Origin of the sequence: Bartonella sp. AP4SXKL (genome assembly GCF_042195845.1) — a bacterium.
GTDB lineage: Bacteria > Pseudomonadota > Alphaproteobacteria > Rhizobiales > Rhizobiaceae > Bartonella.
The window spans coordinates 57,672-115,342 of record NZ_JBHIPA010000002.1 but is presented as its reverse complement, the minus strand read 5'-3'; the positions used below and the strand labels follow the sequence as shown (position 1 = coordinate 115,342).

50 protein-coding genes and 1 pseudogene (2 of these 51 cut by a window edge) are annotated in these 57,671 nt (G+C 37.8%); 30 read left to right on the top strand and 21 right to left on the bottom strand.

Going from position 1 to position 57,671, the window contains the following annotated elements:
• A protein-coding gene (locus ACFIMI_RS01700) for a uracil-DNA glycosylase (RefSeq protein ID WP_375630891.1) crosses the window boundary here: on the bottom strand, positions 1-115 show its start. Its footprint begins 554 nt before the window's first position; the window shows 115 of its 669 coding nt (coding positions 1-115); it begins with the start codon at positions 113-115; its stop codon lies beyond the left edge, outside the window.
• A 570-nt stretch (positions 116-685) separates the two neighbouring features.
• Between ACFIMI_RS01700 and rpoZ the strand changes: the two genes are divergently transcribed.
• From rpoZ to panB, 11 genes are all read left to right on the top strand, one after another.
• Positions 686-1,084 carry a DNA-directed RNA polymerase subunit omega gene (rpoZ, locus tag ACFIMI_RS01695; RefSeq protein ID WP_273791104.1) on the top strand — a complete coding sequence of 133 codons (399 nt, stop codon included), beginning with the start codon at positions 686-688 and terminating at the stop codon, positions 1,082-1,084.
• 128 nt (positions 1,085-1,212) lie between these two features.
• Positions 1,213-3,438, top strand: a complete 2,226-nt coding sequence (locus ACFIMI_RS01690; RefSeq protein WP_375612951.1) for a RelA/SpoT family protein — start codon at positions 1,213-1,215, stop codon at positions 3,436-3,438.
• A 16-nt stretch (positions 3,439-3,454) separates the two neighbouring features.
• Positions 3,455-4,033, top strand: a complete 579-nt coding sequence (gene pyrE, locus ACFIMI_RS01685; protein ID WP_375613047.1) for an orotate phosphoribosyltransferase — start codon at positions 3,455-3,457, stop codon at positions 4,031-4,033.
• A gap of 93 nt (positions 4,034-4,126) precedes the next feature.
• Positions 4,127-4,717, top strand: a complete 591-nt coding sequence (locus tag ACFIMI_RS01680; protein ID WP_375606309.1) for a DUF2062 domain-containing protein — start codon at positions 4,127-4,129, stop codon at positions 4,715-4,717.
• 20 nt (positions 4,718-4,737) lie between these two features.
• Positions 4,738-5,139 carry a holo-ACP synthase gene (acpS, locus tag ACFIMI_RS01675; protein WP_375606308.1) on the top strand — a complete coding sequence of 134 codons (402 nt, stop codon included), beginning with the start codon at positions 4,738-4,740 and terminating at the stop codon, positions 5,137-5,139.
• Between the two features lie 79 nt (positions 5,140-5,218).
• Positions 5,219-6,031 (top strand): signal peptidase I, encoded by an 813-nt coding sequence (gene lepB, locus ACFIMI_RS01670; RefSeq protein ID WP_375611213.1) that lies wholly within the window; start codon positions 5,219-5,221, stop codon positions 6,029-6,031.
• Complete coding sequence (rnc, locus tag ACFIMI_RS01665) at positions 6,012-6,719, top strand: ribonuclease III (RefSeq protein ID WP_375612949.1); 708 nt, start codon at positions 6,012-6,014, stop codon at positions 6,717-6,719. The genes lepB and rnc overlap by 20 nt, the downstream gene beginning before the upstream one ends.
• Positions 6,712-7,614, top strand: coding sequence for a GTPase Era (era, locus tag ACFIMI_RS01660; protein WP_375631705.1), 903 nt, complete (start codon positions 6,712-6,714; stop codon positions 7,612-7,614). Before rnc ends, era begins: the two co-directional genes overlap by 8 nt.
• A 28-nt stretch (positions 7,615-7,642) precedes the next feature.
• A complete protein-coding gene (recO, locus tag ACFIMI_RS01655) occupies positions 7,643-8,389 on the top strand; it encodes a DNA repair protein RecO (RefSeq protein WP_375638092.1) in 747 nt (248 codons plus the stop codon).
• Positions 8,390-8,412: 23 nt separating this feature from the next.
• Positions 8,413-9,273 carry a pantoate--beta-alanine ligase gene (gene panC, locus ACFIMI_RS01650; protein ID WP_375671825.1) on the top strand — a complete coding sequence of 287 codons (861 nt, stop codon included), beginning with the start codon at positions 8,413-8,415 and terminating at the stop codon, positions 9,271-9,273.
• Positions 9,270-10,085 carry a 3-methyl-2-oxobutanoate hydroxymethyltransferase gene (gene panB / locus ACFIMI_RS01645; RefSeq protein WP_375671824.1) on the top strand — a complete coding sequence of 272 codons (816 nt, stop codon included), beginning with the start codon at positions 9,270-9,272 and terminating at the stop codon, positions 10,083-10,085. The genes panC and panB overlap by 4 nt, the downstream gene beginning before the upstream one ends.
• A 98-nt stretch (positions 10,086-10,183) precedes the next feature.
• On the opposite strand, the pseudogene ACFIMI_RS01640 reads toward panB, so the two are convergent.
• From ACFIMI_RS01640 to ACFIMI_RS01630, 3 genes and pseudogenes are all read right to left on the bottom strand, one after another.
• Positions 10,184-10,326, bottom strand: a pseudogene (locus ACFIMI_RS01640) (integrase); the annotation flags it as partial.
• A 351-nt stretch (positions 10,327-10,677) separates the two neighbouring features.
• The gene (locus tag ACFIMI_RS01635; protein WP_375610152.1) at positions 10,678-11,295 is read right to left on the bottom strand and encodes a YfbR-like 5'-deoxynucleotidase; all 618 of its coding nucleotides are present in this window, start codon (positions 11,293-11,295) and stop codon (positions 10,678-10,680) included.
• Positions 11,288-12,160: a YgfZ/GcvT domain-containing protein gene (locus ACFIMI_RS01630; protein ID WP_375692195.1), complete on the bottom strand. Its 873-nt coding sequence runs from the start codon at positions 12,158-12,160 to the stop codon at positions 11,288-11,290. The genes ACFIMI_RS01635 and ACFIMI_RS01630 overlap by 8 nt, the downstream gene beginning before the upstream one ends.
• A 64-nt stretch (positions 12,161-12,224) precedes the next feature.
• Here ACFIMI_RS01630 and ACFIMI_RS01625 point away from each other — a divergent pair, with 64 nt between their 5' ends.
• Positions 12,225-13,553, top strand: a complete 1,329-nt coding sequence (locus ACFIMI_RS01625) for a dihydroorotase (RefSeq protein ID WP_375668205.1) — start codon at positions 12,225-12,227, stop codon at positions 13,551-13,553.
• 417 nt (positions 13,554-13,970) lie between these two features.
• On the opposite strand, the gene ACFIMI_RS01620 is transcribed toward ACFIMI_RS01625, so the two are convergent.
• Positions 13,971-14,339 (bottom strand): TIGR02301 family protein, encoded by a 369-nt coding sequence (locus ACFIMI_RS01620; RefSeq protein WP_375612942.1) that lies wholly within the window; start codon positions 14,337-14,339, stop codon positions 13,971-13,973.
• Between the two features lie 497 nt (positions 14,340-14,836).
• Between ACFIMI_RS01620 and cysS the strand changes: the two genes are divergently transcribed.
• From cysS to pssA, 5 genes are all read left to right on the top strand, one after another.
• Entirely contained in the window at positions 14,837-16,345 is a 1,509-nt protein-coding gene (gene cysS, locus ACFIMI_RS01615; RefSeq protein ID WP_375692194.1) for a cysteine--tRNA ligase, read from the top strand.
• Positions 16,346-16,395: 50 nt separating this feature from the next.
• Complete coding sequence (locus ACFIMI_RS01610; RefSeq protein ID WP_375611298.1) at positions 16,396-17,067, top strand: DUF421 domain-containing protein; 672 nt, start codon at positions 16,396-16,398, stop codon at positions 17,065-17,067.
• Positions 17,068-17,182: 115 nt separating this feature from the next.
• Positions 17,183-19,066, top strand: a complete 1,884-nt coding sequence (locus tag ACFIMI_RS01605) for an ABCB family ABC transporter ATP-binding protein/permease (protein WP_375620728.1) — start codon at positions 17,183-17,185, stop codon at positions 19,064-19,066.
• 117 nt (positions 19,067-19,183) lie between these two features.
• Positions 19,184-19,882 carry a phosphatidylserine decarboxylase gene (locus ACFIMI_RS01600; protein ID WP_375612939.1) on the top strand — a complete coding sequence of 233 codons (699 nt, stop codon included), beginning with the start codon at positions 19,184-19,186 and terminating at the stop codon, positions 19,880-19,882.
• An 8-nt stretch (positions 19,883-19,890) separates the two neighbouring features.
• On the top strand, positions 19,891-20,730 hold the full coding sequence (gene pssA, locus ACFIMI_RS01595; protein ID WP_375611225.1) for a CDP-diacylglycerol--serine O-phosphatidyltransferase: 840 nt from the start codon (positions 19,891-19,893) through the stop codon (positions 20,728-20,730).
• Between the two features lie 70 nt (positions 20,731-20,800).
• Here pssA and ACFIMI_RS01590 read toward each other — a convergent pair whose 3' ends face one another.
• The 9 genes from ACFIMI_RS01590 to rpsF all read right to left on the bottom strand — a co-directional run bounded on the left by ACFIMI_RS01590 (position 20,801) and on the right by rpsF (position 29,723).
• Positions 20,801-21,550 carry an SDR family NAD(P)-dependent oxidoreductase gene (locus ACFIMI_RS01590; RefSeq protein ID WP_375613045.1) on the bottom strand — a complete coding sequence of 250 codons (750 nt, stop codon included), beginning with the start codon at positions 21,548-21,550 and terminating at the stop codon, positions 20,801-20,803.
• Positions 21,551-21,552: 2 nt separating this feature from the next.
• A complete protein-coding gene (gene purF, locus ACFIMI_RS01585) occupies positions 21,553-23,046 on the bottom strand; it encodes an amidophosphoribosyltransferase (protein ID WP_375631714.1) in 1,494 nt (497 codons plus the stop codon).
• A gap of 82 nt (positions 23,047-23,128) precedes the next feature.
• Positions 23,129-23,704, bottom strand: a complete 576-nt coding sequence (locus ACFIMI_RS01580; protein ID WP_375612938.1) for a CvpA family protein — start codon at positions 23,702-23,704, stop codon at positions 23,129-23,131.
• A 142-nt stretch (positions 23,705-23,846) separates the two neighbouring features.
• Positions 23,847-25,223 (bottom strand): DNA repair protein RadA, encoded by a 1,377-nt coding sequence (gene radA / locus ACFIMI_RS01575; protein WP_375612937.1) that lies wholly within the window; start codon positions 25,221-25,223, stop codon positions 23,847-23,849.
• Between the two features lie 6 nt (positions 25,224-25,229).
• Positions 25,230-26,720 carry a replicative DNA helicase gene (locus tag ACFIMI_RS01570; RefSeq protein ID WP_375610161.1) on the bottom strand — a complete coding sequence of 497 codons (1,491 nt, stop codon included), beginning with the start codon at positions 26,718-26,720 and terminating at the stop codon, positions 25,230-25,232.
• A 595-nt stretch (positions 26,721-27,315) separates the two neighbouring features.
• Positions 27,316-27,912 carry a 50S ribosomal protein L9 gene (gene rplI / locus ACFIMI_RS01565; RefSeq protein WP_273791080.1) on the bottom strand — a complete coding sequence of 199 codons (597 nt, stop codon included), beginning with the start codon at positions 27,910-27,912 and terminating at the stop codon, positions 27,316-27,318.
• A 25-nt stretch (positions 27,913-27,937) separates the two neighbouring features.
• Positions 27,938-28,918, bottom strand: a complete 981-nt coding sequence (locus tag ACFIMI_RS01560) for a hypothetical protein (protein WP_375612936.1) — start codon at positions 28,916-28,918, stop codon at positions 27,938-27,940.
• A gap of 149 nt (positions 28,919-29,067) precedes the next feature.
• Positions 29,068-29,316: a 30S ribosomal protein S18 gene (gene rpsR, locus ACFIMI_RS01555; RefSeq protein WP_012754957.1), complete on the bottom strand. Its 249-nt coding sequence runs from the start codon at positions 29,314-29,316 to the stop codon at positions 29,068-29,070.
• Positions 29,316-29,723, bottom strand: a complete 408-nt coding sequence (rpsF, locus tag ACFIMI_RS01550; protein WP_375612935.1) for a 30S ribosomal protein S6 — start codon at positions 29,721-29,723, stop codon at positions 29,316-29,318. Before rpsF ends, rpsR begins: the two co-directional genes overlap by 1 nt.
• Before the next feature lie 335 nt (positions 29,724-30,058).
• On the opposite strand from rpsF, the gene ACFIMI_RS01545 reads away from it, so the two are divergent.
• The 7 genes from ACFIMI_RS01545 to gmk all read left to right on the top strand — a co-directional run bounded on the left by ACFIMI_RS01545 (position 30,059) and on the right by gmk (position 36,468).
• The gene (locus tag ACFIMI_RS01545) at positions 30,059-30,646 is read left to right on the top strand and encodes an undecaprenyl-diphosphatase (RefSeq protein ID WP_375612934.1); all 588 of its coding nucleotides are present in this window, start codon (positions 30,059-30,061) and stop codon (positions 30,644-30,646) included.
• 77 nt (positions 30,647-30,723) lie between these two features.
• On the top strand, positions 30,724-31,668 hold the full coding sequence (gene fabD / locus ACFIMI_RS01540; protein ID WP_375692193.1) for an ACP S-malonyltransferase: 945 nt from the start codon (positions 30,724-30,726) through the stop codon (positions 31,666-31,668).
• 18 nt (positions 31,669-31,686) lie between these two features.
• Positions 31,687-32,424: a 3-oxoacyl-[acyl-carrier-protein] reductase gene (gene fabG / locus ACFIMI_RS01535; RefSeq protein WP_375634127.1), complete on the top strand. Its 738-nt coding sequence runs from the start codon at positions 31,687-31,689 to the stop codon at positions 32,422-32,424.
• A 260-nt stretch (positions 32,425-32,684) separates the two neighbouring features.
• Positions 32,685-32,921: an acyl carrier protein gene (locus ACFIMI_RS01530; RefSeq protein WP_004860281.1), complete on the top strand. Its 237-nt coding sequence runs from the start codon at positions 32,685-32,687 to the stop codon at positions 32,919-32,921.
• 101 nt (positions 32,922-33,022) lie between these two features.
• Positions 33,023-34,285 carry a beta-ketoacyl-ACP synthase II gene (gene fabF, locus ACFIMI_RS01525; protein WP_375637388.1) on the top strand — a complete coding sequence of 421 codons (1,263 nt, stop codon included), beginning with the start codon at positions 33,023-33,025 and terminating at the stop codon, positions 34,283-34,285.
• Between the two features lie 96 nt (positions 34,286-34,381).
• Entirely contained in the window at positions 34,382-35,491 is a 1,110-nt protein-coding gene (mltG, locus tag ACFIMI_RS01520) for an endolytic transglycosylase MltG (protein ID WP_375674687.1), read from the top strand.
• Positions 35,492-35,790: 299 nt separating this feature from the next.
• Positions 35,791-36,468: a guanylate kinase gene (gene gmk, locus ACFIMI_RS01515; RefSeq protein WP_375629245.1), complete on the top strand. Its 678-nt coding sequence runs from the start codon at positions 35,791-35,793 to the stop codon at positions 36,466-36,468.
• A 29-nt stretch (positions 36,469-36,497) separates the two neighbouring features.
• On the opposite strand, the gene rsmA is transcribed toward gmk, so the two are convergent.
• From rsmA to lptF, 6 genes are all read right to left on the bottom strand, one after another.
• Entirely contained in the window at positions 36,498-37,328 is an 831-nt protein-coding gene (rsmA, locus tag ACFIMI_RS01510) for a 16S rRNA (adenine(1518)-N(6)/adenine(1519)-N(6))-dimethyltransferase RsmA (protein ID WP_375692192.1), read from the bottom strand.
• Positions 37,319-38,332: a 4-hydroxythreonine-4-phosphate dehydrogenase PdxA gene (gene pdxA, locus ACFIMI_RS01505; protein ID WP_375681181.1), complete on the bottom strand. Its 1,014-nt coding sequence runs from the start codon at positions 38,330-38,332 to the stop codon at positions 37,319-37,321. The genes rsmA and pdxA overlap by 10 nt, the downstream gene beginning before the upstream one ends.
• Positions 38,332-39,288 (bottom strand): SurA N-terminal domain-containing protein, encoded by a 957-nt coding sequence (locus ACFIMI_RS01500; RefSeq protein ID WP_375620739.1) that lies wholly within the window; start codon positions 39,286-39,288, stop codon positions 38,332-38,334. Before ACFIMI_RS01500 ends, pdxA begins: the two co-directional genes overlap by 1 nt.
• A gap of 109 nt (positions 39,289-39,397) precedes the next feature.
• Positions 39,398-41,758, bottom strand: a complete 2,361-nt coding sequence (locus ACFIMI_RS01495) for an LPS-assembly protein LptD (protein WP_375692191.1) — start codon at positions 41,756-41,758, stop codon at positions 39,398-39,400.
• Positions 41,759-42,850: an LPS export ABC transporter permease LptG gene (gene lptG / locus ACFIMI_RS01490; protein ID WP_375631734.1), complete on the bottom strand. Its 1,092-nt coding sequence runs from the start codon at positions 42,848-42,850 to the stop codon at positions 41,759-41,761.
• A complete protein-coding gene (gene lptF, locus ACFIMI_RS01485; RefSeq protein ID WP_375692190.1) occupies positions 42,847-44,037 on the bottom strand; it encodes an LPS export ABC transporter permease LptF in 1,191 nt (396 codons plus the stop codon). Before lptF ends, lptG begins: the two co-directional genes overlap by 4 nt.
• Positions 44,038-44,433: 396 nt before the next feature.
• On the opposite strand from lptF, the gene ACFIMI_RS01480 reads away from it, so the two are divergent.
• From ACFIMI_RS01480 to ACFIMI_RS01470, 3 genes are read left to right on the top strand one after another with little or no spacing between them, the layout of a single operon-like run.
• A complete protein-coding gene (locus ACFIMI_RS01480) occupies positions 44,434-44,880 on the top strand; it encodes a DNA polymerase III subunit chi (RefSeq protein WP_375612923.1) in 447 nt (148 codons plus the stop codon).
• On the top strand, positions 44,880-45,059 hold the full coding sequence (locus ACFIMI_RS01475) for a hypothetical protein (protein WP_375611245.1): 180 nt from the start codon (positions 44,880-44,882) through the stop codon (positions 45,057-45,059). The genes ACFIMI_RS01480 and ACFIMI_RS01475 overlap by 1 nt, the downstream gene beginning before the upstream one ends.
• Positions 45,046-45,312, top strand: coding sequence for a hypothetical protein (locus ACFIMI_RS01470; protein ID WP_375611246.1), 267 nt, complete (start codon positions 45,046-45,048; stop codon positions 45,310-45,312). Before ACFIMI_RS01475 ends, ACFIMI_RS01470 begins: the two co-directional genes overlap by 14 nt.
• On the opposite strand, the gene ACFIMI_RS01465 is transcribed toward ACFIMI_RS01470, so the two are convergent.
• Positions 45,309-46,598, bottom strand: a complete 1,290-nt coding sequence (locus ACFIMI_RS01465; protein WP_375620745.1) for an MFS transporter — start codon at positions 46,596-46,598, stop codon at positions 45,309-45,311. The two genes, ACFIMI_RS01470 and ACFIMI_RS01465, sit on opposite strands and share 4 nt — an antisense overlap.
• A 572-nt stretch (positions 46,599-47,170) precedes the next feature.
• Between ACFIMI_RS01465 and bafA (ACFIMI_RS01460) the strand changes: the two genes are divergently transcribed.
• The 3 genes from bafA (ACFIMI_RS01460) to bafA (ACFIMI_RS01450) form a co-directional block, all read left to right on the top strand.
• Positions 47,171-52,675: a BafA family autotransporter gene (gene bafA / locus ACFIMI_RS01460; protein ID WP_375692189.1), complete on the top strand. Its 5,505-nt coding sequence runs from the start codon at positions 47,171-47,173 to the stop codon at positions 52,673-52,675.
• A 362-nt stretch (positions 52,676-53,037) separates the two neighbouring features.
• Entirely contained in the window at positions 53,038-55,602 is a 2,565-nt protein-coding gene (gene bafA, locus ACFIMI_RS01455) for a BafA family autotransporter (protein ID WP_375692188.1), read from the top strand.
• A gap of 839 nt (positions 55,603-56,441) precedes the next feature.
• Positions 56,442-57,671, top strand: the beginning of a protein-coding gene (gene bafA, locus ACFIMI_RS01450; protein WP_375692187.1) for a BafA family autotransporter. 1,347 nt of this gene lie beyond the right edge of the window; 1,230 of the gene's 2,577 nt are visible here — the first part of the coding sequence; it begins with the start codon at positions 56,442-56,444; its stop codon lies beyond the right edge, outside the window.

The following is a 57,671-nucleotide window of genomic DNA, read 5'->3' as shown; positions in this document are numbered from 1 at the left end:
CGTTATACCAACTTGGTTCTTTTACACGCCAGCCAGCGATAAATTGATGAAGCCTAGGACATAAATTGCAATTTTGGGGTGGTTCTGGGCAAAGTGATGTTAATTGGCTATTCATGGTGTTAGGCATCAATCGTTTTTCTATTTTTTTGAGTCTTTATATAGCGTATATGACGGGTTATGTTTTGATAAACAATCTATAATGAATATAAATAAACTTTTTTAGAAGAAAGTTTAATATAAACTTATTGCTCATTATTGTGTAAAGAGAGATCATCTTTCAGTAATTCATTCGATGAATAAGAGTGCGATACACATGATGTTCAAAGAAAAAAGTTTTCTCTTTAGATAAAGATATTATCATAAAAAGTATGTATAAGGCTGCTGTTATTGCAAAGGGTTTAAACAGCAGGTATTCCTTTTAAAAGGATAAGGACTCCAGACAAGTATTTTGTCAAGAAAGACCTCCCTTTGTTTGAAGTCAATCTATTGGAATGCTTTTAAAAGAAATTTTGATAACAAGCATGAATAGGTTATACATTTTTATAAATTTTCCAAGATTTTTTTTAAATAAGTTCTTTAATCAAAAAATATAAAAGTTTGTGTTGTTTTTCTTGTGTTTTATTTTGATTATTGTATATACTCCTCTATCCGCTATTAAATTTTTTTATTTGAGAAAGAGGCATAAATGGCCCGCGTAACGGTAGAAGATTGTATTGATAAAGTTGACAACCGCTTTGAATTGGTACTTTTAGCAGGTCATCGGGCGCGTCAGATTTCACAAGGAGCGCAGATTACGGTTGATCGTGATAATGATAAAAATCCAGTTGTTGCTTTGCGTGAAATAGCAGAAGAAACATTGTCGCCTGCTGATTTAAAGGAAGACCTTATTCATTCGTTGCAAAAGCATGTGGAAGTAGATGAGCCAGAAATGGCAAGTGAATTTATTACCCATTCAGGTGAAGCTGAAAGTGTTTTTAATACGTCGTCGCAAGAAGAAGGTACTTCATTTGATCATATGTCAGAAGAAGAGCTTTTAGCGGGTATTGAAGGTTTGGTTGTTCCAGAAAAAAGTGACGATTATTAATTGCAGCAATTTATGTTACAGGAGTAAAGATACCTTGTCATGTAAGGAGCAATTATTTTTCTTGTCTTTTATTGATAGGACATGTTCAATAAAGATTAGAGGTGTGAAAAGATAAAGGATATGCTCGTATGATGCGTCAGTGTGAGCTTGTTGGACGTGTTCAACGTTACAAGTCTGACGTAGATGAGGCTCTTTTAAACAGGGCCTATGATTATGCAATGAAAAAGCATGCACATCAAAAGCGTGCGTCAGGTGATCTTTATTTTTCTCATCCTTTAGAAGTTGCTGCTATTTTGACAGATATGCGGTTGGACGAGGCAACGATTGCTGTTGCTCTTTTGCATGATACAATTGAAGATACAAGCGCTACACGAGCAGAAATTGATCAGCTTTTTGGTTCTGAAATTGGGAAGTTGGTTGAAGGGCTTACAAAGCTTAATAAGCTTGATCTTGTATCAAAGAAAGCCGTACAAGCAGAAAATCTTCGTAAACTTCTTATTGCTATTTCTGATGATGTTCGTGTTCTTTTAGTCAAACTTGCTGATCGTCTTCATAATATGCGTACCCTTGGTGTTATGCGTGATGATAAACGTCGGCGAATTGCTGAGGAGACGATGGATATCTATGCGCCACTTGCAGGTCGTATGGGTATGCAGGATATGCGTGAGGAATTAGAGGATCTCTCTTTCTTTTATTTAAATCCAGAAGGTTATCGTACAATTACCAATCGACTTTCTGAATTATTGAAACACAACCGTGATTTGCTTTCCACAATTGAAAATGAATTGACAAAACTTTTTTTGGAGCATGGTATTAAAGCAGATGTTAAAAGCCGTCAGAAAAAATCTTATTCAGTTTTTCGCAAAATGGAAAGTAAAGCATTATCTTTTGAACAATTATCGGATATTTTTGGATTTCGTGTGATTGTTGAGTCCGTGAATGATTGTTATCGTGCTCTTGGTGTCATTCATACGACATGGCCAATGGTTCCTGGTCGTTTTAAAGATTATATCTCTATACCAAAGCAAAATGATTATCGTTCTATTCATACAACAATTGTTGGTCCTTCAAGACAACGTGTTGAGTTGCAAATTAGAACGGCTTCTATGGATGAAGTTGCTGAATATGGGGTTGCTGCTCATTCCATATATAAAGAGCATGGTTCCAATTATTCGACTGTGAAGTTATCAAGTGAAACGAATGCCTATGCATGGTTGCGTCAAACGATACAATCTTTGTCTGATGGAGATAATCCAGAAGAGTTTTTAGAACATACAAAACTTGAGCTTTTTCAAGACCAAGTTTTTTGTTTTACGCCGAAAGGTCGATTAATTGCTTTTCCTAAAGGAGCTACGCCTATTGATTTTGCTTATGCCGTCCATACAGACATCGGTGATTCTTGTGTGGGTGTAAAAATCAATGGTCGTATTATGCCTTTAATGACCAAATTAAAAAATGGTGATGAGGTTGATATTATTCGCTCACACGCTCAAATTCCGCCAGCAGCATGGGAATTTCTTGTTGTCACGGGTAAAGCACGTTCAGCTATTCGACGAGCAAGTCGTGCAGCGGTACGTAAACAATATTCGGGTTTAGGATATCGTATTCTCGAGCGTTCATTTGAATATATGGGAAAGCAATTTTCAAAAGACCTTTTGAAGAAAGTTTTGCCACGTTTAGCACGTAAAGATGTAGAGGATGTATTGGCTGCTGTTGGGCGTGGAGAGCTGTTTTCCGCTGATGTGATTAAAGCGGTTTATCCTGATTATCAAGATCACCGTGTGGTACAAAAGTCATCTTTTAAGCCTGGGGAAGAAGGTTGGTTTAATATTGAAAATGCTCAAGGTATGATTTTTAAAGTTCCAGAAAATGAAAAGAATGCAAAGGTCGAGAATCATCAATCTAAAGCCTTGCCTATTAGAGGAACCCGTGGAGATATACCCGTACGTTTTTCACCGGAAGGAGCAGTACCTGGAGATCGGATTGTTGGTATTATGCAGCCAGGAGCTGGGATCGTTATTTATCCAATACAGTCTTCAGCTTTGATGGCGTATGATGATCAGCCAGAACGATGGATTGATGTTCGCTGGGATATTGATGCCCAAATGAATGAACGTTTTCCTGCACGGATGAATATTTTAGTTGTAAATAGTCCTGGTTCTCTGGCTGAAATTACACAAATAATTTCTGCTAACGATGCCAATATCCAAAATTTATCTTTTATCCGTACAGCACCAGATTTTACAGAAATTATGATTGATTTGGAAGTGTGGGATTTAAAACATTTGAATCGTATTTTTTCTCAGTTAAAAAAGGCAGGTTCAGTAAGTACAGTACGGCGGGTTCATGGATAAAAAGAAAGATTTTGCAATGAAGACACAAGATGTCATTGATATTTTTAAACAAGCAGATGCTATTCTAGAAGGGCATTTTATTTTAACATCGGGGCGCCATAGTGCGACTTATATGCAAAAAGCGAAAGTATTCATGCATGCTGACTTGACGGAAAAGTTATGTCGTGGATTGGCTGAAAAAATCAAAAAATCTATCGAGGGAAAAATTGACTATGTTGTTGGTCCCGCAATTGGCGGTCTTATTCCTTCCTATGAAACTTCACGTCACCTTGGTGTTCCTTCTCTTTGGGTAGAGCGTGTAAATGGCATCTTTGAATTGCGTCGTTTTGAAATCAAGAAGGGTGCACGGGTTGTTATTGTTGAAGATATTGTAACAACGGGGCTTTCTATTCGTGAGACTGTTGAAGCGCTTGTTGCAGCAGGAGCAGAGGTATTGGCCAGTGCATGTATCCTTGATCGTTCTGGTGGTAAGGTCAATGTTGGAGTTCCATTGATTGCGCTTGCTGAATACGAGATAACCTCTTATGCTAGTGATGCACTTCCTGCAGAGCTTTCTGTTCTTCCCGCGATTAAACCAGGCAGTCGAAATATTTAATTGTCGTTCTATTTTTTTTGTGCAAAAGCTTAAAAAGATTAATTTGGATGATATAGATTATTTCATCATTAAAAGATGTATATTGAGAGTCATATGCTTTTTCGTCGTCGAGAACCAATAGATTTTGTAACGCGTATTCGACTTTGGTTATGGCCACGTCGTTCATTTTCTCGCTCATTTTGCTACATACATAAACGTATTTTGCGTATATCAGCAACACCGCATGAAGTAGCATTAGGGGTTGCTGTTGGCGTTTTTTTAGCTTGTTCCCCTTTCTTTGGGCTGCATATTATTTTGGCAATATTTTTTTCTTGGCTTTTGCGTGCAAACTTTGCTGCCGCAATCATTGGGACAATTTTTTCTAATCCACTCACATTTTTATTGATTGTCATGGCTGATTATAAAGTAGGGTATTTTTGTTTATCACTTTTTAGCGATGTCAAAGAGATTTCTCTTTCGCAAATTCGTGCTCTATTTAATGGTTTGACATTGTCAAATCTCTCTCTCCTCTTTAAAGGCGCATGGGACACAATTATGAGTCCTATGATTTTAGGGGGAACTCTTTTAGGTATTGTTTTTGGTGGTTTATCTTATATAGGTGTTTACAGAGCAACGGTTCGTTTTAAACAAAAGCGATATCAAAAGATTATAAAAAAAAGGCGTTTAAAGAAGCGCTCATCGTGAGAAAGATCGGGTAATATCTTATGATTATTGGTCTTGGAAATGATCTGGTTGATATACGACGTATTGAGAAAATGTTGGTTCGTTATGGTGAGCGTTTTATCCAACGTATTTTTACGGATATTGAAAGAAATAGATCTGAAAATCTCAAAAAAAGCTCCTCGTCCTATGCAAAAAGATTTGCTGCTAAAGAAGCATGTGCTAAAGCCTTAGGAACGGGAATCGCTTGTGGTATCAATTGGAAAGACATGGGGGTAGTTAATTTGCCATCTGGTAAACCAATAATGCAATTAACAAATCGTGCGCAAATGCAACTTCAAAAGTTATTACCTCCTCATCATGATGCAGTTATTCATCTTAGCATAACAGATGATTTTCCTTGGGCACAGGCATTTATTATTATCGAAGCACTTCCACGTGGATAGATGGCGTGAGAGATTGTGCTTTTGTTATTTGAATATTATGATGACAAAAATTATATCTGTGATGAGAAGGCAGTTGGTGATGATCCAAAAAGATAAAGTGCATAAAAAAGAAAAAAAAGGTGGGCTTCGTGAATTTATTTCTGTTTTAATACAGGCTTTGCTTTTAGCAGCGTTTATTCGGACACTTTTTTTCCAGCCGTTTAGTATTCCTTCCGGTTCAATGCGTCCTACTTTGTTGGTGGGAGATTATCTGTTTGTTTCTAAGTATGCATATGGGTATTCTCGTTTTTCCATCCCCTTTTCTCCTCCTCTTTTTTCTGGACGGATTTGGGCATCTCAACCTCAACGTGGAGATGTGGTCGTTTTTCGCTTACCAAGTAATCCGAAGATTGATTATATAAAACGCGTTGTTGGGCTACCAGGTGATCGTATACAAGTTCGTCAAAGTGTCCTTTATATTAATGATGAGGCTGTTTCACGTCACTTTATGGGGGAGATTGATAATTCTGATATAACAGAGGTTAACTATCCTGTTGAGGTTTATCGCGAGACAATGCCTAACGGTGTCAGTTATGATACACTTGATTTAGCTTTCATCCCGAAAGTTGATGATACAGAAGTCTTTGAAGTTCCTCAAGGACATTACTTTATGATGGGAGATAACCGCGACAATTCAGATGATAGTCGTTTAGATGTAGGCTATGTTCCAGAAGAAAATCTTATTGGTCGCGCGAGCGTGATTTTCTTTTCTATCAGTAATGGTTCAAGTGCTTGGCAGATTTGGCGCTGGCCATTTGATGTGCGTTGGAAACGTTTGTTTTCTTTCATAAATACGGTTCATGATTTGCCGCTTATCAAGCAAGGAAACAACGATGAAACGTCTCATGATTGATCAGCTTTTCAAGCTGACGGGGCATCGTTTTAAAGATGAAGAGAGGTTAAAGAAGGCATTAACACACTCGAGTGTACAAGATTCGGAACAGGGGAATTATGAACGACTAGAGTTTCTAGGGGATCGGGTTTTAGGGCTTTTGATTGCAGAGATGCTGTATCAACTTTTTCCTCAGGCAAGTGAAGGTGAATTATCAGTCCGTTTAAATCATCTGGTCAATGCACAGACATGTGCTGATATTGCGCGTGAAATGAGACTTCCTGATATGATCCGTGTTGGTTTTGAGATGAAAAATTTTGAGGGACGTCGACTTATCAACATGCATGCAGATGTCGTGGAAGCTTTGATTGCCGTAATATATCTCGATGGAGGATTGGAAAGCGTTCGCCCTTTTATTCAAAAATATTGGCAAAGTCGGGCAAAGAAAATGGATGCTGGTCGACGTGATGCCAAGACAGAATTACAGGAATGGGCGCATATCCAAGGCAATGCACAACCACATTATCAGGTTATAAAACGTTCAGGTCCAGATCACGATCCTGTTTTTATGGTAGAGGTCAGTATTTCTGGGTTTGCTTCAGAGATTGGGCAGGGAAGCTCCAAAAGATATGCTGAGAGAATGGCAGCTGAAAAAATTTTGCGACGAGAGGGTGTATGGAAAACAGTAGGAAAAAATGATCATGAGTGACGTTATGAAAACGCGTTCTGGGTTTGTTGTGCTTATTGGGATGCCTAATGCCGGTAAATCGACATTGGTTAATCAATTGGTTGGAACAAAGGTTTCAATTGTAACACATAAGGTACAAACAACACGAACTTTAATCCGCGGTATTGTCATTCATGATGATGTGCAAATTGTGTTGGTCGATACACCGGGTGTTTTTCGTCCCCATAAGCGCTTAGAACGAGCCATGGTCTCTGCTGCTTGGGGAGGGGCTAAGAGCGCTGATGTTCTACTTGTTTTAATTGACGCTCAAAGTGGTCTTTCGGATGAAGTTGATATGATGTTAGATATTGTAAACAATATGAAACAAGAAAAAGTTCTTGTTCTTAATAAGGTTGATACAGTTGTTAAATCATCTCTTCTAGCGTTAACCACTAAAATAAATGAACGTGTAAAGTTTGCGCAAACATTTATGATTTCTGCTCTAAACGGTTCTGGTTGCAAGGATTTACTTCATGCGTTGAGTAACATGATGCAGGAAGGGCCATGGTATTATCCGGAAGATCAAATTTCTGATATGCCTATGCGTCATCTTGCTGCTGAAATTACGCGTGAAAAACTTTTTCTTCGTCTTCATGATGAACTTCCTTATTCCTCAACGGTTGAAACAGAAAACTGGGAAGAGCGTTCAGATGGTTCCGTTAAAATTAATCAAGTTATTTATGTCGAGCGTGAGAGTCAGAAAAAAATTGTCTTAGGAGCAAAAGGCGATACAATTAAAGCGATTGGTCAAGCAGCACGTAAAGAACTCATGGAAATTATGGATCAAAAGGTGCATCTTTTTCTCTTTGTGAAAGTGCGCGATAATTGGGATACCGATCCAGAACGTTATCGTGAAATGGGATTGGATTTTTTTTAATAAGATTTTTAAAAATAATTAAAGTAAAATGAAGTGGAAAGAACAAGCCGTTATACTTGGTACACGCCAATATGGTGAAACAAGTGTTATTCTTGAGATTATGACACGTGAACATGGTCGTTATATGGGAGTGGTAAAAGGGGGGCGCTCGCGTCGCATGGCAGCTCTTCTTCAACCTGGAAATTTTGTGGAGGCTGAATGGTGGGCTCGTTTAGACGAACATTTGGGACTTTTTCGGCTTGAAGCTCTTGATTTACATGCGGCACGATTAATCTGTCTACCAGAAGCACTTTATGCTTTGCAATTGATAGCTTTTCATTTGCGGCTTCTTCCCGAACGTGATCCGCACCCCATTTTATATGATATTTTACACCTTTTTATGCAGAATTTTGATGAACCATTTGTAAATGCAGAATTGCTTGTACGTTTTGAAATGCGGCTTCTTGAAGAACTTGGTTTTGGTCTTGATTTATCTTGTTGTGCTGCAACAGGTCGTCAGGAAAGGCTTCATTACGTATCACCAAAATCTGGACGGGCTGTCTGTGAAGAAGCAGGGGAACCTTGGAAAAAAAAGCTTCTCATTCTACCACAGTTTCTTGTACACAGAACGACTCGTCCTGCTGATTTTAGTGACATAATAAATGGTTTTATACTGACGGGTTTTTTTCTTATGCGTCATGTCTGGGAGCCACGAGATATAAAGCAGCCGTCAGTGCGCATGAATTTGATACAATTGTTTGAGCGCCAATTTGGTGTACAGGCATTAATTGGTTGATCTGATGATAATTGAATGGGAAAATGAGAATTTTAAAGACAATTGCTGAAGTCCGCCAATATACTTCAGAGGAACGACGTTTAGGTTTTTCGATTGGTTTTGTTCCAACAATGGGGGCATTGCATGATGGCCATCTTGCATTAGTACAGTATGCAAGAGCAATGTGTGATCGCGTAGTGGTTTCTATTTTTGTCAATCCAAAGCAATTTGGACCTCAAGAAGATTTTTCTCAATATCCAAGAGATTTGAAGGGCGATTGTGCTTTGTTAAAAGAAGTAGGTGTTGAATGTGTTTTTGCTCCTTCTGTAGATGAAATGTGGCCACTGGGGAATGATACAATTGTACAAGTGAAAAAATTATCACGTATTTTGATGGGAAAATTACGTCCAGGGCATTTTTGTGGTGTAACAAGCGTTGTTGCTAAACTTTTTAACATTGTCCAACCAGATAAGGCTTTTTTTGGGGAAAAGGATTTTCAACAAATTTTAATTATTCGGCGTATGGTTGAAGATTTGGCTTTTCCTATTGAAATCGTTGGAGTTCCTATTCTACGGGAGTCAGATGGTGTAGCGTGTTCTTCACGCAATCAGCTTTTAACATTAGAAGATCGTAAAGCTGCCAAAATTATTCCTGAAAGTGGAAAAGCTGCTGAAAAGCTTTATCATGAAGGTGAACGGTCGGTTGATAAATTATGCAAAACTGTTCGTGATATTTTACAACAAGAAACGCGTGCAATCATTGAAGCGATAGATTTACGGGATATGGAAACTTTATGCGTGGTTAAAGGAACATTGAATAAACCAGCAGTTTTACTTCTTACTGTCCGCTTTGGTGAGATAAGGCTGATTGATCAATATATATTGCAAGAGAAGGGTGGAAAATGAGTGTACATAAAACCGTAAAGCGTATAACATCTTCCGAAATACGTGCACGAAAGGGACAACAGCCAATTGTTTCTTTAACAGCTTATCAAGCTTATACTGCGCGGATTGCTGATCCATATTGCGATATCCTTTTGGTTGGTGATAGCGTTGGGATGGTTGTGTATGGGTTTGAGACAACGCTTCCTGTTAATTTAGATATGATGATTTCACACGGGAAAGCCGTGGTGCGTGGATCTCAAAAAGCTCTTGTTGTTATTGATATGCCTTTTGGTTCTTATGAGGAAAGTCCAGAGCAAGCTTTTTTAAATGCATCGCGCATTCTTGCACAAACGGGGTGTGGTGCAGTTAAGCTTGAAGGGGGCGTTTATATAGCCGAAACAGTAGATTTTTTGTGTAAACGTGGCATTCCAGTGATGGGGCATATCGGTCTTACACCCCAAGCAATGAATCGTTTTGGTGGTTTTAAAACACAAGGACGCAAGGAGAATGATTGGCAAAGAATTGAAGCAGATGGAGCAGCGATTGAAGAGGCAGGTGCTTTTGCTGTTGTTTTAGAAGCAATGGTTGAACCTTTAGCGGTGAAACTGACAGATAAGCTTTCTATCCCTACGATCGGTATAGGGGCGTCCAATCAATGTGATGGGCAAGTATTGGTTATGGAAGATATGTTGGGCTATGGTTCTCATGTGCCAAAATTTGTACGCCGTTATGGAAATCTTGAACAAGCCATGGAAACTGCAATAAAGAATTATGCAGAGGATGTCACATCTCGTGCTTTCCCAGCGGATAATGAAGTTTATAAACTAAAATAAACTTCAGTTTAAGATGAAAGGTTTGACAAGAGAACATTTGTTATTTTGATAATGAATGTGCATTTTTAATATATTTTGTATGCAATTTGAACTGTGATTTTTTCCATTTCTTTAATGAAGTCACGCCTCTCATGCAAAACAGAACGCCATTGGGTCGCTAATTCACGTGCTTTTTTAAAGAAAGCTTTCTTAAGGTACCCAATCCTATTTCGCGACGGCGTTCGTGAATAGTATAGTGGTAAGTCCCTTATGAAGTGTATAAAATTTATAGAGTACTCCCGTCTTTACGCTTCATAAGAGAGCAAGCCGGCATCATCACACACTTTGCCAATTTTCAATGCTGCGACAGCGCTTAGCACTTGAGATGGTTCATAAGAAGCATTTTAACTCTTTCTTTAAAAAATTTTACCCACACGCCAGACCCGCTTGTGGTGTGCAAGAGAATGATTTTGATTGATTCAATATAAACAGATTTGAAATGAGTGAAGCTTACGATATTAGGAGCTCTCATTCAAAATGAAAAAACAATGAATTATTATTATAAGTCAGTGTGATGATTCTGTAATGACAAGGAATCAACAATGCGAAGGGGCTATAATCTTTGGACATCCAAGTCATTAAAGCGCGTTAAAAATGCGTTTTCAATGTGTTGGGTAGAATAGGGGGATAAATTCAGATCATCGGGTAAAATATTATTGGGAGAGCCAAAATAGTGAAGGGCTTCTTCTGTATTAAATCCAGCAAGCGTAATCGCTTCATAATAGGCAGCGATACGGTCGGCTTGTTTAATTTTTTTTAAAAGTTTTTGAGAAAGATCAACGGGAAGAGAAAAGCGCATGTGGATAGCATCTTGGATGCGCTTTTCAACGCGTTCATATTGTTTTCCTATAACAGCTTTAAAAGGGGAAATCATATCGCCGATGACATATTCTGGAGCATCATGAAGAAGGGCATAAAGACATTCGTTGCTTCCCGATTGTGGAAAAAGTTTTTGAAATATTTGTTCAACCAAAAGTGAATGTTGTGCAACAGAATAGGCATGCTCTCCTCGTGTTTGACCGTTCCAACGTGCTACGCGAGCAAGTCCATGGGCAATATCTTCAATTTCAACATCAAAAGGAGAAGGGTTGAGAAGATCAAGTCGCCTTCCAGAGAGCATTCTTTGCCAAGCGCGGGCTTCTCCATTTTTTAATAATTCAGCTTTAGCCATGAGTGTTTTCTATAGTATTTTCAGGAAAGGTAAAATTCATATTTTCAGCAATGCTTATAGTGACAGGAATGTTTTTTACAGTAAAGGGGATGTTATGATCCATAGCATCTTTGACGTGGTCAATACGCATTAAAGCAAGAGCCTCATTTTCTACACATGTTCCCAAGTAGCCAAGCACTTTTGTTCCTGCTTCAATGCTAGATTGAGGGATTAATTTACACTGGCCTTTTACAATAAAAATACGGCGACGTGCTGCACGGCGGTGGTGCATTCGTGAAACAATTTCTTGTCCAATATAACATCCTTTATTGAATGCAAGTCCATTGATTTGATCGTAATTAATATCATGAGGAAAGACTTTGCCAATTTCATAGTCTTGATCACTTTCCGCAATTGCATAACGGATACGCAATTGATTCCATGTGTCATGATATTCTGAAGTTAAAAAAGGTTTTTTGCCATAGATTCGTATTATTTTTTCTTTTTGTGGGAAGCGTTTATCAACAAAACTTGAATCAAAATTTAAAGCATCTGATTCATTATTCAAAGAAACTGTAACAAGCTCTTGGAATGGTTGTGTAATTTCTACTTTTTTGCGCAGCTTATAGAGCAACAGACGCTTATGGAGCGTATCAGCTAAAGGCATCCTGATATCAATCAGGTAACCATCTTCTTTTTTTCCGATAAGAAAATCAGCAAGAACCTTTCCTTGTGGGGATAAAAGGGCTCCAGGGAAAAGTTCCTGTGGACTGATTTTTTTTACATCTGTCGTGATCAGGGATTGTAGAAAATCTGTTGCTTCTTCGCCTGTAATTTGAATAAGTCTGCGGTTTTTTAAGCAAATGGCATTTTGTTTTTCAATCATGGTTCTTGCCTTTCTGCTCAAAGTTACATAATCGATAAGTGAGCAATATGTAAGGAGCGTGGTTATGTTTAAAACATTTGATACAATTTTTAAAGGTGCAACACTTGTGAATCATGATGGAAGAAGCAAGCGTGATATTGGTATTACAAATGGTCGTATTGCTGAAATAGGCGACCTTACATGTGCATCGGCTAGTGAGGTCATTGATTGTACGGGGCTTCATATTTTACCAGGAATTATTGATAGCCAAGTGCATTTTCGTGAGCCAGGAAATGAATATAAGGAGGATTTGGAAAGTGGCTCGTATTCTGCTGTGTTAGGGGGGGTTACGGCAGTTTTTGAAATGCCTAATACCAATCCATTGACAACATCAGAAGAAACATTAAGCGATAAGGTTCAACGCGCATTTCATCGAATGCATTGTGATTTTGCATTTTGGGTTGGAGGAACGCGTGAAAATGCTCATGAACTATCTGAATTAGAAAGACTTCCTGGTGCGGCTGGAATTAAAGTCTTTATGGGGTCCTCTACCGGTGATCTTTTGGTTGATGATGATGAAAGTGTACGCCTTATTTTGAAGAATACACGCCGTCGTGCGGCTTTTCATTCTGAAGATGAGGCGAGGCTCAAAGAGCGTAAAATATTGCGTATTGAAGGGGATGCATCGTCACATCCGATTTGGCGTGATGAAGTTGCGGCATTAAAATGTACGCAGCGTTTGGTAAAAATTGCTCATGAGACGAAGGCTCGGATTCATGTGTTACATCTTTCGACAGAAGAAGAAATTGATTTTCTAAAAAAACATAAGGATGTTGCAACAATTGAAGTGACACAACATCATTTGACACTCACGGCTGATGATTATAAGAAGTTTGGTACATTAATTCAGATGAATCCGCCTATTCGTGAGCCGCGCCACCGTGACGCTCTTTGGTACGGTGTTCAACAAGGAATTATTGATGTCTTAGGTTCAGATCATGCGCCTCATACTCTTGAAGAAAAACTTCAACCTTATCCCTCTTCACCTTCAGGTATGACAGGCGTGCAAACAACAGCAGCAATTATGTTGACACATGTGAATGCAGGAAAAATATCTCTTGAACGTTTTATTGATCTCACTTCACATGGCCCTAGTCGTATTTTTGGTATAAGTTGTAAAGGGCGCATTGCTGTTGGGTTTGATGCTGATTTAACCATTGTTGATCTTAAGCGAGAGGAAATTATTACGAATAGCTTAATTGGTTCTCGCGCCGGTTGGACACCTTATGATGGTCAAAAAGTTAAAGGTTGGCCTGTTGGGACTATTATCCGTGGTATGCGCGTTATGTGGGAAGGTGAAATTGTCACACCTTCACAAGGAGAGCCTGTTAAATTTATGGAAACTTTGGTGTAAACAGATTAAAATTATAAGTATGCCGTAAAATACCATCCTTTAGAGTGGTGATATAGGGTATGTCAGCCTCTTTGGTACATAAGTGTTTTTTTAATGAGTGGTGAATATTCTTAGGCTTGTTTGTAGAAACTATGCAGCAAATTACATGTGCTAGAAGCCAAGAGAAACCTTGTTCAACAAGAACCTAGATTATTTACAGAGCAAATTTAGTTAAAAATCTTTGTCCGTTAAAGTGTGGGGAGGAAGCCAAAGAACAGTTTTGTATGGGGAAAAAGGCGCATATGAATAAAAGCGTATCAAGACATTATTCTTTAAACGTCTCTCTATTTTCAGAGCTGGTTTATTGCTCCCCGCATTTGTGAAAGGAGTATCATTGATATCGCTAAGATTGAGAGAGCTACTTTTTGTATAGATTAATTATTTATAATGCATGAGGAGGTTTTCAGATAAAATTCTTCCTTCCTCAATGTATCTTTGGTTGGCTTCAATGGCTGCTTGTGTACAATGATGATAATTTTCTGAGAAAGCACGATACGCTTCATTAAACGCTTCATAAAAATAAGCACGTCTTTGTGGAATGGGGCGTTCTGCTTCAATCAGTGCATTCATATAGTCATACCATTGGTTTGTTGGAGGCTCGCAAAGATTTTGGAGAGAATGCAATGATCCCAAAATTTCTGCTAGTCGGAGTAATTTTTTTTCATAAGGTGGAGATTGTTGTGCAAAGGTTGGCATTGAAATGACAAGAAATATTAAAATAATGATGTTCATCAATCTATACCGCATTATTTTTATTGCTTTCTTTGAATAAAACTCTGTAAAGATAAAATAATTTTGTCATGAGAACGGTGTAAAAATAAAGTTAATTGCTACATTATTCTCAATTATTGATTATAAAATATAGGGCGTAAGAGGCAGTAAGGAACCCATTGTGGAATATTGAAAATACTGACGAAGCTTTGTGTGGTTAAAAATTTAAGATTTTCTTTCTGCAAACTATCTATTTTTCACATAGATTTATATTGTATTGCCTATAGATTTTTTTCTAAGCTCATTTTCTTTAAGGAGAGAAAGCATCTCTAATGATAGAACGCTTTTGTCCAATCAAATAAAATAGATTGTTTTTATGATAAACGATGGATACAGCCGTAAATACAATGGGAAAATGGTAAGAAGAATTTACTATAAGATACAAGTTTTTAGCTTAAACCGCGTAATACAATGATTTGAGATAAGATACATCTAAAAGGATCGGTGCATAATATCGTCCATGGAGTCAATAAATGAAAGAGTTGCGATTTTATAATACGCTAACACGTAAAAAAGAAAAATTTACACCAATAGATGCGACAAGAGTACGCCTTTATGTTTGTGGACCGACAATTTATGATTATGCGCATATAGGAAATGCACGTCCTGTTATTGTTTTTGATATTTTATTTCGCTTATTGCGTCATGTTTATGGCAATGAGCATGTTCTATATGCACGTAATATTACAGATGTCGATGATAAAATTAATGCACGAGCAGCTAGCGAATATCCAAACGTATCATTGAATGAGGCTATTCGTCACTTAACAGAACGTACATATTCTCAGTTTCAGCAAGATACCATAGCACTTGGTTGTCTGTTGCCAACCAGTCAGCCACGCGCCACTGAGCATTTAGAGGAGATGCGCTCTTTAATTGAAAGGTTGCTTGAAAAGGGGCACGCTTATGAAGCGGAAAATCATATATTATTTTCTGTAAGTAGCATAAAAAATCCTCCCTATTATGGGGCATTTGCAAATCGTTCTTTAGATGAAATGAGGGCGGGGGCGCGTATCGATGTTGCTGCTTATAAAAGGGAAGAGATGGATTTTGTTTTGTGGAAGCCTTCTGTGGAAGGAGAACCAGGTTGGAAATCACCGGGCGGAATTCCTGTTTTAGGTCGTCCAGGTTGGCATATTGAATGTTCTGCAATGTCAATGGCAAAGTTATTAGCGCCCTATGGCGGTGGTTTAACCTGTGATGATCCGACCGCCAATGTTTTTGATATCCATGGTGGTGGAATTGATTTAATTTTTCCTCATCATGAAAATGAGATTGCACAAAGTTGTTCAGCTTTTGGGACGGAGCGAATGGCTAATTTTTGGATGCATAATGGTTTTTTACAAGTTGAAGGCAAAAAGATGTCGAAAAGCTTTGGCAATTTCATAACTATTCGTTCTGTTTTAGAGAATAATTTGGGGGAGTTTAATGGTATTTTAACCGATGAAATGAAGCAAAATTGGGCTGGTTTGTCTGCGCGTTTTTCGATGTTGCAAACGCATTATCGTGAACCATTAAATTGGACAGCACAGCGTTTAATACAATCGAGCAGCGAACTGTATCGTTGGTATGAATGGCTTCGCAGCAAAAAGAGTGAGATGAAAAACAATGAAGCAATTGATGATACTTTGATAGATGCACTTAGTGATGATCTTAATACTCCAAAAGCACTGACTCTTTTGCGAAAATTTTATAAAGAAGGAAATGCTTTGGCTCTTCTGAATGGGATGAATTTATTAGGACTGTTAAGACAAGAATGGATTAAAGAAATAGATTGCCCATTATTTACGAGAAAAACTTTCCTTGATACAAAATTTATTGATCAGCGCATTGCCGAAAGACTAAGACTTATCCATAATAAAGAGTGGGAAGCTGCGGATACAATTCGTGATGAGCTTGCAGCCAAGGGGGTTCTTTTAAAAGACAGTAAGGATCCGCAGAGTGGTGAGCGCATAACTGTGTGGGAAATAAAGCGACACTAAAGCGACACTAATGTCTCTATTCCAGCAGCTCCATAAAAAAGGAGAATATGATGGAATTTTTATATCATTATGGGTATGTTGCACTAAAACTAGTTGTAGGACTTATCGCTTTCCTCTTGATTTTAAGAACCACAGGTCGTGGTAGTCTTAGTCAAATGACGCCAGTTGATTTGGTAAGTAATTTTGTCATGGGAAGTATTATTGGAGGCGTTATTTATAGTCCGGATGTTAGCAGTATTCAATTGTTGATTGTCTTATTTATTTGGCAGACTTTAGTCACATCTCTTAATTTTCTGATGCGCTATTCAGTTTTTTTTCGTCGTCTTATTGCAGGACGACATATTGCATTGGTTTTAGATGGAGTATTTCAAGTGGATAAGATTAAAAAATTAGGTATCAGTGTGAATGATCTGATTACAATGTTGCGCATTAAAGGCTGTAGTTTACATGAAGCTGCTTTCGTTCGTTTAGAAACCAATGGCGATTGTTCCGTTATTAAAAAGGAAGAAGGAAAGAAGTCTATCATTTTAATACAAAATGGTGAAATTCTTGATAAGGGGCTGAAAGAGATTGGTAAAACAAAAAAATGGCTTCAGGCAGAATTGAAAAAAAAACATGTAAAAGTTGAAAATTTATTTGCAGCAGAGTGGTATGAAAATACAGATCAAAATAATAAATTGTATAGTGGATTATTTCTTGTTCCTTTTTCAAAAACAGTCTAACTTCAAAAAACGGGTAGGTATAGCTTATTGGAAGCCATAATGAAGAGATGAATCTATAAATAACCACAGAGGGTATTTTGCCTGTTTGTGCGGATGATAGAGAAGTAAGGACTTTATGAAACGCAATGAAATGACAAAAACTGTATCATCAGATACAGGGAAGACTCTGCACACACTTTACAATTTATGGCCCTATATGTGGCCGGTAGGGCGGCGTGATCTAAAAATGCGTGTGCTATGGGCAATATTTTATCTTGTTTTGGCTAAGCTCGTTCTCATATCTGTACCGTATTTATTTAAATATTCTACGAATGTGCTTGATTCAAGCTTTCAGCTACCTGAATGGTTCCCATCCAGTTGGATTATTCCCATCATGCTTGTTTTGGCATACAATGTCGCGCGTATTATGCAGGCTGGATTAAATCAATTACGCGATTCCCTGTTTGCCACTGTTGGTCAATACGCTGTTCGTCAATTAGCTTATAAAACCTTTGTACATATGCATGAGTTATCTTTGCGATTTCATTTGGAACGCCGAACAGGTGGGCTTTCTCGTGTGATTGAGCGTGGAACAAAAGGAATCGAAGCGATCGTAAGATTTTCAATTCTTAGTACAGTACCAACAGTTTTAGAATTTATATTAACGGCACTGGTATTTTATATAAGTTATGGGTGGCATTATCTTCTCATTGTTGTTGTAACGGTTGGATTATATATTTTGTTTACCATTAAGGCGAGTGATTGGCGTATTCGCATTCGACAAAAAATGAATACAGCGGATACTGAGGCGAATACTCGCGCTGTTGATTCTCTTTTGAATTTTGAAACGGTCAAATATTTTGGTAATGAAACTCTAGAAGCCGATCGATTTGATGCTTCTATGGTAGGTTATGAAAAAGCCGCAACAAAGATTTGGACATCTTTAAGCTGGCTTAATTTTGGTCAGACTCTTATCTTTGGTATTGGAATGACGATCATGATGCTGATGTCAGCTTATGAAGTTTTTTATAAGACACAAACTTTAGGAGATTTTGTTTTTATTAATGCGCTTTTAATGCAACTTTCCATTCCACTAAATTTTATTGGTTCAATGTATCGTGATATTCGACAAGGTTTAACGGATATTGAAGCAATGTTTGATCTTTTAGATGTTCAGAAAGAGATCGTTGATAAATCGGATGCTAAACCGTTAGAGATAAGCGATGGGACCATTTGTTTTCATCAGGTAAAGTTTTCCTATGATTCGAGACGTCAGATTCTCAGAGATATTGATTTTGAAGTTCCTGGAGGAAAAACAGTCGCTATTGTCGGTCCATCGGGTGCCGGTAAATCTACTATTTCTCGGTTGCTTTTTCGGTTTTATGATGTTGATGCAGGCTCTATCACAATTGATGGGCAGGATATTCGTGACGTAACACAAAAGAGTTTGCGTGAAGCGATTGGCATGGTCCCACAAGATACGGTGTTATTTAATGATACAATTGCCTATAATATTTGCTATGGGCGTCCAAGTGCTACAGATGAAGAGATGCGCAAAGCTGCTGAAATGGCACAAATATCAAAATTTATTGAAATTTTACCGGAAGGTTTTCAGTCTATGGTAGGAGAGCGAGGTCTCAAATTATCAGGTGGTGAAAAACAACGCGTGGCTATTGCACGGACACTTTTAAAAGCTCCTCCACTTCTTATTCTAGATGAAGCAACGGCGGCTCTTGATACGGCGACGGAACAGGAAATTCAACAAGCATTGGATATTGTAAGCCGTGGACGTACAACATTGATTATTGCGCACCGTCTTTCTACTGTTATCAATGCGGATGAAATTTTAGTTCTTAAAAGTGGTCGTATTATTGAAAATGGGACGCATACAGAGCTTTTACGCAAGAAAGGTCTCTATGCTTCAATGTGGAATAAGCAGCTTGAAGCATCGCAAGCAGAAGAAAAATTACGTAAAATGCGTGAAGAAGATGAGACGAGTGTTGTTAATCGTAAAAAATAAATAGAGCAAAATGTAATCTATATCTTTATATGGAGTGATTGATTAAATACATAAAAAGACACAAGAGGAACAAAAAGCTTTGTTGCTTGTTTAAGTTTACGATGAATAGGAAATTATATGAGTATTCTGCAATCTTTCCATAATAGCTTTGTAACGGTTCATAAAGAAGGTTATCCTTTTATTGTAGCGTTTTTTGTTATTTCGCTCATTCTTGGTTGGATATGGAGTCCGTTGTTTTGGTTTGGTCTCGTTCTCACGGTGTGGTGTGTATACTTTTTCCGTGATCCAGATCGTGTGATCCCTTTGAATTCAAATTGGGTTATGTCGCCTGCAGATGGGCGTATTTCATTTGTGGAATCATGTGTTCCACCTGAAGAATTAGGATTAGGGAAAGATGAAATGATCCGTATTTCCATTTTTATGGATGTTTTTTCATGCCATATTAATCGTATTCCTATCAGTGGTACAGTAGAGTCTATCGTTTATCATCCAGGTCGATTTACCAATGCTGACTTTGATAAAGCTAGTCAGTTTAATGAGCGTAATGGGGTGGTAATTGATAGCAAACATGGTAAAATTGGTGTCGTACAAATAGCGGGAATGGTTGCGCGCCGGATTGTTTGCTGGTCAAAAGAAAACGATGCCGTTATGACTGGTGAGCGATTTGGATTGATTCGTTTTGGTTCTCGCCTTGATGTTTATATACCAACTGAAATGAAATTGCGTGTTGCAGTTGGACAGACAGCAATTGCTGGAGAAACAGTTTTGGGTTCTTTTGATGATAAGAGTGCCACAACGGACTTCAGATACGATTAGGACTCACAATGAAAAATTTTTCGCCATTTTCTTCATTCAATCCTGAGGGGCAGCATGATGATGTTGCAAATCGGCGGCGTTCACCTACATCAATGCGGTATGTCATTCCCAATATCATTACTATTTTAGCAATTTGTGCAGGGATGAGCAGCATTCGTTTGGCTTTTGAACATCGCTATGAAGCTGCTATTTTAATGGTGCTTTTGGCCGCAGTTTTAGATGGTGCTGATGGTCGCATTGCCCGTTTAATAGATGGTAGTTCATCTTTTGGGGCACAGATGGATTCTCTTGCTGATGTTATAAATTTTGGTGTTACCCCTGCACTCATTGTTTATTCTTTTATCTTGAATCAAGCGAATCATATTGGGTGGGTTGCTGCCCTTGTTTATTGTGTTGCTTGTTGTTTGCGATTAGCACGTTTTAATGTGATGTTAGATAACCCCAATATACCTAAGTGGCAGAGAAGTTATTTTGTTGGTGTTCCAGCACCAGCAGGAGCATTATTACTTTTATTGCCTACCTATTTAGGCACTCTTGGTTTGGTCCCCAATTGGGGGTGGGCATTATTTTTTAGTCTTTATACTGTAATTATTGCTTTTCTTTTGATTAGTCGTTTACCGGTATGGAATGCAAAAACAATTGATCAAAATTTAAGGCGCGATATCGTTATACCTTGCATGTTGGTCATTGTTATTTATGTCGGTTTTCTTGCGACTTACACATGGGAAACTTTATTGATTACAGCTGTTAGCTATATGATTTTTCTCCCTTGTAGTTTTATCGCTTATAATAAACGTGCTACTTTAGAAGAGAAAAAGGCTGATGCTAAAGCTATCCAAGAATTATAAAGTGCTTCATTCTTCTGTCGAAAAGCACAGGAAAAAGAGAGAGTCAAACGATTTACTTCTCATATGATGATCAATCAGGTACATGATAATCTACAAACCGATTTTTATGGACATTAAAGAGTTTTCCAGTTTCCTTTAAATCAGGTGATAACAAATGGACTATCTTTTTTGCAACCTCTTGTGGTAAAGGAAGAGTTTGTGGATCTTCACCGGGCATAGCTTCAGCGCGCATGGCAGTGCGTGTGGCACCAGGGTTGACACAATTAATCTTAATAGGGGTTTGTTTGAGTTCTTCTGCCCAACAGCGGGCAATCACCTCTAAAGCCGCTTTAGAGGCTGCATAAGCTCCCCAGAAAGGGCGCGCAGCATGCGCAACGCTTGAGGATAACAGGATGGCTCGTCCAGCATCAGATTCACGTAATAAAGGCTCAACGGCTTTCATTAAGCGCCATTGGCTGAAAAGATTTATTTGAAAAACATCTTCAAATACCGTGTTTTCTATATGCGCTATTGGTGAGAGTGTTCCAAGAATTCCTGCGTTTGCAACGATAATATCAAGTTTTTTCCAGCGTTTGGCAATTGAGATAGCAAGGGTATCGATGTTTTCCATATGATGCAAGTCAAGGGGAACAAGGGTTGCATGAGCTCCTTTTTCTCGGATTTGATTATCTAATTCAGTAAGTCCACTGACTGTTCGTGCAAGAGCAATAATATGAGCACCGCGTGCAGCAAGCTCGAGTGCCAAATAATAGCCAATCCCTCTTGATGCGCCAGTAACAAGTGCAACACGCCCATGGAGACTAAAGTCACGTTTTGTCATCATTAATCTCTTGTTTTAAGAACAGATGATTGATGAATTTTGGAGAGATTTTCTTGATCAACCAGATGCGTAGGATAATATCCAGTAAAATAATGGTCAGTAAATTGTGGATCGGCGTTATTCCGTTTTTCCCCTGCTACAGCAAGATATAATCCATCCGTTGAAAGAAATTCTAATGAATCCGCTCCAATAAAATCACACATAGATTTTAAATCTGGATATTGATTTGCTAAAAGGTTTTCAGCTTTAGGTGTATCAATACCATAAAAGTCAGGATAAAAAATCATAGGGCTAGAAATGCGCATATGAACTTCTTTTGCTCCTGCATCGCGAAGCATTCGTACAATTTTAAGGGATGTTGTTCCACGCACAATAGAGTCATCAACCAGAATAACACGTTTTCCTTCAATCACAGGACGGTTTGCCGAATGTTTTAACTTGACGCCAAAAGCGCGAATTTGTTGTGTTGGTTCGATAAAAGTGCGGCCAACATAGTGATTACGAATAATACCAAGCTCGAAGGGAATTCCAATTTCTTGTGCATAGCCAATTGCGGCAGGTGTTCCTCCGTCAGGAACAGGAACTACAACATCACCCTTACAGGGGGCTTCTTGTGCTAAACGAATTCCCATATTTTTACGTGTTGTATAAACACTACGCCCTCCAACGATTGAGTCCGGGCGGGCAAAATAAACATATTCAAATAAACAAAGCTTTTCTGGTGTCTCATTTTCTGGTTTTATAATTTTTTTCGTAATTTCCCCATTTTTTTGTATTTCACATATGATGATTTCTCCATTTTTAACATCACGGACATATTTTGCTCCAATAATATCAAGAGCACAAGTTTCAGAACAAAAGATAGGCTTACCATCAAGTTCCCCCATCACGAGAGGTCTAATTCCTGTTGGATCGCGTGCCGCAATAAGCTTTGTACGTGTGAGCGCTAACATAGCATACCCACCTTCTACTTGCCGAATCGCATCAACAAAACGATCAGAGGACGATTCATAACGTGAGCGAGCGATAAGATGGAGAAAAACTTCTGAATCTGACGTTGATTGACAGATAGCACCAGAAGCGATGAGTTCACGGCGTAATGTGAGACCATTGGTAAGATTACCATTATGCGCAATAGCAATACCTCCAACTTTCAATTCAGCAAAAAGGGGTTGAACATTGCGTAATGCCACTTCTCCAGTTGTTGAATAACGGGTATGTCCAATAGCACGATTTCCTGGTAAGCGCGCAAGTGTTGCAGGGTTTGTATAGTGATCGCCAACAAGACCTAAATGCTTTTCTTGATGAAATATTTTATTATGGTAAGAAACAATCCCAGCTGCTTCTTGCCCACGATGCTGAAGTGCGTGGAGTCCAAGAGCTGTTAATGTTGCGGCATCTTCATGCCCAAGAATACCAAAAACTCCACATTCTTCATGAAGGGTATCATCATCTAATGAAAATTCTTGACAGAAAACATCGCTTTTTATCATCATATTCTTTCAGTTGTGATATGGAGGAATCATTAATATCACATTTTACATCATTTAGTTCTCTTTCCTCATGAAAAACTATTCTCTATTTTTTGAAAATTATCTTTTCATGAGAGTGTTGCTCATACGTAAGTTTATTGCTGTCTTTAAACAAATTTTCCGTCTTTTCGAGAACAGATCCAATATCTTTGGGGAGTATTTCCCAAACTTTTTGTCCCAATGAATCTAAAATAGGCCTTGTTTTTGCATTTTTTAACCAATTCGCTTGAAGCTCGGGTTTAATCAGTGCATTAATCAGCAACATACCGATGACCATGATAAGTAAACCACGAAGTGCTCCAAAAATAAAACCAATAGCACGGTCAAGGATACCAATTCGACTATCAATAATAAAATCAGAGATCTTCATTGTAATAATTGAAGTAATAATGAGAACAATAATAAAAATTGTGACCAATGTTGTGATCAATGCAATCATTTTATTAGAGAGATATTGTTCAAAGAAAGGTAAGACAGGTTTGAATAAAAACAGTGTCGTAACAGCTGCAACTGCCCAAGAAATCAACGATAACACTTCACGTGAAAATCCTCGAAGCATAGCAAGAAAAGCGGAAAACAGGATGATTACTACGACAATTCCATCAAGGATTGTTATGATCATTTGTTTGTTCCTTATACATAAAGTTGTGTTCTTTTAAGTCTGTGTGCAAATATATTTTTTGTTATGCCATTTTTTGTTCTTATAGCAAGGATCTTTTGTATTTTATAGAGTTTTTTCTATATTATCATATCTGTGGTGCAGATCATTTTTTACTTACGGTAAGAGTAGCAACGAGTTCGGGAAGGTCGGAGAAAGTTTTTTGTTGAAAGTTGAGCGACTTCATCATTTCGGTTGTTGTTGTGGGGTGAAAGGCTCCTTGAAAGCCGAGTTTTTTTGCTTCATTGATGCGCTGTGCTGAATGTGCAACAGCGCGGGTAGCTCCTGAAAGACTGACTTCACCAAAATAGACATAATCCGTTGGCAATGCGATATTGGCAAGAGAAGATACCAAAGCAGCGGCTACAGCTAAATCAGCAGCAGGTTCTGATATGCGATATCCACCTGCCACGTTCAGATAGACATCATGCTGTCCAAAACGAATGCCACAATGAGCTTCTAAAACGGCAAGAATCATAGAAAGACGATTTCCATCCCATCCGACAACCGCACGTCTTGGTGTCCCAAGGGAAGAAGGAGCAACAAGCGCTTGAATTTCTACGAGTATCGGGCGTGTCCCTTCCATTCCTGCAAAAACAGCAGCGCCTGGTGCTTTTTCATTACGTTCCCCTAAAAATAATTCAGATGGATTTATCACTTCGCGTAATCCTTTATCAGACATTTCAAAGACACCAATTTCATCTGTTGGTCCGAAGCGATTTTTTACAGTTCTAAGAATGCGATAATGATGTCCTCCTTCACCCTCAAAATAGAGAACGCCATCAACCATATGTTCAACGACTCGAGGACCAGCAATTTGTCCATCTTTTGTAACATGCCCAACAAGAACAACGGCGGCTCCTGTTTTCTTGGCAAAGCGGATCATAGCTTGAGCACCGATACGTACTTGTGTGACAGTACCAGGTGCTGAATCTGCTGTATCTGACCATAGGGTTTGAATCGAATCGATAATCACCATATCAAGGTTTTTATGTTCGCTTAAGGTTGCCAGGATATCTTCAACATTGGTTTCAGCAGCAAGTTTCACTTCTGTATTGTTAGCTTCAAGCCTTTGTGCGCGCAGACAAATTTGCGCAATAGCCTCTTCACCTGAAACATAGATGACATTATATCCTTTACGTGATAAAGCAGCGGCTGTTTGTGTTAGCAATGTTGATTTACCAATACCCGGATCACCTCCAACAAGGAGTGCTGATCCACGGACAAAGCCCCCACCGGTAACACGATCAAGTTCAGCAATACCAGAATGAATACGTGGAGCATCTTCGATATTTCCAGAAAGAGATGTGAGTGTGACAATGCGTCCTTTACGAGCATTCTGCTTAGGACCACTTCCTATGCCGCTATTTATAGTTTCTTCGATAAGGGAATTCCATTCCCCACAAGCGCTACATTTTCCTGCCCAACGGGAATGGATGGTTCCGCAATTTTGACAGATAAATTGAATACGATTACGCGCCATGTCGATTTAACCAATTTGCTCTGGAAGGTAATTGCTATCGGCCAGATCACTAAAGCGTGTGAAATCAGATTGAAAGGCAAGGGGCACGATTCCTGTCGGCCCATGGCGCTGTTTTGCAATAATAACGTCAGCTTTTCCAAAAGCTTTATCCATTATTTCTTGCCATTTCGTATGTTCCAAGCTACCTAGTTTTGGTTCTTCATTTTTGAGATAGTATTCTTCGCGATAGACAAACAGAACGATATCGGCATCTTGCTCAATTGAACCAGATTCACGTAAATCTGAGAGCTGTGGACGTTTATCTGTTCTATTTTCTACTTGACGAGAAAGTTGAGAGAGAGCGATAATAGGAATATTCAATTCTTTTGCTAATGCTTTTAATCCTGTGGTAATTTCTGTGATCTCTTGAACACGATTTTCTGATGAACGCTTTGAACTGCTTGTCATGAGTTGGATATAGTCAATAAACAAGATATCTAAACCATGTTGCCGCTTGAGACGCCGCGCACGAGCAGCTAATTGCGTAATTGATATTCCCCCAGTTTGATCAATATAAAGTGGTGCCTTTTGTAGTTGGTTCACCGCACGAATAATTTTTGAAAATTGTTCATCTGAAATATTGCCACGCCGAATATCAGAAGAAGAGACTTCTGTTTGTTCAGAAATAATACGGGTTGCAAGCTGTTCGGATGACATCTCAAGTGAGAAGAATCCCACAATGCCGCCTTCATTTTCTTGGATATTGGCATTACGATTATAAGCATTAGCAATATTAAAGGCAATATTGGTAGCCAGTGAGGTTTTACCCATACCAGGGCGGCCCGCAAGGATAATTAAGTCAGATGCTTGTAATCCTCCCATTTTTTCATCAAGTGTTTTAATATGGGTGGCTATCCCTGATAATTGTGAAGAGCGCTTTTTCGCAGCACTTGCCATATCGATAGCTTTTTTAATAGCCTCATTAAAATTTTCAAATCCACCTCCATATTTCCCTTTTTCTGCTAGCTCAAATAACTGATTTTCAACAGTTTCAATTTGTTGGGTAGGTGTGAGTTCTACAGGAGCATCAAAGGCTGTATTGACAACTTGAGTTCCAAGGTTAATCAAAGACCGTCGGATAAAGAGATCGTAAATGACGCGTCCATAATCTTCAGCGTTAATAATAGTGACTGCCTCTGTGGCTAAGCGAACAACATATTGGTATACAGTAATATCTCCAATTTTTTCTTCCATTTGGATATAGGGCTTGATTGTAACTGGATCTACACGTTTTCCTATTTTAATAAGGTGAGATAAAACATGATAAATTTTTTGATGCAATGGTTCAAAAAAGTGTTCTGGTTTTAGAAAATCTGAAACGCGGTCAAGAGAATCATTGTTGATAAAGATGGCACCAAGCAATGCCTGTTCAGCTTCAATATTATGCGGAAGTTGCCGAAAAGAAGGAGAATCCTCTTTCTTTGAAGAGCTGACATTAACAACGTTAGTTTCTTCCATAATATTTTTCCACTAAAATTCTAAGTCTAGCTACTTTAGGCGATAAATTGAAAATCGTATAATTAAAAGAATAGAGCTACAAATCTTCATTTTAAGTTAAAATTATATAATTTTTTAAAACTCTCTTTTCGTTCCTCATTTATCATTTGTGTATTATTTATATAACGTCTATCTATTTTATTTTATAATATGTGATTTTAAAGTGGAAGTTTTGCTACTCTAAATTTAAGTATTTTTAAGTTACTTAACCTTAAAATTCCAATATCTGTGTAAGTAGAATTATTTTTTTATAACTGAAATTATTTCAGATCATGTGAGGATATAATCAACTTAACGCTCATACAAACTTTAGCCTTAAGGGTAGAACTTTAAATTATTTTTGCTTTATACGCTGGAAAAAAAAAGACATTTCACTCTTAGTGATATTATCATTCTCGGCATGTAATGCCTTTAAATAATATATTTCTAATTCTTTCATAAAAATTAGGTTCTTTATGTACGATAGCCATAAAATACTCACTTTTAAAGTGTGAGTATTTTATGAGCGATATTTAAAATGGAATAAAAAATATAAAACAGAAAGCAAAAATAGCAATTAAGCTTCTTGATGAGAACTGTTTATATCGTTGTCATTAATTTCTTCTGCCAATAATTCTTCCTGACTTTCTTCTAATAATTCTTCTTGAATATTATATATTTCTTTAGCCGAAGTGAGGGTTTCACCTTCTGCTTGGCGTTGTGCTTCACTGGTAGAACGCGCAACATTAATAATCACAGAAATTTGAACCTCTGGATGTAAGCTAAGAGTGATAGTGTGAAGACCGATCATTTTTATTGGATGATTAAGTTCGATTTGATTTCTTCCAATAGAAAAGCCTTCATCTGTTATGATTTCAGCAATATCACGTGTTGACACAGAACCATAAAGTTGTCCTGTTTCACCAGCAGAACGAACAACAATGAATGATTGTCCATCAAGTTTTTCAGCAATTTTTTGCGCTTCGCTTTTGCGTTCAAGATTACGTGCTTCAAGTTGTGCACGTTGTACCTCAAAATGTTTTTTATTAGCTTCATTTGCGCGTAAAGCTTTACCTTGAGGCAAGAGAAAATTACGCGCATAACCATCTTTAACTGAGACAATATCACCCATCTGACCAAGACGAGGAATGCGCTCAAGTAAAATAATATCCATAGTTTTTCCTTTCGAACAAATAAATTTAGTGGAGTTTTTTGCGTGATTGAAAATTGTATTGAATAGCAGCCCAAATTCCCATCAAAAGCATCATGAAAACAATAGGTGGAGTAAAAACGACTGTAAAAATAGCAATATAAACAAGAGAAAGTATAATAATCCGACCGTTTACCCCTTTTGTAATATTGTGAAGATATGCTAGACCGCTAATTAATATGATGACAGTGTATGCAGTACTAAAGGCAAGGGTACTCAAGTTAAGAGAAGAGCTCAACTCAATCATCGATGCTATGCAAACAATAATAAAAATAATAATTCCAGAAATTGGAAGGCGGAGAGTTTGGCTCCAATCATCACGGGGTCTTTTCAGCCATTTCATATGTTGTGCTGCTATCATGGAAAAGTAAAGGTTACCAATGAGAAAAACCAAACTATAAATAGTCAAAGAAAAAGCAGTAAAAGTTGCTGTATGCGTCATTAAAAGCTCATTAAAAGCGCGTATATCGGCTTCTTTTATTGACTGTGTTTGTTGCAGAGTTTGTGCTATGTTTTCGGTGATTTTTTTTGCAACGATGGGTGTGGAAGGACGTGTTTGAACATAGAGCCCAATGAAAGTTGCTATAAGAGCGATAAAATTAGTTAAATGAAAAATAACCGATGATAATGGATACCATATCAGTTCGTTTTCTTTTTGCGCTGGTCGTGCAAGCCCAAGAAGCCAAGAAGCATAGACAGCAGGAAGGAAAAATAAGAACATAAAGCCAAGAGCAATATAGGTATTAGTGGTTATGATAAGAACAACAGTAGCACTTATGAGGGCGATGAGACTGGCTAATGTTCCTTGACCGAACGCAACAATAAAAATTGGCAATGAAAGAAAGCAGCCAAGAAGAAGAGAAAAAAAGGGCGCGATATTTGCAACACTGATGATTGCCAGTCCTATCACAACAGCAAATAATCCTGCCAAAATACCGGTTAATATCTCATAAGTACGATTTTTTTTCATTTATTGCTGTCCTGCTTTCTGCAGTTAGAGGCGTGTCAATACCCCAACTTTGACATTTAATAGCTTAACATAGGATACAACAAGCTATTTTTTAACCATATAAGAAAAGCAACTGGAGAAACTCTCCAGTTGCATAGCGTATTGATTGCTTACTTTATAACATACGGAAGTAAGCCTAAAAAGCGAGCACGTTTGATAGCATTAGCTAATTCACGCTGTTTTTTCTGACTAACAGCAGTAATCCGTGAAGGAACAATTTTCCCACGTTCGGAAATATAACGTTGTAACAACTTGATGTCTTTATAATCAATTTTGGGAGCATTGGTCCCTGAAAAAGGACATGTTTTACGACGACGATGAAAGGGGCGACGTGCAGAGTTTTGATTAGTATCAGTCATCATTCTACCCCTTCTATAGTATTTTCACGTTGACGACGTGGAAAACGAGGACGCTCTTCATCATGTCCAATGTGACTATTGCGATCAAGGTGTGAGAGCATAGCAGATTTTTCTTTTTCGTGTTTTTCTACGCGAATGGTCATATAACGCAAAATATCTTCATTGATGCGCATCTGACGCTCCACTTCAGCAATTGCTGAAGCTGGTGCATCAATATTGACTAAGACATAATAAGCTTTACGGTTTTTACGAATACGGTAAGCAAGAGGACGAAGTCCCCAATTTTCTATACGCCCAACTTTTCCACCATGCGCTTCAATGACACCTTTGTAGAGACTCAAAAGTTCATCAACTTGCTGCGGTGCAATGTCTTGTCGGGCAAGGAACATATGTTCATAAAGAGCCATTGTTTTGCCTTTCTTCAATTAAATTTCACCGGTTTTAGCGCAAAGCCTCTGCGACTTGTCTTTTTTGGAAATCCAAAGAAGAAAGGACGCGTTTACAATTCGAGACATCTCAGAGCGGAGATACGGGAGGCCGGAAACATTGTATTTCCTACTGATATTTTACAGCCCTCCGTTCAACCTCCAGCTAAAGTGCCGGCAACGAATATTTCATATCTACAGGTTATCTTTTAAAATAGCAAGTTTATGCACACAAAAAAATTGATTTGTTAAATCTTGATATATTTCCTTCTTCTACAAAAAGATAATACTGTAATATAAAGGCAAAGGAGGGAAAAATGGACTTTTTAAACCAGATTGATGTTACACTCTTTGAAATGTTTGTCGGCAATCATCAAGCTTGGTCGATTGTAGTTTTGTTTAGTATTTTTTGTGCAAAGTTTTTAATTTATATTATTCCTCTCCATCTTTGTGCGTTGTGGTTTTGTGGTGGGGAGAGGGAACGGTGTGTTGTGCTAAGCATTTGCATGAGTATTTGTGCATCTCTTTTCATAGGTTATCTCATTTCTCTTTTTTATTTTCATCCTCGCCCATTCGTGGTAGGGCTGACGACACCGCTTATTCAACATCGTGCAACAGCTTCTTTTCCTAGTAATCATGCCTTGACCATTGCATCTTATGCAGCTAACTTTTATTTTTACCGATACAAAGTTACTTTTAAATTTGCCACCGTATTTTTGTGTTTGATCTGTTGGGCGCGCATCTTTGTGGGTGTACATTATCCCTTTGATATTTTAGCAGGTGCACTTTTAGGAAGTCTCATAAGTTTGGGTGTTATTCAGTTTATAGCACCCTATTTTCCTAAGTTTTTATATCAAATTCCGCCCTTAAAATATAATTTTAGGTGTGGTATTCGTTTTAAATAAAGGGCTTTATATTGATTTGTGCGGATGAATAAGGTCAAAAGAAAATAATTTAATTGTACAGTTTTAGGAGTTGATAAATGGGTGCAGCTTTTATTTTTCCAGGGCAGGGGAGTCAACTTGTTGGTATGGGGAAAGCGCTTGCAGAGCAATTTATTGTCGCACGGATGGTTTTCGAGGAAGTTGATGATGCTTTGGGTGAGAAATTATCAAAGATCATTTTTGAAGGACCAGCAGATGTTTTAACGTTAACAGCAAATGCACAACCGGCATTAATGGCTGTATCTATGGCTGTCATTCGTGTGATGAAACAATTAGGGCTTCGTATAGAAGAAAAGGTAAGGTTTGTTGCTGGTCATTCTTTAGGCGAATATTCGGCTCTTTGTGCTGCTGGTACATTTACTCTCACAGATACGGCAAGACTTTTGCGTATTCGTGGCAATGCTATGCAGGCTGCTGTCGCGGTTGGTGAAGGTTCTATGGCTGCATTAATTGGTTTAGAAGAGCACATTGTGGAAGAAATTTGTGAAACTGTTTCTGGAGAAGGACTATGTCAGATTGCTAATGATAATGGTGGTGGGCAAATTGTTATTTCCGGTAAAGCAAAAGCAGTTGAGGCAGCGGTAGAGATTGCATCAACAAAAGGTGCAAAACGTGCACTTCTTCTTCCTGTTTCTGCACCTTTTCATTCATCTTTAATGCAACCTGCTGCTGATGCCATGAAGAAAGCACTTTTGACTGTTAACAAAATGTCCCCTATTGTTCCTTTGATTGCCAATGTTTCTGTTGCACCTGAGAGCAATCCAGAGCGTATTACTACTCTTCTTGTCCAACAAGTGACTGGGAAGGTGCGATGGCGTGAAACAATAGAATGGATCGCTGCTAATGGAGTTGATACGCTTTTTGAAGTTGGTTCTGGAAAAGTATTAACAGGTTTAACGCGTCGTATTAACAAAGATATAAAGGGGGTAACCATTGGAACAGTTGATGAAATAGAATCAGCGCTAGGTATGCTCGGCGTTTAATCTATAAGGAGTTAAAAAATGTTTAGATTAACAGGACGTAAAGCTCTTGTAACGGGGGCTTCGGGAGGAATTGGTGAGGCAATTGCACGCTGCTTTCATGCACAAGGAGCCATTGTTGGACTTCATGGAACACGCGAAGAAAAGCTTAGAGAAGTGGCGGCAGAATTAGGGCAGAATGTTTTTGTATTCCCCGCTAATCTTTCTGAACGCCAATCGATTAAACAATTGGCTGAAGTTGCAGAAAGAGAAATGGATGGCGTCGATATTTTGGTTAACAATGCGGGAATCACTAGGGATGGTCTTTTTGTGCGTATGCAAGATAAAGACTGGGATGATGTTTTAGAAGTTAACCTAACAGCTGCTTCTCTTTTGACGCGTGAATTAATACATTCTATGATGCGCCGCCGTTATGGAAGGATTATTAACATTACATCTGTTGTTGGTGTTGTGGGAAACCCTGGACAAACGAATTATTGTGCTGCAAAAGCAGGCTTGATAGGTTTTTCTAAAGCATTGGCACAAGAAATTGCTTCGCGAAACATCACTGTCAATTGTATTGCTCCAGGATTTATTAAATCCGCAATGACAGACAAGCTTAATGAAAAGCAAAAAGAAGCCATTATGGCTGCGATTCCGATGAAACGTATGGGAAGTGGGCAAGAAATAGCCGCTACTGCTGTTTATTTAGCAAGCGATGAAGCAGCCTATACGACAGGTCAAACACTCCATATCAATGGTGGAATGGCAATGATTTGAGTATTTATTTTATTCCACATTGATTTATGAGTTGTATTATTTTAGATAGTAACGATTGAAATGGATAGATGCATCTATTTCTTTAATATGGTCGTTGATCAATTGATGTCGGAATGTCAGATTGGTTCATTTTGTAGGGGATATCCACAGGATGTTTTAAATCATTACTAAAATCTTTTAAAGTAATGCATCTATTGCTTGATTAGATGAACCGATATAGTTAACCAAATTATAGGAAATATAAATTCGAGGATTTCAACATGAGTGATACAGTAGAGCGCGTTAAGAAAATTATCGTGGAACATCTTGGGGTTAATGCTGATAAAGTTGTAGAAAATGCAAGCTTTATCGATGATCTAGGGGCTGATAGCCTTGATACGGTTGAACTCGTTATGGCTTTTGAAGAAGAGTTTGGGGTAGAAATTCCAGATGAAGCTGCTGAAACGATTTTCACAGTTGGCGATGCAGTCAAGTTCATTGATAAAGCTTCAGCGTGATTACTAAAGGGCAAAGGCATGAATTGCTTTTGCCTATATTCTTCGGAGCTCTTTTGAAAAGAGAGCTTTGAGAGGTGAAGTTTAGTTCAAGGTTAGAAGTTATGAGACGTGTTGTTGTTACTGGTTTAGGGTTGGTATCTCCATTAGCTGGTAATACTGAATATAGTTGGAAACGACTTCTTGAAGGAAGAAGTGGTGTCCGACGTATCACAGAGTTTGATGTGTCAGATTTGCCATGCCAGATTGCTGCGCGTATCCCCTTAGGGGATGGAACAGAGGGGACTTATAATGCTGATTTGTATATGGAACCTAAAGAGCAACGTAAAGTTGATGCATTTATTGTTTATGCAATGGCTGCTGCTAACCAAGCGCTTGCAGATGCCGAATGGTTTCCTAAGAGTGATGAAGATCAGATTTGTACAGGTGTGTTAATTGGTTCGGGAATTGGGGGAGTTGAGGGTATTGTTGAAGCTGGTTATACGCTTCGTGATAAGGGCCCACGTCGTGTTTCTCCTTTTTTTATTCCAGGTCGTTTGATTAATCTTGCTTCTGGTTATGTGTCTATTCAATATGGTTTACGGGGGCCTAATCATTCTGTTGTAACGGCTTGTTCAACAGGGGCGCATGCGATTGGTGATGCGGCACGTTTGATTATGTTTGGTGATGCAGATGTCATGGTGGCAGGGGGGGCTGAATCTCCGATAAATCGGATATCTCTTGCAGGTTTTGCAGCTTGTAGAGCTCTTTCCACTTGTCGCAATGATGATCCTGAACGGGCGTCACGTCCTTATGATACTGATCGTGATGGTTTTGTGATGGGGGAAGGAGCGGCAGTTGTTGTTTTAGAAGAGCTGGAACATGCCAAAAAACGAGGAGCGCGTATTTATGCTGAGGTTATTGGCTATGGTTTATCTGGTGACGCTTACCACATTACAGCGCCTTCAGAAAGTGGTGAAGGGGCTCAGCGTAGTATGATAGCTGCTCTTAAGCGTGCACAAGTGAATGTGAGTGAACTTGATTATATTAATGCTCATGGTACATCTACGATGGCTGATTCCATAGAGCTAGCGGCTGTTGAGCGTGTTTTAGGGAGTTATGCACCACAAGTTTCTATGTCATCAACGAAATCATCTATCGGGCATTTACTTGGTGCAGCCGGTGCTGCTGAGGCTATTTTTTCTATTTTAGCTATACGGGATAATATAGCCCCAGCGACACTTAATCTTGACAATCCATCGATTGAAACGAAAATCGATCTTGTACCACACAAACCGCGTGAACGAAAGATTGATACGATTCTTTCTAATTCTTTTGGATTTGGTGGGACAAATGCATCGTTGGTGATGCGACGTTTTAGGGGATAATAAGTATTTTTATTTAATTTTTGCTTTTGAGTTTTCTACTTTATTATAAGGTGAATGAGAAATTATAATATTATCCTTAATCGCTATTGAGGGGTTATGTCCGATGTGAAAAATGGAAAATCATTAAAGGACGTAAGTGATTCCTCTTCGAATCATTTAGCAGATAGTTATGACATGTTAATACATAAAAAACGAAAGAAATCATCTATCGTCCGTAATCCGTTGGTCATTCTCGGTCATTTTTTTCTTATGCTGATTGTGATTATTCTTTTTGCCATAAGTATTCCTCTTTATATTGGAAAAAGTATTTTTGAAGAAAAGGGAAAAATTGAGGAAGAACAAATTGTTCTTATCCATCCTGGTACCGGAATTCGTGAAATTGCTTCATTGCTAGAAAAACGTGGTTTCATTCGATCATCAGATATTTTTGTTTATGGGGTTGGTTATCACCAAAAAACAACGCATCTGAAGGCTGGTGAATATTTAATTCCAGCTCATGCTTCGATGCAGGATATTATGGATATTCTTGTGAAAGGAAAATCTATAGAGTATACATTTACAGTACCTGAAGGTTTAACGGTTCAGCAAGTTTTCGATCGATTAGCTGCGAATGAAATTTTGATTGGAGACCTTCCAAAAATTTTGCCTCCAGAAGGTTATTTAATGACGGATACTGTTCGTTTTATTCGGGGAACAACGCGTAAAGAGATTGTAAACAGGTTGCGTGAAGGACAGACAAAATTAATTCATGCTATATGGGCTACGCGTTCACCTGATTTACCCATTAAATCAATTGATGAGTTTGTTATATTAGCCTCAATTGTTGAGAAAGAAACGGGAATTGCAGCAGAAAGACCAATGGTTGCTGCGGTATTTTATAACCGCCTTATAAAGCATATGCGTCTTCAATCGGATCCAACAGTAATTTATGGTCTCTTCGGAGGAAAAGGAAAACCATCCGGTCGTGCAATTTATCGTTCAGATCTTGAGAAGGAAACACCATATAATACTTATAAAATTAATGGTTTGCCCCCAACGGCTATTGCAAATCCAGGTCGAGATTCTTTAAAAGCGGTGGCACATCCACCAAGCAGTGATGCACTTTATTTTGTTGCTGATGGTTCAGGAGGGCATGTTTTTTCTCGAACTTTAGAGGAACATAATATGAATGTTCGCAAGTGGCGAGAATTAAAGGCAAAACATTGAATTTATAGTGATAACACATCTTTTTGCATCGTAAATGAGAATCCCAAATATAGTAAAATTTTTCTATTTAAACTTTTTATGAGAATGATAAAAAATCATTTTCTTGTCTGTCACAAGTGGGGTTGGCGTATGGATAAAAATATTTAAGAAAGAAGTGAATATACTGCTAATACCTTATCTCAAAAAAGAGCAGAATAACATTGAGAATTGCTAAGAAAACACATTGATTAGGAGAGAGGTTGAGATAATGTATAATTCAAATTTTGGAGAAACATTTATGAACAAAGTAGAGTGATGTAATGACAGTCTTTGAAAGTAAATTGAGTACTATAAAAATGAATCAACGCCGCGGTTTTTTATTTATTCTCTCTTCGCCTTCAGGTGCTGGTAAATCAACAATTTCTCGATTACTTCTAAAAGAGGGACAATTAGAGCTTTCCGTAAGTATGACTACAAGGAAAAGGCGTCCTAGTGAAGTAGATGGGCTGCATTATTACTTTATTTCAAAAGAAGAGTTTGAATATAAGCGTGATAGGGATGAATTTATTGAGTGGGCAGAAGTTCACGGAAATTATTATGGCACTTTACGTGAAACTGTTGAAAGCGCATTGAATGCTGGCCAAGATATGTTATTTGATATTGATTATCAAGGTACCGAGCAGCTGCAAAAAAAGATGCTAGGAGACACTGTATCTGTTTTTATTCTTCCACCATCAATGAAAGAGCTTGTTTCGCGTTTACATCGTCGAGCAGAAGATAGTCAAGATACTATCAATTTGCGATTGGAAAATGCACGAACGGAGTTAAAGCATTGGCTTTCTTATGATTATGTTGTGATTAACGAAGATTTAGATCAGTCTTTATCTTTTATTAAATCAATTTATTTAGCTGAAACCGTAAAACGTGAGCGTTGTTCTTATCTTGGCTCTTTTGTTGATGGGCTTATTGCTGAAAAAATCGATAAATGTTGTGATTAAAAAAGGTTTTATAACACAAAGTGCATTTTTTAGAGCACTAGATGCGCTAAAGTTACAAATTCAGAAATCGAGAGCGTTTCAGCACGGCGCATTCCATCAATTCCAGCTTTTTCTAATAGCTCTTCACCTCCAAGTATTTTGAGATTTTGACGAAGCATTTTTCGTCTTTGCCCAAAGGCGGTTTTTGTGACGAGGCTTAGTTTTTGTGCAGAGCAGGAAAGAGGTTGTATTCGCGGAATAATATGAACAACGGAAGACGTTACTTTAGGTATTGGTATGAAGGCTTGAGGGGGGACATCAAAAGCAATTTTAGCAGTGGTACGCCAGCCAGTTAAGACACTAAGACGTCCATAATGAGTAGATTGAGGTTTAGCTGTAATCCGTTTGGCAACTTCACGTTGAAACATCAATGTCATTGATTCATAAAAAGGAGGCCATGGTTCAGTCAAAAGCCAATTTAATAAGAGTTGTGTCCCAATATTATAGGGAAGATTTGCAATAATGCGCGGTTTTACAGGGCTTGTTTCAAAGAGTTTTGAGAAATCTTGCTTCAGTGCATCATTACAAATAACTTTTAATTTTTTAGGATAGTGTTTTTCTATTTCTAAGAGAGCCGGTATGCAGCGCTCATCGCGTTCTATTGCTGTTACAATGGCACCCTTTGCTAGCAAGGCACGTGTGAGACCTCCAGGACCAGGACCAATTTCAAGAACAGGTTTTCCTTCTATATTGCCTGCTTGATGAGCAATTTTAGATGTTAAATTAAGATCAAAAAGAAAATTCTGCCCCAAAGATTTATGCGCTTGTAATCCATATATATCAATGACCTCACGCAGAGGAGGGAGATTATCTATTGGCATGGGTTTAAACTATTTTTTGCAAGTTGATTTGCAAGTTTAAGAGCAGCAATAAAGCTTTCGGGAGAGGCTATCCCTTTATCAGCAATGTCAAAAGCAGTTCCGTGATCTGGAGACGTGCGAATAAAAGGTAGACCTAACGTGACATTAACAGTGCTATCAAAGTCTAATGTCTTAACAGGGATAAGGGCTTGATCATGATACATACAAATGGCAACGTCATATGCTTTTCTTGCGCATTCATGGAACATTGTGTCGGCAGGCAGCGGGCCTGCAATATTGAGTCCTTTCTTTTTAAGATATTCAATAACAGGAGTGATAACTTCAATATCTTCTTTTCCCATCGCACCTCCTTCTCCAGCATGAGGATTAAGACCAGCAACAGCTAGTCGGGGTGATGTTATTTTAAACCTTGTTTTTAAGTCATATTCAGTAATAAGTACCGTTTGAATAATTAAATCACGGGTAAGCTGTGAAGGAACATTTTTAAATGGAATATGAACAGTTATTGGTACTGTTTTTAATCGAGGTCCTGCTAACATCATAACTGGATGATAACATTTATGAAAAGCTTTATGGGCTAAATCGGCTAAAAATTCTGTATGACCTGGAAATTGAAAACCGGCATCATAAAGACTCTTTTTTGCAATAGGACAAGTGATAAGTGCACATGCATGGCCATTTTGAATCAATTGAACACAGCGTTTAATTGCTTCAATAATTCCAGCTGTATTTTTCGATGAAGGTATACCTAATTGATCACTTTGTTTGTTTTTTAACGGTATGATAGGAAGAGCGCTTTGAAAATTTTTTGCAGGATTATTGATTAAAACAGATTGCACCTCAACATCAATCTGTAAAAAACGAGCGCGCGAACGAATAACATCTGGATCAGCAAGAAGTACAAAAGGTGGAATTTGGCGCGTAACACGCAAATTCCACGCTTTTAGTACTATTTCAGGACCAATTCCGGCAGGATCACCACCGCTAACAATAAGAGCAGCCATTATGAATTTTGAATGCGTGCCACTCGGCGCAGTTCTCCTAAATATTTGTCGCTTAATTCTTCAAGTTTTTGCGGGCTTCTTTTTTTACTATCTTGAAGAGAAAATATCAGTCGAGCGACATAATCATCAGAAACTCTTTTTATTTTGCAGACAGCAATTGCTTCGATTCCATCAGATGTTTCTTGTAATTTTGTCATTTTTCCAGCAGGCGTTTCAAGAATAGCTTGTTCCCATGCATTAGGAAGTTGTGGCTCCAGAAACTTTCCTAAGTGGCGGATAGTAACGTCTAAAATACCTCTTGCTTGATTGTGAGCATTGGCACATCCACGGAAATGTGCGCGAAAATTACTTGCTTCTCTTTGACGTCTTTCAAAGATCTCTGAACGACGATGTGCAGGAATGACAAAAACAATTCGCTGTAATGTATATTCGTTGGTTGAAGGTTTTACACCACCATTTTTTAATATTCTGCGTACAGCTTCTTGTTCGCTAATCATACCTGTTTCAGCTTGATAGCGTGCGCTAACAAGACGCCCCCATCCTATTTGTCCACGGATGTAATCTTTAAAGTGTTGCACTGTGATCTCAGTTTGGATCAGAATCTGGTTGAGCTGATCAATCGTCATATTATTTTGTGTCGCAAAATTCTCAAAAGCTCTATCAACTTCATCATTGCTTACTTCAATATTACGACGTTTTATTTCAATATTTTTTAGCTTTTCATCAATAAGCTCTTTTTTAGCCTGTGCCACCAAATTGCCTTGCTTTTGTTGTAGCCTGAGAAAAGCAAGGCGTCTTTGTATATCATAATTTGTGATGGGGTTGCCATTAACTGTAACAACAATAGAAGTCTGCGCAAAGACTGTCGGAATCAAAAATCCATTTATTAGCAGGCTACTTACGCTCAAAGATGCAATATAAAATAAAGCAAGAAAACGCTTTTTCAATTTATTCATGTAAATAGGCTTTCGCATTGTTTATTAATTCTCATCAACAACTTAAAATACACGCTTTCTTTCATAAAAACAATGATAAGTTAAATGACTGATACATTCCCTTTATAAATTAATCTATCTTTTTTCCGATATCTGCAATCGTACGCAATGAAAGAGAGAAATTAAAGTTTTGCAAGGGTGCTTTCCTGCCTGGATTCGTTACCTGTTGATAACCGAATGTTAACCCGAAACATTCATCCATATAACTCAAGCTAATTCCTCGCTTTATAAATGTACCAGATACTAAATCATAACCGGCGTTGCTATTAATGGACCAATAATCTGCTAATTTAAGTCCTGTTTGAAAAGAAATTTCTTGGCGCTCTTGAGAATATTCATAGTCTGGTTGCTTTGCGATATAGGCATATTGTAGAGCCACCCAAAAATTTTGCCATTTTTGTGATGCTTCGATTTCACTACGGCGGATTTTTCCTGTTTTTTTGTCAAAGCGTCCACGCGTTTCTAAGGAAAAACCACTTTTATGGGTTGTACCAAACATTGCAACATAGTCTGAACGTTTTGCCTCTAAGCTAGAATGAGTACCGACATTGATAAAGTCCTTTTCTGCAAAAGAATTCTTTCCTGCTAGATGGAAGGATTGTCCAATGAGACCATAAAGAGACCAATTATCATTAAGGCTTCCAGAATATCTTATACCTATATTGGCTCTTGTACCACCTTCTACACGATCATAACCAGAAAATTTGTCTCGTTGAAAGAGAGTGGTTGCATCAAAGACAAAGCTTTGAGCATCTTCATTAGGAATTTGTCCAATATATTGTTCATTATTGCGTATAAAAATTTGTGCAGTTGGTTCTATAATATGTGTAGAATGATCAGCTGTAATGAGGAAGGGATAACGTAGTTCCAACCCTGCTGTTGCCATGCCACGAATTGCTGAACCATGAATTGCGGATAAGGCATTGTTTTCTATAGAATCTGTGTGATTTTCGCTTGCATTGGTTGTAATGATATCAGCTCGTAGAGAGAGAAGAGGGGTTAAGATGAGTCCGTTGTGCGTGTTGAAGCGCTTTTTCCACTGAAGCTCGTTTGTTAAACGCAAACTATTTCCAGCCATACCAGAAAGTTTTACTGTGTTGAGAGGGTTTCCGTTCTGGTCGGGTGAACTGAAGTCAGCATGGCGACGATAAACTGATTGCATATTACTATGGAAGGTAAGCTCTCCATTATAAATGGGTTCATCTGGTGTGAAAAAATAATCGATGCGTGGTAAGACCCACGCTTGTCGAGAGTGACGTTCATAATGAGGATCATTCAGTATTGAATCTTGAACTTTAAAATGATAAAAACGCATATCAAAATAATTTTTTCCTGCAAGACCATTCAGATAGATCTGAGAAAGTTGTGTAGGATTGTTATAGTTTTCAAGTTTATAGGCACGACTAAAATGCTGATCTGATTGTGCAAGAATATCCCATCCATAAGTCCAGTGTGAGTTAATACGAAAATCCCCCTTTGTCGCCAGCATATAACGGTTTTTATGTTGGGAATCAATCGTATCATTATCAAATCTATGCGGTTTCATTTGATATATATGAGCAAAGCGAATGTTATAACGGCCCGTTTTTAAACGCTGACGCCATTCCCCTTCGGTTAAAAGCCCTTGTTGGGTATAAACCGTAGAAGAAAGGGTAAAATCATAATGGGGGGCGAGATTCCAGAAATAAGAATTCTTTATCCCCATACCGAGATAATCAGTATAAAAAAAATGAGGAGTAAGCAGACCGCTAGCACGCCTGACAGTTGGATCATAGATCTCAAAATTTGGAAATTTTATAATCGGTACACCAAAAACTTCAAAACTGCTATTTTCAAACCGAATTTTTTTGACGCTATTATTCCATATGATCTTTCTTGCTTTAATTTTCCATAGGACATCTCGATCTGGTTTATAAGAGCAAGGTTCACAGGCTGTATAGGTTGCATTTTCAAAGACTGTTATGTGATTGTGTTTGCGTGTAGCATTTTGGGCTGAAAAGTGAACATTGTTGGCTGTATCAATACGTAGGGCGTTTACAAAACCCTCGCCAAGATCTTTGGTCATATCAATTTGGTTGGAATAAATTTTATTACCATCCTTTTGAGTAATTTCAACGTTCCCTTGTGCTATAAGCCGTCCTGTTTTTTGATTGTAAATAATTTTTTGAGCGACAACTTTATTGCCATCATATTCGATTTGGACATTACCGTGTGCAGAAACAGTGTTTTCATCACGATTGTAGATGAGTTCATCCGCAGAGAGCAAAAGAGGAGGTTCCAGATTTTGAATGCGACTTTGAGAAGGAGATTGAAGGCTTTGAGCGTGCGCACAATAAGACAAAGCACTTCCTAAAATAACCCCCACAACACTTTTAAAAGCGAGAGCACTTAATTTTGTTAAAATAGTTTTTTTAAGTGTTAATGCTTTCACTTAGCCATCCTCTTTATGAAGTAAAAAAGAGATTCCTAAGAATAACGCAATAACAACGGGTGTCCAAGCTGCAATAATTGGTGGAATATATCCAGCATTACCGAAAGCTTGAACAAGTACGGAAATAACATAAAGCATAAACCCAGCTATTACGCCACCAAGAATCAACATTCTAGATTGCCCAAAACGTGTAAAATTTAAAGATACAGTTGCTGCAATGAGGGTCATTGCCACAAGCAATGCCGGTAATGCAATCAAAGATTGGAAATACATATCAAAATTATGAGCAGAATAGCCAAATGAACGTGCAATCATAATTTTTTTTGGCAATTGGTAAAATGGAATAGTTGCGGGATTCACTAAACGTTCCGTTAAAAATTCAGGTTTTAGATTGGTTTTTATTTGCAACACGGTAAATTTTTCAGGAGGATGCCCTATTTTATAGATTGTTCCATTTGTTAATAGCCAAAATCCATTAGTCAAGGTTGCTTTTGGGGCGTTAATCCAATTTTTAACGGTTGCATTGTCATTGTATTGTACAAAGGTGGCATCGAGAAGAGAAAGTCCTTGATCGGTGATAGATTTAGCACCAATGGTTGTTCTGCCTAAATTTGTATGTTGTGTTAACCAGTGGATACTTGTATTGTGAAGAGGTGTTAGTACATTGTGATTGCGCCATTCAGTCATCTTTTTTTCTGCTTGAGAAAATCCCCATGCAGCAAGTGGATTAATGAGAAGAATTGAAAATAATCCCAAAAGAAAAGCTCCAAAACAAGCTGGCATAAGAAATTGCCATGCAGAAACACCGATTGAACGAGTCACTACAAGTTCAAGTTTTTTGTTGAGCGAGATAAGCGTTGCCATTGCAGAAAAGAGTGCAATGAAAGGGATAAGTTGTTGCATGATAAAAGGGATGCGTAAAGCAGAGAGGAAAAATGCATCTTTTGCTGTATAATGCGGAAGGGAAGATAGCCTACCAGAATTCTCTGTGAAATCGATTAAAAGAGCAAGAACAAAAATGCTTCCCCAGAAATAACAAGTTATTTTAAGATACCGTATAAAAAAATATCGTCCAAGTGTCCACCCAATCATGATATTTCATCCGAGGAATCTTGAGATTTTCGATGTTCAAATTTGTTCATTATTTTTTGAAAAGCGATTTGAAGTATCTCATTAACTTTTGTGGGAAGCCCAATTTTATGATTCGTTAAAAGCATAAAAAAGACAAATGCACTTGTTCCTATAGGTATAATATAAAGGAGAGGAACGTATGCAAGATCGCTTTTTGCCTTTTCTGCGAAAAAATATCCTATCCAATACACCAGAAAAGAAAGGGCAATTGCCGAGAGATTTGCGGAATGACGAGCTTGTCGATGGGAGCGTACATCCCCTGCCGCTGCTAATGCAATAAGTGAAAAAACAATAGGGTAGAGACATTGTGTTAGTCTGCGGTGAAATTCAGCTTTATATTGGAGTGGTTTTCGTTGATAGTAGGGATCTTTTGGGTCAGGGTTTTGTAAATAAGAAAGAGACCGATCTTTTGGATAAAGAGTAGGTGTTTTATCACTGGGGATAAACTCTCCTAGGCTAAAAGTATATGAGCTAAATTGCACGATTGAAACACTGTTATTTTGATGATTGACTCTTTCTATTTCACCGTTATTGAGAACCAGAAAACTGCCGTTTTTATTGCTCACAATGGATGCGTCTGTTGCATAATAAAAAAGATCAGTCTTAGGATCACGCTGGTCGGCAATGAAAAGGCGTTCAAGTGTTCCATTTGGATTTCGTTCGCCAATTTCTATGTAAAGGTTATTGGCGAGTTTTTGGAAGCTCCCTTCACTAATGAATAGATTAATAAGATCAAAATGAGCGCTTGCTAGCATTTGTCGCATATGAAGACGCGCTTGAGGAACAACAAAATTAGCTATAGAAAAGGAGATACAGGATGCAACAATAGCAAGAAGAAGGATAGGTTTCCAAACAGTACTTTTAGGAAAACCAGAGGCATTGATGACAGCAAGTTCTGAGTCTTGATGCATTGCTGAGAGGATGGTTGTAATTGCGATGACTAATGCAAACGGAATGACAACAAAAATAACAGAAGGAACCAATGAGAGTGAAAATTGTAAGACTGTGAGGAGTGTTTGTTTACTTGTTGTGAGAAAGTTTATCCGTGCAAGAATTTGTATAGTCCAACTAACGCCCACTGCTGCAATCATGACAGAACTAAACAAAACAAGGACACGTTTCAGGATGTAGAACTCAATAATACGCATAAATTGGGGAAAATCCTCAGTTTTTAATTCGATAGCAAATATTCTTACTGCTTTCGGTTAAAATGTAATAAAGTTTGAAAAAATATCCTTTCATGAATTGGATATTTTTACCAAATAAATAATATAAAATTGCCTATGAGGTCCTCTTTAAATTTTCCGTACATTATATTTTATTTTCAACTATAGTCTACAAAGAATCTAGAAAATAACTTAAAAAACTTTTTTATTAACGTTGAAGATAAAAATTTTTGTCTTTTAAAGACACGTGCAAAAAGATAATGCATCTCAATCAAAAAAGAGGGTTTATATCTTGAACCGTTTCCTTTGTATTAGGGATATAGAATTTTTTTTAAAAAGATGTTAGCTTTTTATAAAGAATGATGAAGGCTTAAGAGATTGGATATTTTATTCTATCATTTGACGCAGTCAACGCTGAAGGATATTTTGCCGACGCTTGTGGAGCGTGCATTGGCTCGTTTTGGTAAAGTAACAATACAGTGTGTGAGTAAAGAACAACGCGATTCTATAGATATACATTTATGGGTTTATACTGATGAATCATTTATTGGACATGGAACGGAGTGTGATCAATATCCAAACTTTCAGCCTGTATTTCTTACGACAGGACAAGAAAATCCGAATGATTCAAAGATTCGTTTTCTCATAGAGGGAGCTGTTTGTTCGGATATTGATGCTTATCAACGGCTTGTCGTGATATTTGATGGTAGAAGTGAAGAGCAGTTGAATCTCGTTCGTGCACAGTGGAAAAAATATAAAATGGAAAATCATAATTTAACGTATTGGCAACAGACTGAAGATCGTCGCTGGGAAAAACAGGTTTAATGCGTCTTGTATCTATTGTTCTGATTTTTATAGGATTACTGGGAATAGTAAATCCTGCACTTTTTATTACGGAAGGGTCAGGGGGAGGGCGTTGGGTTTTTATTGTGATTTTTCTTTTAGGCATGTTAAATATATGGACTATAATTAAAAAAACGAAACGCCATAATGATAATTATTGATCGAATTTTGCTTGTTTTATGGGCTGTGATGTTGGCCTTCTTTTGCGTTTCATGGTTGGGGACAACGCATATCTTATCAGAAATGTTTGCTGTTTCTTATATAAGCAATATTGCAGATTTTTTATTTTTCTTTTTGAGTGCCTTGTTTGCAGGAATATTGTGGTGGAAAATACCTCAACCCCTATCTTTAAAAACGAAACTGGCAGCATTTTTGCCGCCAGTCCTTATTTTATTCTTCGTTATTATATTTTAGTTGGATATTTCATCATCTGTAAATCCGACGAAGCAAATCAGTGAAATAAAAGAAGCAAGAAGCAAATAATAACCGATATAAGATGTATCGAAATGTTGCACCAGATATTCTGCAATATAAGGCGCGAGAGATGCTCCTATAATAGCAGATAAATTGAAAGTAATAGAAGAACCGGTATATCGAATTGCTGTTGGGTATGGTGAAGCCAAAACAGCACCAAGAGGACTGTATATCATTCCCATGAGAGACAAACCGATAACAGACATTGCAAGGACTCCTATAACTCCAGAATTTAAGAAATAAGGAATTGCGAAAGAATAAATACCGGTGATGATTGTAATCCAAATCATCAAAGTTCTACGTCTAATACGGTCAGCGAGTCTTCCCGTGATGACAGTAAAAATCCCACAAAAAATAGCACCGACAATTTCGATTTGAAGAGCTTGATGAAATGGCAATTGCAAATGGTTTGTTGAATAGCTTAACAAATATGTAGTAACCAAGTAAAACAAAACAAAAGTTGCCATACCAGAAAATATTCCAAGAAATAGGATTCGTGGACATTTTAAAAAGACATCTATGATAGGAACTTTGACATGTTTTTTACTTTCAAGAGTTTTTTTGAATTGAACAGTTTCATTGATTGAAAGACGGACCCATAATCCTATAATCATAAAAACAACTGAAGCAATAAAAGGAATACGCCATCCCCAGGCTAAAAGTTCTTCACGATCAAGGAAATGCAGCAGACCCAAATAAACAGCAATAGATAAAAACAAACCTATTGAAACGCCTAATTGGGGAAACATTGCATACCAGCCGCGCTTTTCTGGAGGGGCATTTTCTGTAGCGAGCAAAACAGCTCCTCCCCATTCTCCTCCTAATCCAATTCCCTGTCCAATACGGCACAAGGTTAAGAGGAAAGGGGCAAACCACCCAGCTATTTCATAAGTAGGAAGAAAACCAATAATGACTGTTGAAAGACCCATTGTGAGAAGAGAAGCGATAAGTGTTGCTTTTCTTCCAATTTTATCTCCAAAATGTCCAAAAACAACTGATCCAAAAGGGCGGGCAAAAAAGGCTGCTCCAAATATTAGGAAAGATTGTAAAATGGCAATTTGATCATTTTGTGTTGGAAAAAACACATGAGGAAATATAAGAGCTGCGGCAGTGCCAAAGACATAAAAATCAAAGAATTCAATTGTTGGGCCAATAAGGCTTGCAAATAAAATCCGACGAGGGGAGTTTCTGTTGCTTGTAGCTTTCATTTCTGAGTTTATAGACATGAATAGAATGTCCCTTTCAGTATATGACAAATCAAATGACGAGTTAACTGACTATAACTATAGAAATTTCAAATCAGTGTCGAGTCAATATTATGACACTTCGTTATATATTAGAACAATGATTATGGGCTGATGAGTATGAATAAGTGCTCTATATATTATCCAAATTGAATAAGATAAAGACACTACTTTAAATGCTGTAGAAGATGGCAATAGGTGGCTATAAACGCAGCTCTCATTCACATTGCTGTGTCCTTTAAAGTTTAATGCCATTTTTATCTATTAAGGGATCAATCTTATTCGTAGATCAGTGTTTAGTGTCTCAAAATATTAAAAATATTTTTCATGGATGCAATTATAACACTTTTAAAGTGTATCTAAAACAAATTAAATCTTTTAGTTGTGCATGCATTTTAAAACACATGGTGTATATTTGATCTGTCAGAGCTTAATCCATCGAATGCTTTGCTATCTTAAAAGACATGAGGTTGAGCAATTACGTTGTGTTGTTTTGATCTATGCACTTTTTTCTAAATGGGAGAATTTAAATTTAAAATTATGGAGTGTAAATAATGCAACGCAAATTGAAATTAAGTTTTTGTGCGGTAATGGCCAGTGGTTTTTTTGTCAAGATTGCGAGTGCATATGGAGTAGCTACACCAAGAGAAAAGTTATTAACACCAGTAAGTATCAGTGAACACCTAGAAGAGACAAGAAAGTTGTTATCGGAAGTGAGGGGACTAAAAGAAAAAAAGGGGGGATCAAAAAAGATAGAGAATAAACAGACAGTAGAAGGAAGTGATCTTTCAGAAGAGGAAAGGAAGAGATTAGAAAAGCTATTCTTTGAAGTACTCACAAATTCAATAATAAGCGATGGTGCTACGATCTATATTACTAACCGTGACTCTGAAGGTTCTGAAATAAATAGCTTTAACTATAAAGATGCAGCTTATTCCATTAATAATACGGTTAGAGAAGGGGGAAAACTCTACATTGATGCAGCAAGTGTTAGCAGGGATACGACAATTGAGCATGGTGGGATTGAGTTTGTCCAAAACTTGAGCAGTTCGGAATATGCCGCTGTTAAAAAAGGGGGGAAACAAATTGTTGAGAGTGGTGCAAATGCAGAAGGGGCTCAAATCCATGGTGGCGAGCAGATTATTTTTGGTAAGGGAAGCCTTGGATCTAGTTTGTCGCGAAAAGATAAGGAAAGTAGTGCTTATGGCACTGAAATTCATGCTGCAGATGGAATGCCAGGAATACAAAGTGTTTATAGTGGGGGGATGGCTGTTGACACAAAGGTTATGAAAGGAGGTATCCAGAATCTTGATGGTAAAGAGAATTTTCATAACGGTTTCTCAGAAGATGCTGATACAGCCGATATAGAAGATGAAGATTTTACAATTAATGAGGGGGCTTTTGCACTGAGTACTGAACTTTTTAAAAATGGTATGCAGAATATCTTTGCAGGAGGGAATGCGAGTGAAGTTACTTTATACGATAGAGCTATTCAGAATATATATGATTCTGGATATGCGGATAATCTAACTATTAATCATCAAGCAAGGTCATGGGGTTTTGCTGGTGCGATATTAGGTGAAAATACAAATGTTAATGATTTTGGCAACCTCTATCTCTATGCTGGAAATGGTGAAGCTGTTACGGAAGTAGAAAATCTTAATTTAAATGGAGAAGATACCAAACTATACATTATTGCGTCTGAAGATAACGGCAAAAAACCTGAGATTAATGTTAAGAATTTAAAAGGAAATGGGAGAGTTATTTTTACGTCTTTAGGGACGAATAAGCTCTATTCTCAACTTAATATTGATGATCTTTCAGGTTCTTTACATTTTGATTTTAATGTCAATTTTGCCAAGCAGCTTAGTGATTATCTTGTGATTAAAAAAAGGGGCTCTGGTTCTCACACAATAAGTGTGGCTGATTCTGGGCGTGAAATTACAAATTCTTCTTACAAAAAGCTTAAATTAATTACTGATCGCAGCGGAAATGCCCATTTTACTCTGACAAACACTTTTGGTGAAAAAATCGGAACTGTTGATGCCGGAACCTATCGGTACAGTTTGCAACATAGAAACAATAAGGGTACTGGTAAAATTTGGTATTTAGATGCAAACCACACCATTGATGAGACAACTTCTCAAGTTTTTGATAGTGTATTGAAACCATATACTGGTTCATCAAGTGATTTACTTACAGAACTCACAATTGATCAAGGAACAACTGTTTCTATTGCAGATCCTAGCTTTGACACGAGTAGCAAGGAAGTTGATAGCAATGGAGAAACTTCAATTAGTAATACAGTTAAAGATGGTGGAAAGCTTTCCGTTTATAGCGGTGGTTTTAGCTTGTATACGACAATTCAAAGAGGTGGCACTGAGCTTATTAAAACACAGGGTCTTTCACAGGATACTATTGTTCATAAAGGTGGGCAACAAAAGGTTAAAGAGGGGGGAAAAGCTGAAGGGGCTAAAATTTACGGAGGTGAGCAATTTGTTTCAGGAAAGTCTGATATTAAAGATGCGATGGTGAGGAGCAGCGCCTATGACACTATCGTTTCTGGTGAGAATGGAGTGCGAGGATATCAGAATGTGTATGATGATGGAGAGGTTTTTAACACACAGATCATGGAAGGAGGGATACAAAATCTTTATGGAGAAGAGGATCTAGACGAGTATAGCAGTTTTGCCTTTGATACGAAGGTCTTTTCGGGTGGACAGCAACATGTTTTAGCGGGAGGAATCGCGATTGGCGTTCTTTTAGAAGGGACTGCTTTTCAGGCAATAGATTTAGGAGGTTATGTAAAAGATTTAACCGTTAAGGATCAAGCACAATCGTGGTTACATTTTGGTTCAACATTAGAAGGAAGCACTATGATTCATGATTCTGGACGGATTTATCTTTATGCCGGTGCAGAGCAATCTCGTACTGAAGTAGAAAAAATTGTCTTAAATGGCAGAGATACAAAATTGTACGCGATTGCCTCTAATATAGATGGTGAAAGTTCTTTGATTGAGAATCTGAGTGGGAATGGTCGTGTTATTTTTACTTCTACCGTGTTTAATCCACATTACTCTAAACTTGAGATCAATGATCTTTCAGGGAGTTTACATTTTAGGTTGCATACTAATTTTGCAGAACAGCGCGGTGATTATCTTCTGATAAAACAAGGATCAGGTAATCACACCATAAGTGTTATCGATTCTGGTGTTGAAATTACCAATTCTTCTCTACAAGATCAGAATTTAGTTTTGGAGCTTGATTTAATTCATGTTCAAAGCGGAAATGCGCATTTTACTCTGACAGATTTTTCTGGTGAAGAGACGAGTACGATTGATGGTGGAGCCTACATGTATGGCTTAAAGACAAAAGATGATAATGGGGGAAAGACTTGGTCTTTGGCTACATCACAAATAACTTCTGCTCCTGTAATTCCTTCACCTCATGTGGAGTCGCCTATAGATAAGCTTCCTGAAAAAGAAGAAAATATGACATCGGCAAAAGATTTTAGTATCTCTGATGTAATTCATTACAGCATTGGGGAAGGAGGAGGAATTCTACAAAGCTCTTTGCTCGGTGATGATAACGTAGTTTATGTCTCTGATGATGGAGAGCAAGGTGTTCTTAAGAAGTCTATTAATAATACAATTCAGGGATCAGGAAGACTTTATGTTGAAGCTGGTGGTTTCAGTAAAAATACAACCATTGAAAATGGTGGTACTGAGATTGTAGGGGAACAGGGGGTCTCAGAATCTACGATTATTTACGAGGGTGGAAAACAAAAAGTGGAGGGGGGAGGCTCTGCATTGAGAGCTGAAATTTATGGTGGGGAGCAGCTTGTTTTCGGAAATGGTTATGTAAATGGTGGAATTGTTGGGAGCAGTGCTTATAACACGACACTTTATGGTCAAGGTGATACGCCGGGACAGCAGAATGTATATGATGATGGGATGGCTGTGGGAACAAAAGTGATGAGTGGAGGAGTACAAACTCTTGCTAAGTGGTTTCCTAATGATGATAACTTTGCAGAAAAAGCCGGCGGTTTAGCTGTAAATGCTGAAATCTTTTCAGAGGGTGTGCAGCGTGTTTTAGCAGGAGGTGAAGCAAATACAGTCATTTTACGCACTGGTGGTGTTCAAGAAGTCTATGCAGGTGGAATTGTAAAGAATCTAACGATTGAAGATAATGCTAATTCATGGATTTCTCCTGGTGCAATATTAGGAGGAGAAATAAAAGTTCAGGATTTTGGTGGGCTCCATCTTGATGCTGGAGACGATGGTCAACAAACTATAGTAGAAAACATTGAATTAAATGGAGAAGACGCTCAATTATACTCCGTTGCTCGTGGGTTTGACGACAAAAGTACACGCATTCAGCAGTTAAGCGGTGTAGGAAAAGTCATTTTTACTTCTTCTGAAGATGATTTATATTACTCTCAGCTTTATATTGATAATCTAGCAGGGAGTCTACATTTTGACCTTAATGTTAGCCTTGCAGAAGGAAAAGGTGATTACCTCTTTATTGAGAATGGGAGTGGTTTTCATACAATAAGTGTCGTAGATTCTGGTATTGAAATTGTTGATCCTTCTTCAGCAGGACTTGATTTAATTTTTGATCAAAGTGGTGACGCACATTTTACCCTGAGAAGCTTTTTGGGTGCAAATGTTAAAACTATTGATGGCGGAACCTATACGTATGGTTTAAAACAGAGAATTGATGAGGATGGGGGTGAAAAAGTTTGGTATTTATCTGCAGTATTTATTGATAATGTTTCATTTCTCAACAGTTTACCACGTAGTAGAAGCAGATCTATGCGGCATTTAAATCAAAATCAATCAGTTTTTTCTCTTTCAACTATTGCAGCACCACAAGCGCATGCTATTAAATTGCCACGTCGAAGAAAAAACCGCCAAAACTTGAATCAAAGATCCCCAGCTTCTGTATCTCCAACTGTTTCCTCTCTTGGAAGTCACGTTATTGAAGTCTTAGGTTCAGGAAGTTCTCATCCTCTTTCTGATGAAAAACAACAAACTGCTGTTTCAACCTCTTCTCAATCTTTAGCCGATCAAATGATTGTGCGTCCAGTTCATAAAGAACAACCTTTTCTACAATTGAGTGAGAAACTTTCAGTTTCTCACTTTTTGACCACTCCCTCTACAGATGCGGTATTGTCTATGTCTGTGGCTCCAGCGATGATTTTTCACAATGAAATGCAAACCGTACGTGCGGGAAGAGGAATTCTAGATAAAAGTAAAAAGAATACGGCTTTATGGACCTATGCGATTAAATCTAAAGAGAGTGTTGTTACAGAGCATATAGATTTTAAACTGGATCAGACCGGTATCGTTTTGGGGATCAATGGTTTAAGCGAGTGGGAAAATGGAGAATTTTATATAGGTGGTTTTGGCAGTTATGATCGTGCCCGTGTTGCGCATGCACGGGGGGGCATCAGTGGTATCAATACTTATGGTATTGGTGCTTATGTCACTTATTTTGATCATAGTGGATGGTATCTCGATGGTATTTTAAAATACAATCATTATCAAAATACTCTAAAAGCCGTTTCAACGAATGGTTTAGGGATTGAAGGAACATATACTCAAAGGGCATTGGGAACTTCCTTTGAAGCTGGTTATCGACTTAAGACGTCAAAGAACAGTTGGTTACAGCCTTATGGACAATTTACATGGTTACAAGTTGAGGGTAAAGAAATCAAGTTATCGAATGACATGACAGGTGACATGTGTCCATTCACTTCATTACGCAGTGAGGTTGGCTTATCTTTAGGATATGAATTTGGTTCTCACATGGATTCCTCATCGCTTGCGTATATTACAGCAGCATGGTTGCGTGAGAATAAAGATGACAATCAAACGTTAATTAATCAACGCCATCCATTTACCACTGGCTTATCGGGGAATGCAGGTAAATTAGGAATAGGTTTAAGCAGTTTAGTGAGTGAGAAGTTAAAGTTATATGGTGAGGCCCATTATATTAAAGGGCGTAAAACAAAACAGTCCTTTCAGGGTATTTTAGGTGTACGCTATAGTTTCTAACGACATGGTTATTTTTTAGTTATCTTTAAATGTATGATTAGTTTTTTTAAGTTTTTAATGCAGCATCAGAGAACAATTTTTCAGAGTACGCAGCTTCGTTTTTCATGATAAACTGTATACCCTTATATACTTGATTATGCATTACTTTTTATCTTTGATAAGAAAACTCCGAGAAAATGCTAAAGAAGCACTATAAAAGCGCTCTTATATTCTTGATCAAAAAAGTATTTAAAAACTATAAAGAACGGTTTTTTATGAGATAAGGGGGATTTTTAAGAAGGATTATTGCAATCTAAGGTTGAAAATATGTTTTGTAGAGCTAATTACGTTTAGTGTCTATGCAGGCGTGAAGGGGGGAGGATATGGCTCTACAATATAAATGGAAACGACATTGTTGGATACTCATGTTGAGCAGCTGTTTTGTGCAAGCTGCTGCTGCAAATGAGGGGAGAACAGCACTTTTTTGTCAATCTTCAAGTTATGAAAATGATAAAGTATTTCAAGATCAATACAATGAGGATATGAAAACAGGCAGATGCATACTTGGAGCCTCTAATGATGTCATGGTAAGAACGCGCAATGAATTAGACTTTTTGAAAAAGCCTAGCGATTTTATCATGGATAAGGGTGCTAGAGTGTTTGCGAGTCAACAGGAGCTTGACAGCAGTCATCGTGACAATGCTGGATATAATGCACAAGAACAAAATACTGCATTCCTTAAAAAGCCTGAACTTATTTCCATTAAAGATGGGGCAATGTTAGAAAATTATATCCTTGATAATGAAGGTAAAGCATACATTTCAAATGATGGTGAGATTGATAGTCCAGGGCGATCCATTAATAACACTGTAAGGAATGGTGCAGAGCTTTATGTGTATGCAGGAGGACTCAGTGAGAATAGTAAAATTGAACATGGTGGAATTGAAAATGTTCAGGCTTTAAAGGGAAAACAAGGTTTTTCGAAAAATGCTGTTGTTAAAGAAGGCGGGCACCAAAGTGTTGGAAATGGAGGGAAAGTAGAGGGGACTAAAATTTATGGCGGTGAGCAGCTTGTTTTCGGCGAGGGGGATATTGGAGGAGAGATTAAAGGCAGTAGTGCTTCTCATACTGTCATTTATGGTCAAGATGAAACACTAGGCCAACAAAAAGTATATGATGGCGGAAAAGTTTGGAATACAAAAGTTATGCAAGGGGGTGTCCAAGAAGTTGGGCAAAAGTCTCAAAGTGCAAAAAATGGTGGTTTTGCATTTCACACAGAAGTTTTTGGTGGTGGTAAACAACGTATCTTAAAAGGCGGTCAGGCTATTGGAGTCACTTTAAATGAGAGTGCTATTCAGGAAATATATACTGATGGATCTGTAAAAAATCTAACAATGAATGATCAAACAAAATCATGGGTGCATGCTGGAGCAACATTAGAAGGCAAGACACAGGTAAACCATTCTGGGCAGATCCATCTTTATGCTGGGAATGATCAACAACGCACCACAGTAGAAGATATTATTTTAAATGGAAAAGATACAAAACTATACTCTATTACTGATGAGTTTGATGAAAAAAGTTCTTTGATACAAAAATTAAGTGGTGAAGGGAGTGTTATTTTTTCGTTTACAGGTTCTGATCCATATTATTCTCAGCTTCATGTGAATAATCTTTCAGGAAATTTACATTTCGCGTTCAATACTACGATTGCCCATAACCGTGGTGATTATCTCTTGGTTGAGAAAGGCGCTGGGAAACATACAATAAGTGTTGCTGATTCTGGAGTTGAAATCACGGATCCTTTTTCAAATAAGCGTGATTTAATTACGGATCAAAGTGGTGGAGCGCATTTTACGCTGACAGATCTTAAGGGTGAAAAAATTAACGCCATTGATGGTGGAACTTATATGTATGATTTGAAAGAAAGAAAGGATGAAAATGGAAAAGTTTGGTTTTTATCGGCAGACCGCCTCAGTGGACCAGAACCTTCTATACCAGATCCGACAAATCCTTTTTTTCCTGGAGAAACATCAACAACCCCCTCTACAGATGCAGTGTTAACGTTGTCCGTAGTTCCTGGGCTTATTTTTAATAATGAGTTGCAAATTATACGGAATGGTAGAAAAATTTGGGACAGAAATAAGAAGGATATCGAACTATGGACTTATGGGATTAAGAGCAGAGAACGTGTTGCGACAGGCCATACACACTTTAAGCTTGGGCAGACAGGTTTAGTCTTTGGTGCTGATCAGTTGAGTGAATTAAGGCATGGAGAGTTGTATGTTGGTGGTTTCGGGAGTTATGATCAAGCACGTATTTCTCATGCACGAGGTGGTGACAGCGATTTGAGCTCTTATAGTATTGGAACTTACGCAACTTATTTTGATCATCGTGGATGGTATATGGATGGTGTTTTGAAATATAATTATTACCGAGATAATTTGAAAGCCATATCAACGAATGGTTTAGCTATTCAAAGTCATTACAATCAGTGGGCGATAGGTGGATCATTTGAGATTGGTTGTTATTTTGAACCGGCACAGAATACTTGGATGCAGCCTTATATCAAGCTAACAGGTTTGCAGGTTGAAGGTAAAAGAATAAAACTTTCCAATGGAATGATAGGTGATCTAAGCCCATTAACTTCATTCCGCAGTGAAGTTGGATTGACTGCAGGACATGAATTTTTTGTGAGTTCAGAAACTTCATTAACAGCTTACATTATGGCAGCTTGGTTGCGTGAGAATATAAATAATAATTATACGACAATTAATAACCAGTATAAATTTATTACAGATTTATCAGGCAGTGCGGGTAAATTGGGAATTGGTTTAAACGGTTCGGTCAATGATAAACTAACACTTTATGCGGAAGCACATTATCTAAAAGGACATAAGATTAAGAATGCTCTTCAAGGTATTTTAGGATTACGCTATAGTTTCTAAATATGTGTGCATGGCTGATTAACTTTACAAATGTAATTGTTTTGCAAACTTAAACAGATAACGTTCGGCTATGTCTTCTCGAGAGTGTAAGGACTTTCTCAAATAGTAGAAATGTCTTTATACTCTCTCTTTTAAAGGCAACATACTGAATTTATAATAATAATTCATTTCTATGCATGTTGAATGAGAGTCGCGAAAATCATAGGATTCTCTCATTCCAAATCTGTTTATGTTGAATCAATCAAAACCATTTTCTTGCACGTCACAAGCAGGGAAGCCTGCGTGGATAAAAATTGTACAAGAAAGAACTAAAAATACCTCTTATAAACTGCCTCAAGTACCAAAGGGTGTCGCGTTGCAACATTTTAGGGCTGGAAAAGTGTATGATGATATCGGCTCGCTTCTTCATAAGCGTAAAGATTGGGGGGATCAATGGCTTTACCGGTATATCATTCATGGATGACGTGGCGAAATGGGCTTGAGTGCATTGAGAGATGTCTCTTTAAAACAAGTGAGTGAATGTACAACCCAATGGCGTTTTGTTTTACGTGAAGAGGGGGCCCCATTAAAGGGCACGAGCATTTTTTTCATCTATAATTCCAGATATGCAAATTATTCCTTTAACTTAAGTGAACATTTTGAATTTTATTCAATTTTTCTGCTTTAAGTTAGAGTTTTTTAGTGGTTTATAGATAAACAACTTTAAGTTGTTTAAATTAAAAAATACACTAAAAAATTGTATTTAGACATAAATAAAACACATTATGATACAATCTAAAATGAGCTATCTATGTAGTCGCGGGGTATTTTTCTAAATAATTGAGAGTGGAGTGTGGATAATGCGGTATAAATACAAATTAAGTTTTTCAGTATTGATGATCAGTAGTTGTCTTGTGCAATCTGCAAGTGCAGTTGAGAGTAGGAATAGAGTGCTAACAAGAGCAACACATGTGGTAAATAGAGAAGAGGAAGAAAAAAAAATAGCACTGATGTCTAATTTTTTTCGCAATAATACTATTCTCAAAGATGGTGATGTAGAGCTTGTTGATAATGGAGAAAGTTCTGTAGGTTCCACTATTAAAAAAGGAGGGATGCAAATAGTTACACGGGCTGGAATTGCAATGAACGCCAAAATTTTGGGAGGTCAGCAGTTTATTCATGAAGAGCCATATATTGATCTTACAAGCGTGGAGAGAAAAAGTAGTGCATATAATTCCACAGTTACTGGGGATGGTGGAACAGTTGGACAGCAGAATGTGTATGATGGAGCGTGGGGTTGGTATACGAAAGTGGGAGATAACGGAGAACAAAATCTTTATGCAGGACAAAGAAAAGAGGGGGGAAAATCAATGTATGCTGAGGTCTCTGGGAATGGGAGACAGCACGTCTTAGCGTTAGGAGAATCTTATGCTACTAATTTGAAAGATCATGCTATTCAAGTTGTATATCCTGAAGGGTTTGTGGATGGTCTGACTGTTAACAACTTTGCTAAATCGTGGTTCCATGTTGGTGTACAAGAGGTCCTTGGAGAAGTAAGGATCAATGATCACGGAGAACTTTATTTATTCGCTGGTGATAGGACAAATCATACGACTAAGGAAAAAATTCCTATAAAGGACAGAGTGGATGAAACAATATTTGAGGTTGGTGAACGGAATATGGGAGAAAAACCTCAGATTGAAATTGAAGATTTAGGGGGGCAAAATGGGACTGTTATTTTTACTTCTATACCGTATGATCCACGATATATTTCACTTCATGTTGAGAAACTTTCAGGGAGTTTACATTTTCGATTCAATATTAGTGCTACGGGGGATTCGAGTGATTACTTATCGATTGATGAGGGCGCGGGTAATCACAAAATAAGCGTTGCAGATTCTGGTCGTGAAATTACAGGTCTTCTCTCACAAAAGAATAGTTTGGTTACAGGGATTAATTTAATTACTGATAGAAGCCACAATGGAGGCGCTAATTTTACTCTGGCAGACCTTTCGGGTAAGGACATTACAGCTGTTGATGGTGGGGCCTATCAATATCAATTGCTGAAGAGAGATAGATGTGCTGATTCT

What these genes read in the sequence shown, in the direction of transcription:
- rpoZ (WP_273791104.1), top strand. Translation starts at nt 686, where the DNA reads ATGGCCCGCGTAACGGTAGAAGATTGTATTGATAAAGTTGACAACCGC.
- ACFIMI_RS01690 (WP_375612951.1), top strand. Translation starts at nt 1,213, where the DNA reads ATGATGCGTCAGTGTGAGCTTGTTGGACGTGTTCAACGTTACAAGTCT.
- pyrE (WP_375613047.1), top strand. Translation starts at nt 3,455, where the DNA reads ATGAAGACACAAGATGTCATTGATATTTTTAAACAAGCAGATGCTATT.
- ACFIMI_RS01680 (WP_375606309.1), top strand. Translation starts at nt 4,127, where the DNA reads ATGCTTTTTCGTCGTCGAGAACCAATAGATTTTGTAACGCGTATTCGA.
- acpS (WP_375606308.1), top strand. Translation starts at nt 4,738, where the DNA reads ATGATTATTGGTCTTGGAAATGATCTGGTTGATATACGACGTATTGAG.
- lepB (WP_375611213.1), top strand. Translation starts at nt 5,219, where the DNA reads ATGATCCAAAAAGATAAAGTGCATAAAAAAGAAAAAAAAGGTGGGCTT.
- rnc (WP_375612949.1), top strand. Translation starts at nt 6,012, where the DNA reads ATGAAACGTCTCATGATTGATCAGCTTTTCAAGCTGACGGGGCATCGT.
- era (WP_375631705.1), top strand. Translation starts at nt 6,712, where the DNA reads ATGAGTGACGTTATGAAAACGCGTTCTGGGTTTGTTGTGCTTATTGGG.
- recO (WP_375638092.1), top strand. Translation starts at nt 7,643, where the DNA reads ATGAAGTGGAAAGAACAAGCCGTTATACTTGGTACACGCCAATATGGT.
- panC (WP_375671825.1), top strand. Translation starts at nt 8,413, where the DNA reads ATGAGAATTTTAAAGACAATTGCTGAAGTCCGCCAATATACTTCAGAG.
- panB (WP_375671824.1), top strand. Translation starts at nt 9,270, where the DNA reads ATGAGTGTACATAAAACCGTAAAGCGTATAACATCTTCCGAAATACGT.
- ACFIMI_RS01635 (WP_375610152.1), bottom strand. Translation starts at nt 11,295, where the DNA reads ATGGCTAAAGCTGAATTATTAAAAAATGGAGAAGCCCGCGCTTGGCAA.
- ACFIMI_RS01630 (WP_375692195.1), bottom strand. Translation starts at nt 12,160, where the DNA reads ATGATTGAAAAACAAAATGCCATTTGCTTAAAAAACCGCAGACTTATT.
- ACFIMI_RS01625 (WP_375668205.1), top strand. Translation starts at nt 12,225, where the DNA reads ATGTTTAAAACATTTGATACAATTTTTAAAGGTGCAACACTTGTGAAT.
- ACFIMI_RS01620 (WP_375612942.1), bottom strand. Translation starts at nt 14,339, where the DNA reads ATGCGGTATAGATTGATGAACATCATTATTTTAATATTTCTTGTCATT.
- cysS (WP_375692194.1), top strand. Translation starts at nt 14,837, where the DNA reads ATGAAAGAGTTGCGATTTTATAATACGCTAACACGTAAAAAAGAAAAA.
- ACFIMI_RS01610 (WP_375611298.1), top strand. Translation starts at nt 16,396, where the DNA reads ATGGAATTTTTATATCATTATGGGTATGTTGCACTAAAACTAGTTGTA.
- ACFIMI_RS01605 (WP_375620728.1), top strand. Translation starts at nt 17,183, where the DNA reads ATGAAACGCAATGAAATGACAAAAACTGTATCATCAGATACAGGGAAG.
- ACFIMI_RS01600 (WP_375612939.1), top strand. Translation starts at nt 19,184, where the DNA reads ATGAGTATTCTGCAATCTTTCCATAATAGCTTTGTAACGGTTCATAAA.
- pssA (WP_375611225.1), top strand. Translation starts at nt 19,891, where the DNA reads ATGAAAAATTTTTCGCCATTTTCTTCATTCAATCCTGAGGGGCAGCAT.
- ACFIMI_RS01590 (WP_375613045.1), bottom strand. Translation starts at nt 21,550, where the DNA reads ATGACAAAACGTGACTTTAGTCTCCATGGGCGTGTTGCACTTGTTACT.
- purF (WP_375631714.1), bottom strand. Translation starts at nt 23,046, where the DNA reads ATGATGATAAAAAGCGATGTTTTCTGTCAAGAATTTTCATTAGATGAT.
- ACFIMI_RS01580 (WP_375612938.1), bottom strand. Translation starts at nt 23,704, where the DNA reads ATGATCATAACAATCCTTGATGGAATTGTCGTAGTAATCATCCTGTTT.
- radA (WP_375612937.1), bottom strand. Translation starts at nt 25,223, where the DNA reads ATGGCGCGTAATCGTATTCAATTTATCTGTCAAAATTGCGGAACCATC.
- ACFIMI_RS01570 (WP_375610161.1), bottom strand. Translation starts at nt 26,720, where the DNA reads ATGGAAGAAACTAACGTTGTTAATGTCAGCTCTTCAAAGAAAGAGGAT.
- rplI (WP_273791080.1), bottom strand. Translation starts at nt 27,912, where the DNA reads ATGGATATTATTTTACTTGAGCGCATTCCTCGTCTTGGTCAGATGGGT.
- ACFIMI_RS01560 (WP_375612936.1), bottom strand. Translation starts at nt 28,918, where the DNA reads ATGAAAAAAAATCGTACTTATGAGATATTAACCGGTATTTTGGCAGGA.
- rpsR (WP_012754957.1), bottom strand. Translation starts at nt 29,316, where the DNA reads ATGACTGATACTAATCAAAACTCTGCACGTCGCCCCTTTCATCGTCGT.
- rpsF (WP_375612935.1), bottom strand. Translation starts at nt 29,723, where the DNA reads ATGGCTCTTTATGAACATATGTTCCTTGCCCGACAAGACATTGCACCG.
- ACFIMI_RS01545 (WP_375612934.1), top strand. Translation starts at nt 30,059, where the DNA reads ATGGACTTTTTAAACCAGATTGATGTTACACTCTTTGAAATGTTTGTC.
- fabD (WP_375692193.1), top strand. Translation starts at nt 30,724, where the DNA reads ATGGGTGCAGCTTTTATTTTTCCAGGGCAGGGGAGTCAACTTGTTGGT.
- fabG (WP_375634127.1), top strand. Translation starts at nt 31,687, where the DNA reads ATGTTTAGATTAACAGGACGTAAAGCTCTTGTAACGGGGGCTTCGGGA.
- ACFIMI_RS01530 (WP_004860281.1), top strand. Translation starts at nt 32,685, where the DNA reads ATGAGTGATACAGTAGAGCGCGTTAAGAAAATTATCGTGGAACATCTT.
- fabF (WP_375637388.1), top strand. Translation starts at nt 33,023, where the DNA reads ATGAGACGTGTTGTTGTTACTGGTTTAGGGTTGGTATCTCCATTAGCT.
- mltG (WP_375674687.1), top strand. Translation starts at nt 34,382, where the DNA reads ATGTCCGATGTGAAAAATGGAAAATCATTAAAGGACGTAAGTGATTCC.
- gmk (WP_375629245.1), top strand. Translation starts at nt 35,791, where the DNA reads ATGACAGTCTTTGAAAGTAAATTGAGTACTATAAAAATGAATCAACGC.
- rsmA (WP_375692192.1), bottom strand. Translation starts at nt 37,328, where the DNA reads ATGCCAATAGATAATCTCCCTCCTCTGCGTGAGGTCATTGATATATAT.
- pdxA (WP_375681181.1), bottom strand. Translation starts at nt 38,332, where the DNA reads ATGGCTGCTCTTATTGTTAGCGGTGGTGATCCTGCCGGAATTGGTCCT.
- ACFIMI_RS01500 (WP_375620739.1), bottom strand. Translation starts at nt 39,288, where the DNA reads ATGAATAAATTGAAAAAGCGTTTTCTTGCTTTATTTTATATTGCATCT.
- lptG (WP_375631734.1), bottom strand. Translation starts at nt 42,850, where the DNA reads ATGATTGGGTGGACACTTGGACGATATTTTTTTATACGGTATCTTAAA.
- lptF (WP_375692190.1), bottom strand. Translation starts at nt 44,037, where the DNA reads ATGCGTATTATTGAGTTCTACATCCTGAAACGTGTCCTTGTTTTGTTT.
- ACFIMI_RS01475 (WP_375611245.1), top strand. Translation starts at nt 44,880, where the DNA reads ATGCGTCTTGTATCTATTGTTCTGATTTTTATAGGATTACTGGGAATA.
- ACFIMI_RS01470 (WP_375611246.1), top strand. Translation starts at nt 45,046, where the DNA reads ATGATAATTATTGATCGAATTTTGCTTGTTTTATGGGCTGTGATGTTG.
- ACFIMI_RS01465 (WP_375620745.1), bottom strand. Translation starts at nt 46,598, where the DNA reads ATGTCTATAAACTCAGAAATGAAAGCTACAAGCAACAGAAACTCCCCT.
- bafA (WP_375692189.1), top strand. Translation starts at nt 47,171, where the DNA reads ATGCAACGCAAATTGAAATTAAGTTTTTGTGCGGTAATGGCCAGTGGT.
- bafA (WP_375692188.1), top strand. Translation starts at nt 53,038, where the DNA reads ATGGCTCTACAATATAAATGGAAACGACATTGTTGGATACTCATGTTG.